Source organism: Pelomonas dachongensis (assembly GCF_043555865.1).
GTDB classification, from domain to species: Bacteria; Pseudomonadota; Gammaproteobacteria; order Burkholderiales; family Burkholderiaceae_C; genus Pelomonas; species Pelomonas dachongensis.
In genome coordinates this window covers 1-50,267 of record NZ_JBIGHY010000018.1, presented here as the reverse complement: position 1 = coordinate 50,267, position 50,267 = coordinate 1, and the positions used below count along the sequence as shown (strand labels likewise).

The following is a 50,267-nucleotide window of genomic DNA, read 5'->3' as shown; positions in this document are numbered from 1 at the left end:
ACGGCCTGGTGGAGCGCTTCAATGGCCGCATCAGCGAGGTCGTGCAGCAGACCCGATTCAATTCGGGCGCCGAGTTGGAAGCCACGCTCACGGCGTACTGCAAGACCTACAACCACCACATCCCGCAGCGCTCGCTCGACCACCGCTCACCCGTGCAAGCCCTTCAAGCTTGGCAGGTCGCCAAGCCCCATTTGTTCAAGCGCGCTGTATACAAACAGGCGGGTCTTGACAGTTAGGCTTGGCCCGCAATGCGCAGTTCTATGCGAGCCACAACGATCATCTTGGACGTCCCGAGGTGCTCACCGACGCTGGCGCTGGTGTGGTCTGGCGGGCAAAGAATGCTGCGTTTGATCGTGAGATTGCCTCTGACAGCATCGGGGGGCTGAATGTCGGTTTTCCGGGCCAATACTACGATGTGGAGAGCGGGCTTTGGTACAACTGGAATCGTTACTACGATGCGCAGATTGGGCGTTATGTCCAATCTGACCCCATCGGTCTGGCGGGAGGCATCAATACCTACGCATATGTGGGGGGGAATCCGATTAGCTTCGTCGATCCAAAGGGCTTGGATCGCTGGGCCGGTTCGACTGGCAGTCTTATCGTGGCATCAGGCGGGACGGTTACCCTTTACGGCAATGGCGGAACGTCGATCATCGGTTCGTATGGGTACACCTCCGGTGTCGGCGGCTCGACAGATCCAACTGCCAGAAATGTTGGGCCTATTCCATCCGGCGGATACACGCTCAATACCGCCGAGATTTCCGAGGGCGGTTGGGTGAGGAGTCTGCTTGGCGATTGGGGAACTTACCGTGCACCTCTCCACCCTGACGCAGCTACGAACACGTTTGGACGAGACGGATTTTTCCTTCACGGTGGCAGTAAACCTGGCTCAAAGGGATGTATTGACGTTGGCCAATCAGACGTCAATTTATTCCCTCAACTGAAGAGCATCGGAGGTGTAATTCCCGTGTTCGTTGGTCGGCCATGATTTCGCTGCTGGTTCGGCGTCCCGGTGCAGTGATCGCGGCTGGCTGCGCCGCACAACTGATCTTTGTTCTCGGCTGGATCATGCTCGGTAAGCAGAATGCGCCCCAGTGGGAAAAATGGAGCCTCGTTGGGTTCTTTCTTGCCGCGTCCTTTGCCGCGCTATTCAAGATCGCAGCCCAGGGGCTATGGCGAGATCTGCTGCTCTGCTGCGGGGGGCTTGCAGCCGGAAGCGTCGTGATCTACCAGGCTCTGGGCTTCACGCTGTTCCCCGGGCTAGTGAAAGACATTGGTCTCTTCACCTGGCAGCACCTGGGCAAAGCACTGTCCGTGCTCTTGGTCTCTTGCGTCGCATATCTGATGCTTGCGCTGGTCATACGTCTTGTGGTGCACCTCGGTCGTGAGCGTCCAGCCCGGTAGGTTGGGCTGAGCCAGCGAAGCCCAACGCCCTCGGCGTTCCTGGAGGCAGGCCTCAAGTTTTAAGTCCCGGCGAGCACTGCAAGAAATGACCACCATGCTCACCCACGGCATCCGCCTCGAAGTCGCCCAGGACGTGCTGGGCGCGCTGATCGCGCACTGGGCCGAAGCGGCGGCCCAGGCGCTGGACGCTGCCAACCCCGATCCCGCCCGCCTGGCTGAGATCGACGCCGAGCAGCGCAAATTGCGCACTCTCCGCCACGACCTCGACCCGCGCGATGCCGCGCAAATCGAGGCCGTGATCGCCGAGCAGCCGCCGCTGGCCCGGCGGCTTTATGCCCCCGCGTGAGCGCAACGGCTCGCGTCCACTGCCTGCGGCAAATTCCTTCGGTCGTCGATCACGGCCTGGCACGGCGGGAGAGCCCGCCACCCCTTGGAACCGGTCACACACCACGCAATTGTCGTTGCTGCCCTCAAAACCGCGCGGTGGCGCGGCTTTTAGGGCGTAAGCGCTCAATAAACCACGTCCATGCCTCGCCCGAGGCACTCGGGCAAGTGGGCGTCAGACGTTGCTGAGGTCGATGGACCAGGGCAGCAGCGCGGCGTAGTCGTCGACGGTCTGGGCGTTGGGCAGCGCAGCGAACAACGCTCGCAGGTAGCGGTAGCCATCGATGCCGTTGACCCGGCAGGTCTGCAGCAGCGAGTACAGGTTGGCGCTGGCGTTGGCGCCATGCACCGTGTCGGCGAACAGCCAGTTGCGGCGACCGACACAGAACGGCCGGATGGCGTTCTCCTGCACGTTGCTGTCGATGCTGTAGCGGCCGTCCTCGACGTAACGCTTGAGCTTGCTCCACTGCGAAGAGAGGTAGTGCAGTGCCTGCCCCAGCAGGCTCTTGGGCAGCACGCCGTGCAGGTGGGCCAGCAGCGGCGCCTCGATGTCGGCCAACACGGGGACGCTGTCCTGCTGGCGCCGACGCTTGAGCTCATCCGTGTCGACGCCGTCGCGCTTGGCCTGCGCCTCGACGTGGTACCACTGGCCGATGAGCGCGATGAAGCGCGCCGCGAGCTGGTTCGGCCCGCGCTGGTCCTTGGGCAAGCCCTGCAGCGCTTCGAAGAAGTACCTCCGGCAGTGCGTCCAGCAGGCCAAGTGCACGAGTTGGTGCGACTCAGCCACGGTGTCGTAGACCTCGTAGCCGTCGGTCATCAGCACGGCCCCGGGGCGGATGCCGGCATACAGCACCATCGCCGTCTTCGTCGAGCGGCTGGGCGAGTAAGCGAACAGCCGGATCGGTGGCCCCGTGCCCTCTCGGCCGCGGCCGTCGGTCATCTGCGCCCAGATGTAGCTCTTGGCCTGCGCCGTTCGCCCGGGCTCCTTGAGCACCTGCAGTTCGGTCTCGTCGCCGAACACCAGCGGTGCGTCCAGCAACAAGTCGCGTAGCAGGTTGATCACCGGCTGGACGGAGATTCCTGCGCGCACCATGCTGCTGGCCACGGTGTTGCGCGCGATGTCGGTGCCGCCGAAGCGCCCAAGCAGCACCGCTTGGCGGTACAGCGGCAGGCCGTCCAAGTACTTGGAGGTGGCGATCCAGGCCAAGGCGCTCTCGGTGAAGAGGCCTCTGGGGATGATCTGCGCAGGGCGCGGGGCCAGGCGCATGCCGCCGTCGCAGCAGGGGCAGGCGTACTTGACGCGCTCGTGCCGGATGACGCGCACCTGCTGCGGGATGATGTCCAGCTGCTCGCTGGACTCCACGCCGATCTCGCGAAGCTCCGCGCCGTCGTGCGGGCACACGCGCTGGTCTTCGGGCAGCTCATGGCGGATCACCTCGCGCGGCAGCGCCGGGTCCAGCGGCTTGCGACCACGCTTGACGCGCTTGTGGGCGGGCACGTCGATCTTGTCGTCGTCAAGCTCCTCAACCGCGGGCTCGGCCTGCGCGCCGAGAGTCTCGGCCTCGTTGAAGAACATGTCCTTCTTGACCTTCATCACCAGCGACCGCTGCACTCACAAAAGCGAACGGTCGGCGCTGCCCACATGGCCTGGCGTCGGGCGATGCTCCACAGGAAGGCGGCGCGGAGGACGAGGTCGGGTCGCAGGGCCGGTTGCGATACAAGATAGTGCCAATCGCACCGAACAGCCTCGGCGGCGCGCTCAGTCGCACCTCAGACTCCACTCGGGGGACCTGGCGAAAATTTCGCCCAGGCGGTCGGAAACAGTCGCGCTTCGCTGCTCCAAGTCGCAGGCAAGGCGGACGAGCATGCCCGCAAATGCGTCGGCGCTTGTGGCGGCGTCCAGCGTGTTGAGACCGACACCGCTCGGCGGCAGCAACGCGAGAACGGCTTCGGGCCTGAGGACGGCCGGAAGCAGAGCGAGCTCGGAGCGCAACTGGGCCAGCGTGCTTGCTAGCGAATATGGGTGAGTCTCGTCCAGCGCCAACAGTTTCCCAATCGCGAATGCGCCGTCGTGGCGTCGGATCTGTGCTGGGCACGATTGGCGGCTTTCAAACAGCGCAAGCAGCACGACGATGCCGGGGCCGCCGCCGGCCACCGTGCTGGGATCGGTGGGATCCAGTAGCGCACGCAACGTCAGCGCCTGGCAATTCAGGCGCTCGACAAGGCGCCCGCAGGTCGTCAAACGCCATCCGTCGTCGCGGTTCGCCGCTGCGGTCTGTGCGGCCAACACCAGTTCGAGCTTCGTGCCGAGTGTTTCGAGTGCCGCCAATGCGCCGGCAGGATCGGCGCCGTGCGGGACCTGCGCCGTCATGAAGTCCCGGTGCAGGCGGGTCAGCCATCGCCAATGGTCGTCGGCCAAGCATTGACGCAGATCGCCCCCCAATCCCTCAAGAGCGGTGAGTGTTTGCGCAAGGCCACCGCCTTGGGAATCGATCAGGCCAGCCAGCACCGCTTGCCCAGTCGGCTGCGCCTCGTCGCGCAACAGCCCGTGCGACAACGCGAGCAATGTCAAAGCGGAACCCAGTGGCCCGGCGCCCAAGCCGGTCAACGCGGCCTGGACCAGACGCAATTGTTGCTGGCAGCGTTCGGTGTAGCGGCCGAGCCAGAACAGCTTCTCGCCGGTGTCATGCGTCACCAGACATCGGCGCTGGTGTGCGCCCAAGGGCTGCGGTTTCACCGTGGTCGCAGGACGCGGCGATCCTGGCTCGCCGAGTACCCAGGTGTCCAGGCTGGAACCTCCCTCGTGCGAGGAGAAGGAGGCTCCTTCGCGCGTGGCGACGCGCGTCAGGCCGCCGGGCATCACCTGCCAAAGGCCGTTGTGGTCGACGCTCGCGTACACGCGCAAGACCGCCGGGCGCGTGACCAAACCGTCATCGCTGTAGACCGGTGCGCGCGAAAGGCGCGGTTGATCCTGCACTGTCCAGGCAGCGGGATCGGCACTGACGACCGCCTCGACCAAAGAAGGGTCTTGCAGAGTTGGCGGAGTGCGATGGCCAGAATCGAAGGTCGCTCGCAAGGCCTTGCCGCACAAGTTCCCACGAACTGCGGCCCACGACGAAGGCTGGCCGCACCACCAAGTGGACAGCGAGCGCATTAGCAATGGCTGGCCCAGCAGTCTCTCGGAGATCGGCGGCAGGAATGCCAGCAACGTGGGCGACTCGACGAAAGACGAGCCGAACGCATTTGCCATCACGAACGTGCCGGCGCGCGCCGCCGCCATCATGCCGGGCACACCCAGCACGGAATCGGCTCGAAGTTCGAGCGGATCGCAGAATGCATCGTCGAGCCGCCGCAGCACGCCATGTACCGGTTCAAGCCCTTCGACTGTCTGAAGGAACAGCTGGTTGCCGAGAATCGTGAGGTCGCGGCCATCGGTTAGCGTCAAGCCGAACTGGCTCGCGGTGTAGGCGTGCTCAAAATAGGCTTCGTTGGCCGGCCCCGGCGCCAGGAGCACCAGCCGCGGCGCGCCATGGCCGGCGCGATCGGCGAGCACCGTGGCGGCGTCCTGCAGTACCCTGACAACTGAGCGCAACGCGTCGGCCACAGGCCGTACTGCGAGCTCACGCAGGGCGTCGGGGAACTGGCTTGAGATCAGCGTTCGGTTGTGCAGAGCGTAGGCTAAGCCCGAGAACCTGTGGGTCGACTGCGCAAGCACGCTCCAAACGCCATCCGGTTCGCGCCCGAGGTCGAACGCAAGGACGTAGACGTGTCGTCCGCCGGCTGGCGGATGACCGATCAGGCTGCGCATCCAGCCAGGGTGGCGCGACAGGAACTGATCCGGCAACAGGCCTTCGGCCTGCAAACGCCGCGCGCCATAGCAATCGGCGAGCAGCGCCTCGATCAGCTCTGCCCGCTGCACCACACCGGCTTCAATCTGCGTCCACTCGGGGTAATCAATCAGCAGCGGCAGCAATTCAAGCGACCAGGGCCGCGCGTCTCTTCGATCCTTGCCGTACTGGTTGTATGTGATGCCATCGCATTGCAGCTGGTCAGCCAAGCGCACCTTGCGCTGCGCTAGCGCCGCCGCGCCGGCCGTACCGGCCGGGATGCCAGCACCTTCGAACTTGGCAGCGAAGCGCGCCCAAGTTGGGCGCAATGCGCAATCGGCGTGGCGCATCTCGTCCCATGCACCGTGCACAGGCGCTTGCGCGTTGACCAGCAAAGGCGATGCGCTTGAGGCCGGGCCTGCAAGCTCATTGGAGCGGTCTTGGCTCATGGGAGCGATCAATCAATCATGACAATTCTGAAACCCAGCTGACCGTGCCGTCGGCCCGGATTCTCACGCCGGCGTACATCGGGCCGGGCTCCGCAGACCTTCATGTCCGGATCGATAAATTTCTCCGACGGGTCGAAGACCGAATTGGTCCACTGCCACATGAAGCCGGACAGATCGAACAGACCGCCGGGTGTCGACCTCGCGACGTCGAGGGCGACGGGCGAGGCGGGAAAAGATGGAAGTCCCAAACGGCGGGAATCGATCGCACCGTCCGAAGGAGCACCATCGCCCCAAGGCCATGGCCGCCCTTCAATACCTCGGGCTGCCGCCTCCCACTCCACATCCGTCGGCAGCCTGACTGTCTTTCCTGTTTGCGCAGACAGCCAGCAGCAGTACGCCTGCGCCTCGTAAAAACTCACGCCTGTCACGGGATAGAGGCCGTTGGAATTTCCTGCGCTGCCCCACGAATCTGGGGAACTCAGTCTTCCCGCCTTGCTTCGACCGTCGTGCGAATTGGAGCGCCATTGCTCGCGCCAATACGTGACCGCCGCATCTCCTTGCCACCATGCAGGCGGTGAAGCGGGCGCAATGCCACCGGCTTCCAATCCGTAGCCACCCGACTCGACAAAGCAGGCGAACTCCGCGTTAGTGACGCTGGCGTATGCAATTCGAAAGCCGGCCTCGATGACCGTAGGTGTAGGGATTTGCCCGAGCGGATAGGTGCCCGGTTCGATCCACCCCCAGTACTGCGCCTTTGGAACGAGGAAGCGGCCGTGTTCTCCAGCGGCGTCCTGGTACCTGATGGAGTCGCCCAAGGTCCCGAGCGCCTCGGCCGCGCTGAAGCTGCCGGGATGCGGCGGCGACGCATGCTGCATCTTCTTGAAGAGCTGTCCTGCGACCACCGCCCGGTACGAGCGCGTGTCAACAAAATCGTCGAGGTGCTTTATGGTTCTGGCCGCCAATGCAAAGCTGTTCGCCTCGATCAAGGTAGCGATGACCTTCGCAGGGTCGGCGGACAACTGGGCGGCCATCTTGACGCATTCTTCCCACGGAGAAGCGGTACCACCGAGCAGGTCGACCGACGCGTTGAGCTCGGTCTTCAGCTTTTCGTCCGACGCGCCGTTGGCAAGCCAACGCGCCGCAAAGAACTCCTGTACGAGCTGATGGGTGAACTCGAACTCGTTCTGGCCAGGGGTGTCGGCCACGCGCCTGACGACGTTGAGCGCCTTGAGTGCTTCCCACCATAGTTCCGCCGCGAGCGGATGGCCGAGGGCGTTTTTCGCGTCGGTCGGGCTGAATCGACCACGGCTCCCGGAGTGGCGCAGGTGCACGCCATACGCAAGCCGGTCGATGCCATCGATGAGCCCGCAGTTCATCCGCATCGAGCGACCCAGGGCGATCTCCCCGAATGCCAGGCTTGCAACCAGATACCGATCGTCCTCAGTCAGCAATGTGTCCACAAATGCCCAATGAGGCGGAGGACGGCGCGAGATCTGGTCACGGATGCGGTCCCAGAGCATGGCCGCGATCAAGTCGGCGCGATTCCTCAACGTGGCGTGGCGAGCGATTTGCTCTTCCGCCTTTTCGCCGCTCGTGCGGCGGGTGTAAATCGTGCACTGGGTTCTCAGATTGAACGGGTTGCCGAACAATTCCTGGAGTTTCAGGTGCCGCAGTGACTCGTCGTTGCTGAGCGCGATCCAGAGTGGATGGTTCTTCGTCGAGAAATGTTGTTCTATGAACCGCTGGATTCTTTCCCGATCGAGGGAGTCGACCATGGCGTGGCGCGGAGCCCTGTGGTGCTGACTTGACGTGGTCGTGTAGTTCAGGGTTCGCACCGTGAACACCGGCGGCAATAGCCCCCGCTTCGGGACAGCATCCTCTGCGAACTCCATGAAGCGTGCGACGGCGCCATGTCGGGCCTCTGGGTTGTCCGCCGCGATTTCGTTCAATCCGTCGAACAGCAGGCGAAGGCGGTAGCTGGTCTGCAGTTCTGGCAACGATGGCTGTAAACCCCACTTGGAGGACCACTGCTGTGCCCATCGATGCTGCACCCAGTCCCAAGGATCCAGCCGGCTCTCGGCCGTGTACGCATTCAGCCCGAACAGCAGGCAGAGCTCGGGTTTGGCGGCCGCGCGCTCGCTCAGGCAGCGGTACTCGTGCGCGCGCAGCAGCGTTGACTTTCCGGAGCCGGGCTCTCCAAGCAGGATCCAGAAGGGGGCCGCCTTGTCCGAATCGAGCAGTGCAGACACGGAATCGAAGGTCGAAGCGCTTGGTCGCTGGTCGGTCGTCTGCTGCGGGGAGTCGTATGACACCGCTGGCATCAACCTGAGGGGGACGAAGTTCCAGAGGGTGCCACCCTCGAAATCCATTCGCCGCCACGCCAGGAACCTGCTGAGGCCGTCTTCTGCCTCGGGCGTAGATTCCGTGGCACGTCGATGCTTTTCAAGGAAGCCCTTGAATTCAGCCTCGCGCCTTTCGATCGGCTCGAACACCCCACCATTGAAGGAAGCGATGCCCAGCGTCTGCATCAAGCGTCCAAAGGTGCAGTCGGTGATCTTTCCGAACGTGTTGAATTTCAGGGGCGGGGTGGACCGGTCCTTCATGTAGTCGGTTATCGACCTGCGGTCCATGCCTAAACGTGAAGCGAGGGACGTTGGTTTCCATGCGGCACTCTTCTCGTTCCCCGATCCCGCGTCCATATAGCGCTGAAGAACTTCTCCCAGCGAAAGGCCAGGGTCGTCCAGCGCTTTCAAAAGCACTTGCCAGGAATCTGGAAGCTCTCTCACCTGGTTCACAGCGTCTCCACGTCCGGTTTTCGGCATCGAACTCCCCGGAAGTGTTCGGAAGACTTCCGCTCGCTTCCATCGCGTCCCCGCAAACAGTCCGTATCGCCGTCTTGGAACCGACGGCCGGCCTCCCGGACCCGCGGCGATTTTGCCGCAGGGCAGAACGGGAGGGCGAAGCTGAAGAGAGAGAGCGATATGGACCGCAAACCTGACCCCCTGGAAACCCGTAGCAAGCTGGCGGAGCGCTTCCCGCGCTGGACCCAGCCCTTCTGGACTTGGCTCACGGGCATCGCGATGCCGGACGCCAAGCCGCTGCACCGCTGGACCTTCGGCACACACCTCGGTGCGCTGCTGTTCGCGTGGCTCGCGACGCTTGCGCTCGGCACCTGGGCCGTTGCTGCCTTGCTGCGACTGGTCTTCGGCACCGCCTGAACGGCGGCCGAAGTGCCCTTGAGCACGGCCGCCGCCCACCCCGAGAACCCGGCTGACTCACCCCACTTCGACAGGAACTCCATCATGAATCTCACCGACTTTCTCTTCCCCGCCGCGGCGTTGCCGCTGGCGGCTCTCGGCGCCATGCACCTCAAGGTGAAGGGCTCAAGCGTGCTCGTGCACTTCGGCAGCCATCGCATGGGCTTCGAGAACCCGCGCGCCACCCGCATCGCGGCCGAGGTCGTGGGCGTGGCCACGCTGAACATCAGCGTCGAGGCCTACAGGGTCGACCACGAGGACCACCACGGCCTGGCCACCTTTGCACGTGCGGGCCGGGACCCGGACGCAACGCTGCTCGACGCGCTGGGCCTTGTGCCCGGCATGGACGAGCGCGCACTGTGGCGGCGTTTCACCTGGACCCTGGCTTCGCCGGTTTTCCATTGGCAACTCTCGAAGGCGCGCCTCGCGGGTGCATTCGTGCTCGGGCCGGCCTGGCGCATCGTGCTGGCCTGGAGCTTCTGGGGTGCGCTGGCCGCGGGCTTCGCGGCGGCTGGGCTGCTGTTGCCCTGGCTGTTGGGCTTTGTGATGCCGGTGCTGCTGTTCGGCAACATCGGCGCGATCCTGGAACTGGCCAGCGAGCACCGCTTCAACGTCGAGCCTGCGACAAAGGGCCGCGAGCGGCAGGCACTGCTAAGCCATGCGCGGCTTCTGGGCGCGCCGCCGCCTGTGGACTCGCCCATGCGGCAGCCGCACGCCTGGGCCCGTTGGGCTGCATCGATGGCGGGCGCGATGGCGGTGAGGGTCGGTGCCTGGCCGGGGGACCTCTCGCATCACGACGCGCACCACATCGGCGTGCGCCCGGCGCTCAAGCTCCATCGCTTCGGCTGGATGAACGCGGCCTACGAATTCTCGCCCTCGCTGCGGGACCCGGCCGCCGGCCGGCTGCGCCGCGTCGGCTCGCTGCGCGAGGCCATCGACGCGTGGTTCAAGGCGCTGGCGCGCGAGCGTGGCGCGCCCCCGACGGACTGAAGGGCCCTGGTTGCAGTCTTTGCGGTGCCGGGAGGCAACTCCCGGCACCGCCTTTGGCCACGAGCTCAGCCTATAAGGCCCCGCTGCTACATCGGCCCACCGGTCAGGAGTGTGTCGGTTTCGATGTCTGATGCCGGCTGCCCGAGAGTCGCCGCGGTGAGCTTCAATCTCCCCGCGCCCGCAGTTTTGCCAGCGGTTAGTGCTCAACCGGGTCCCGCCCGACGGCTCCAACCGCGCATGAAAACACTACCGGCAGCTCAAGGGTGGCGCAATCGAGATGGAGCATGTCTTCTTGGGGTCGATTGCGTGAGTTCGTGATCGCCAAAACCGGCCGTCCGACGCACGCTCATGTCGACCAGGCCCGCTGATTCCATGTGAGCGGCAGCTACAGCTCGTAGACCGGTCGGTGACAAATCAGGCCTGGTTCACGCCTTGATGACCGGAATGCGTCCGTCAACGTGAGCGTGAAGGACGCTAGCGACCGACCGAGAACGCTGCAGAGATGTCGCTCACGCGAGAACGCCACTGGCGCTCAGTGACAATGGATCGCGCGGTTGTCGTGATGAACTGGATGCCCGCGTCCACCGGACTAAGAAATTATCCGTAAATAGATAAGCTACGAATCGAACCGTATTGGACGCGGTGCTGGATCGAGATTTTGGCGAAACGTGTCGAGTCGTAGGTGATGACGGATGAGTTTTGGCAGCGTGTAGAGCCGCTGATTCCAGTGCGCTCGGCTGCGGACAAGATCTACCTGCGAAAGCCGGGTGCTGGTCGGCCGTCCAAGCCGGCTCGATTGGTGTTCGAGGCCATCGTCTACGTGCTGCGCACTGGCTGCCAATGGAAGGCGCTGCCCAAGGAGCGCTTCGGCAGTGCGAGTGCCGTCCACCTGAAGTTGAGTGGAGCAAAGCATCCTTGTAGATTTGGCGAGATCAAGGTGGCACGGCTAGCCGCTTACCACCAAGACGCCCACTGCATCAAGGACGTCTGCGGCTTGGACCATGCTTTGCCACGGACGGGAGCTGATCCTCCTGCCCGGTCCGGGGTCGTGCTGCGGGAGTCGGTGTGGCTTGCGCGGAGGCTTTGCCTCGCGGCTTCGGCGAATCGGGGCGACTGAGCTGCGGTACCAGAGCCGCAAGGCGGGCTGTGACTTCCTTGCGCAAGCGGGGTGGTGCATCCTTCAGCAGCTGCGGCCAGGCTTCCAGAGCCTGCGCTGCCGTGTCGAACACCATCTTGCGAACCTGGTTCACTTGAAGCAGACCCGAGTCCCGCGCCACTGCGACCGCGGCGTCTGGTGTCCATCGACGCAGCACCCCATCCATGGCCTTGTTCATGCTCAGCTGGTTCGGGTCCGCCTGGTTGAAGTAGCAGGACACGCAAACCAGGTCGTAGGCGGGCGCAAGCGCGGGATTGATGCCGTCGCGGTAGATCACTGCCCAGTTCTTGAGGTGGGCATCCGCACCGCCCATGAGCGCAAACGCCGTCCACCGGCGGAACACCTCCAGCACCTGGTGATAGCCCGAGGCCGGCGAACGCACCAGCATCCGGTTCAAGGCCACGATGCCAGAACCCAGGTTTCGGTACTTGTGGCCGGCATCCATGCCGAGGGCCTGTATCAGCTCCTCGAAGTGAATGCGCTGCACCCGTCCGTCGGCAAGCAGCTCACGGTCGAAGCGGGGCACGTGCAGGTAGTGGGTGAACTCGTGGGGGAGGTCGGCGTCGATGGCCAGCTCAGCGATGGGCCTGGCCGTCGCGCCGGCATGCTCCATGCCAACTGCCGCTGCGAGCCGGTAGCAGGCGGCCTCGTTGTGGACCATGTCCGGGTAGTCGGTGCTGGGCAGCTTCGCGATGATCTGGCCGGCGTCCGTGCCGCGGCGCACGACATAGCGGCGGCCGGTGTACACCATGCTGAACTTCGTCACATAGCCACCCAGCGACCAGCCATCGTCCAGCGGTGAAGCGACTGCGGAGGGCTCCAAGGGCTCCAGGCCCTTCGTAGCGTGCAGCTTTGTCACGTCGTGCGGAACGCTGTGGGCAGGAACCACCTCCACGCCGCCGATCAGATCGTGGCCGGCGGCCGCCAACAGTTCGAATTCGTCGGACACTGCAACGCCCCGGCGCTCGGCCAGGCGCTGGCGGTTGATGCCCTCAGGTAAAAGGTTCTGAAAGTAGCTTGGGAGCTTGCCGATGCGCACCAGCCGCTCATCGTTGATGGCTGTTAGGACCTGCCGCGTAGCCTCGTCAGATTCGAGCCGGTACACGGTCGAAAGAGTCGGCCGCTGAGGATCCTGCACGTACTCCTTGGCGAAGGACACGCGCAGGTTGTCTCCAACCTTGGAAAGCCAGCCGATCCGGCGCGACGCGCCGCCGCCGGGTACGTGCAGCAGCACCTCACCCATGACGATGGGGTCGTACCTCACTTGCCGAACTCCTTGCCCATGGCCACGTGGTCGGCATAGGCCTGTTGGGCCATGCCAAGCGGGGCGACTGTGCCGGCAGGCAGAGAGGCTACGCGCGCGCCGTTGTTGATGAAGGCGATCACTTCCGCCTTGTAGCCCTTGGGCACGGCTACGAGGGAATAGCCCAGCGCGTCCAGAATCAGATCGAGCGTCGACACGCGAGTGTTGCCGTTGCCCTCCAGGGCCTTGGCTATCGCCTGGCGGGATAGCCCGGTGCGATCCGCAACCTGCACTTGGCTCGCCGAGGCATGCCGAAAAACGGCGGCCAGTTGCTCACCGATGCCGTACTCGGATTGCAGCGGGGAACCGGCTTTGGATGCGACGTTCATGTTGCCACTCGTTAACTCGTAGGATGCTTATGTTATTGAAACAATACACACCCGCCCGCGAGCTGTTGTCATTCGAGAACATCAATAGGGCAAACGTTGTTAATAGATAACAGGATAAAGACATCCAGCCCCGTCCCAGGAAAGCGGTGATAGCTGACCTGCGCGTTGGGCAGGTAGGCCGTGGCGCCTTTGCGGTAGGCCGCGCTCATGTCCATGCAGGCGTGGGCGATCTCGGTGGGCTCGCCTCCGTGGTCGTGCCGGTCCTGGGCGAAGGCCTGGACTGTGAGGTGGTCGCGCCCCTCGGTGCAGAACAGCAGCCGCTTGGCGTCCAGGTCGCGCACCACGGTGACGTAGTCTTGACCGCGCCGCAGACTCGTCTCGTCAATGCCGACGATGCGCACCTGGCTCATGTCCTGCTTCTTGCGGGCCTGACTCCCGTAGTGCTCGATGCGCCGCCACAGCTAAAACTCCGTTTCTCGGGGACAAGGTCAGCCGCGGGAAAACCCTACTGATCTTTTCGCTGGCTGAATCGTCATAAGAAGAGAGGGACGGAGCACATGGGGTGGTGGCGGCCACTCCGCGGCGAGCCGGTCCATCTGCGCGCAGGTCACATGGCCCTTCTGACTGCGCCGCTTCAGCGACCGCCGCCACAGGTCCAGGACATGGTGCCGGTACGCCCCAAGAGCAGGGGCGTTGGTCGGCACCGCGTGGTACGCGAAGTAGCCGGCAACCACTGACCGCAGCCATCGACCTTGGTCGGCTAGGCTGTCGTGGCGTCGTCGCCGCATCTCGTTCTTGATCTCCCCCAGGGCCGCACGCATGCGGTGGTATCGCGTGTGGCGCCGAAGCAGGAATGCTCCGCGCCGCAAGCGGCCACAAATGAAGTGAATCCCACGAAGTTGAACGTCTGCGGCTTGCCCTACCCGTTGCGCTCCCGCCGCTCGATCACGCAGCGACTGAATCCAGCAGTGCCAGCCGAGCTGGTGGACTGACATGGGGGAACCGCAGTTCCGGCGTTGCATTTTCGTTCATGTGAATTCAAAATATCTAGATTCATTCTCGTGACCAGCGCCATGCCCGCCGTTCAAAGCTCCCCTTCTTCCAAGGATCTTGGCACCGTCGAGGCGGCCCGTTCCATCCTGCGTGCCTTCTTCAACATCGCGAAGGCGTGGGGCTTGTCGCCAAGCGAGCAAGAGGTGCTGTTGGGTGTGAGCCAGCCCACCTGCTACCGCTGGCGCAACGGCCAGATTGCATCGTCGCTGTCTGGCGACACGCTTGAGCGGCTGGGGTACCTCATGAACATCTACGCCGCGTTGCAGATCCTGTTGCCGGTTCAAGAGCGGGCCGACACCTGGCTGCGGGTGCCCAACAAGGCACCGCTGTTCGCAGGCGAGCCTGCTTTGAAGCGAATGCTCGGTGGCCAGGTGGGCGATCTGAAGGTGGTCGCTGACTATCTCGATGCAGCGCGCGGCGGCGAGTTCGCATGACCGGGCTGACGGCCATAGCCCCGCAGTGGAATCCGACCTATCGCCTGGTGCCCAGCAGGTTTCCTCCGATCTCGCTCTTCGAGGCGGTCGCCTCACCCGAGGATTTCGACGCAATCTTCGCGGTCCAGGCCCTGGTGAACCCGCGCGTCCGCCAGCAGGTCGGGCAGATCGACCTGGTGCCGAAGGCTGATCGGGTGTTCGGCGCGGGCAGCTCGCCCATCATGGCGGCTTTCTGCCACCTGAACCCGGAAGGATCTCGATTCGCCGACGGCACCTGGGGCGTCTACTACGGCGCACAGTCTCTTGAGACTGCGGTCGCCGAAGTGAGCTACCACCGCGCCAAGTTCCTGGCCGCGACTGACCAACTGCCAATCGACGTAGACCTGCGCTGCTATGTCGCCACGGTCCAGACCCCGCTGGTGGACGTTCGAAGCGTCACGGACGTCCACGAGCCGGACAGCTACGCAGCCTCGCGCGAGTTGGCGAAGGAGCAGCGCACGGCTGGGGCGGCCGGCTTGCTTTACAACTCGGTGCGCGATCCCGGACGCGAGTGCGTCGCGGTCTTTCGACCGAACGCCATCAAGGTGCCGGTGACGCAGGGACCCCATGTGACGTTGTCGTGGGACGGCCAACGCATCCGGGGTTGGTACCGCAAGTCCGATGCGCACGATCTCTGAAACCTTTGCGTGAACGGCGAGCACTGACAAGGGACCGCCGCATGGCTTCCAAGATCGTTGCCGTCACACCTCGACATTGTCAGGCGCGCGCCATGGTGCTGGACCAATCTTGACTGAGCCGGTTCCGGCGGTCGGATCTTTCCGACCTGATCTATTCGATGACGAACCCGCGCAACCGCGAGAGCGCAGACGCGATCAGCGATCGCCTGCTGCGTGACGCGGCCGCCAGGGGCACCATAGCCCGCGAAGGACATCAGCACTGGGTGAGGGTGAAAGTGAGGGTGAGGGTGAGTGCGAGCCGACAGCTGATTGATGGCTCTACAACTGCAGATCTGGCCCAAGCACAGGCGTTGACGCTGTCCACGAAATGCCCTTCCACGTGGCTACCCGTCGACCTGGAGACGGGCGAGGCGTACCGCGGCATTGCCGATGGATGGAAGCGCGCCACCCCACGGGATCGCGCCGGCCTTCGTGCCGTAGTTGATCGCTGGTAGCCCCCCTGCACGCTATCGCAGCTCTGCGGCTCGCCGGTATTGCGGAGCCGCGCCAGACGGGGCACGCGCCGGGCGGTGGGCAGTTGGAAGTGGGCGGCTGATGGACCAGTTGGTAGGCGTGGGACACCTCAATCTGTCTCCTGAAGCCGTGACCTCCCCTCTGTAGGCCTGCACCCTTGGCTTGACGGCTGTACGACCACACCACCTACGCGCATCGACGTCAGCCAAGTGATGGCGCTGTACGCCGACCACGGCACGCACGAGCAGTTCCACGCGGGGTTCAAGACCGACCGGGACCTCACGAGGCTGCCCTCGGGGGAGGTTCGACACGCACGCGCTGGTGTGCCGTCTTGCGGCGCTGGCGATGAACATCCTGCGGCTGATGGGCCAGCGCGGCCTGCTCGGGCCGGATGCGCCGGTGCGCCACTCAGCCAAGCGCCGACGCATCAAGACGGTGATGCAGGAGTTGATCTACCGCGCGGGCCGTTTGATCGAGCATGCCCAGCAGTTGGCGTTCGGGCTCTGGGGCAACGACCGGGCGGCGGTGGTGTTCCTGCGGCTGCACGCGAAGTTCGCCGCAACGGCGTAGCCGCGTCAGGAAGCCGCGACGGCCCAGCTTCAGGCGTGCAGCGCCGCCAAGGTGCGTCCAAGCGGGCCAGCGCGGGCGCAGCATGCGCGGATCGCGGGCGTCACCGCCGAACTCGCAAGCAGACGTCGCGCAGCGGCAATGCAACAGCCGGCTTGTGTCGCCCAAGCATGCCAAAGACCATCGATTCGCTGCCCGCATTCATGCCATTGGCATCCAATGCCGACCACAGGCAGTCGACGTCACGGATCCAGGTGAAAGCCAAGGCACGTCAAAGCGCCACGCTGCCACTGGACGACGTCGGGCACCGGCATCATTTGCCCTCTGAGGCCGAAGCGTTCGCCATGAGATCAACAGCTTCGCGCACGATCCTGTCCGCCGGTATCGCGAGGATGGCGCGGTCCGCGAGCCGACTTCGTAGAGACTTCATCTGCTCGCTCAGTGTTGCCCTCGCTCGCCCGAAGTAGCTTGCCGCGTAAGACGCTGGGCAGAGCCCCATCTGGACTGCAAGGCTCGCGACCAACGCCCTGGCCTTCGCAGCCAGCAAGCCGCGTTGGGGAGCGAGCGGCGGAGCAGGCAGCCGCAGGCGCGTTGCCACCCAGAGCTCCAGAAGCTGCAGGCCACCGTCGATGCTCTTGCCAGCGCTCGCCGCGACCAGCGTCGCTGCCGGACCGCTGACATGCCTTGCCACGGAGCCGGCGGGTCCCACAGCTCCTCTTGCTGACACCAGTCCTTTGCTCAGTTCCCACTGCAGCACCTCGAGGTCAGACGGCCGGGCGGTCAAAGCTTGACGAAGTCTGACGCGCCCCAGCGGCAAAGTGCCCCCAAGATGCTCAAGCAGTGCCGTTACGTGCAACTCCTCCCCCAAGCTCATTCCGAGGATCGACCTCAATGCAGCGTGCTTGAAGTTCGACGGGGTGGCGCTGACTCCCGCGGCAACCGGCCGCCAGGCCAGCATTCGAACCTCTTCGCGCAGCGCCTCGCTGCCACCGATGCAATGCGCGTGGTACCGGTCCCTGAACACTGCTCCGTGCGCGCCGTCCGCCTGCCGAACGCGCTTGGCGATCACGTTTGACAAGCCATTGCCGAGCGACGCAGCCGAGTCGCCTTTCGGAAGCAGTGACAGCAGGTGGATCTCCCTGGACAGGATGAGGTAGTACAGAAGTTCACGACCCGGCGCGTCATGAGCGCCAAGCAGACGCTTCCGAATCTGGCGGGCGAGCAACGCGTTGGCGATGAGGTCGCGGCCGACCACCACCTGCCAGTAGATGTGCCAGACCTTCGGTGCCTCGTCTTCAGAGATGGAGCGATCCATACCTCTAAGACGAATGGCCCGACGAAATTTCCCCCCCTACTTTCAACGAGTCCAGGTCCGTTCGGCTTCCGAAGCACTAACTACCACTCCGAACGCATACGTCCGCGTTGCCCCCTTCAGCGCACAGCGGCGAACCCGCCGCAGCGCCAGACCTGAGGCCGGTTGTTCGCCGCCGCGCCCGACCGAACTAGAAATCGATCTTCGGCAGAACGCTTTGATCGCGTGCCTGCGCTCTCTATCTTTGAGCCGCCAAAGGTGAACACCGATGGCATCTGTGTCCTCAACTCAACTCAAGGAGATCGTCATGAACGACGAAGTGCAACTGGAAGTGGTCGACCTGGGCGACGCGAAGGAAGAAACGAAGGGCGTCGACAAGGCCCAGTATCTCGAGCCGAACGAGATCCTGCCGTTCCGGGAAACGCCCTGAGCCAGCCTGGCGCGCGGCCCTGAGCCGCGCGCCAGCGCCGGGGCGGTGCAGAGACCCACAAGACTGCACCGCCCCTTCAACACACCAGATCGTTGCAGGTGAGCCCCATGAACAACGACCTTCCGCGCGAGATCGCGGAGCTTGGAGACGCCAAACTGCTCATCCCCGAGGACGTGCGAGGCCCGCTGGTTGAGTCAAGCGAGGTCATGCTCCTGCGTCGGCCCTGACCGCCCGCGGCGCAAGAGGACATCGACGTGCCGCTGAACGCCGTCCAGCCCCCAAGGTTCAGGCTCGCAGACCACGTGCGCGCATGTCGGGTCGACGAGCAGGTGATCCTGCTGGACCTGCGGCGCAACACGTACCAGAGCGTGGGCGGCGCAAGGCCGGCCTTCATGTCTGACGTCATCATCGACTGGCCTGGCGGCGAAGTTCAGCCTCCCCAGCAGGCATCGCCCGAGCACACCGCCTCGGTGGACACCCTGGTCTCGATGCTGAGCAGGAACGCCATGCTGTGCACCGCGGATGGTGTGCCGCCGCCCCGGCCGCAACTCAGCGAACCGCTTGAAAGCTGGCGCCCCAGCGATAACGCAATCCTGCCGAGCGCCACCTGGCGAGACGCGTTGCGCCTCGGCTGGTCGGGCGCAACAACGGCGTACTGGCTCCGGCGGCACTCCCTGGCAGAGATCGCCGGCAACGTCGTGCAACTGCGCGGCCGCGCCCCGGGCACCGACATGCCGAACGCCGACGCGCTGGATCACGAGGTGTCGGCGTACATGCGTGCGCGGCCCTTCGTTTTGACGGCACGCGACCAGTGCCTACACGACTCGTTGACCCTGATCCGATTTCTCGCCATGCGGTCTTTGTTCCCGCGCTGGGTCATCGGCGTGCGGACACGGCCCTTTGCCGCGCACTCTTGGGTGCAGAGCGGCGACATGGTGTTGAACGACCTGCACGAAAACGTCCGAGCCTTCCACCCCATCCTGGTCGTCTGAGCAGGACCTGGTCATGTTTCGCTACGTCGCCTTCAGCTGGAACCTGACCAGCCAGAAACAGTCAGAGGCCGCATGGCACCTCGAACAGATGATCGGCGCCGACCCCCGCTGGAAGATCGCATTCAAGCGATCCAACCTGCACGTCTACGTGACGGGCAGTGTGCATGGGGTCAACGACGTCTACTTGCTGCCGCATGACCAGGGCGTCATCCTTGGCCACCTGTTCCGGCGCCATGGTGAGCTGCTCCAGGAACCGGCTGAGCTCGAGCTCACAACGCTCGAAGCCCAACGCATCGTGCACTCGGACGGACAGTCCCTCGTCGATGACTTCTGGGGGCGCTACGTCGCTTTTCTTCCATCCTGGACCGGCGAGCCCCGCGTGCTCTGCGACCCCACAGGCACCCTGCCCTGCTTTCGCATCGAGGCGCGGGGGCTGAGCATCGTGTTCTCGGCGCTGGAGGACGTGCTCTCGCTGCTGGACATGCCGCTCCCGCCGGTTGATTGGGATGCCGTCACGGCTTACCTCCTGCTTGGTCGCCTCGGCGGCCGCGGGACTGCCGTGGAAGGCATCTCCCATCAGCTGGGCGGCGAGCTCGTCTCGATGCTGCCGGCCAGCGGCAAGCCGCTGCCACTGTGGGAGGCGGTCAACGTCGCGCGTCGCGCTGGCATGGCCGATCCAGCGGACGCCGAGCGAGCGCTTCGTGAGGCGACAGCGCGTTGCGTGCAGAGCTGGGCGGCTTGCTACCCGTCCATTCTCCTGCGCCTGTCGGGCGGTCTGGACTCCTCAATTCTGCTGGGGAATTTGTGCCCGGCTGCCGCGCCAGAGCGCATCACCTGCCTGAACTACCACTCACCGGGCTCCGACAGCGACGAACGCGCCTACGCCCGACTGGCCGCGCAGCGCGCCGGCGCTGCCCTCGTTGAGCGTCCGCTTGACGAAGACTTCTCGCTGGCTGACTTGCTGCACGCCGTTCGCACGCCCTGCCCTGCTCACTACATCGGCGGCATGGGATCACGAAACACAGATGTCGAGGTGGCAGTGGCCCATGGCGCAAGTGCCATCTTCACCGGCGCCGCCGGTGACCTGATCTTCTACGAGTTCCATCACACATGGCCGGCGGCGGACTACCTGAAGACGCGGGGCTGGGGCCGTGGCTTCTTCCAGGCGGCGCTCGACTCGGCCCACCTGGGCCGCGTGTCGCTCTGGGCATCCGTGCGTCAGGCCATCAGGGACCGCTCGTATCGCTGGCAACCGGGAGAAGGCGCCGGAAACTTCCTGACGCTGATGACTGCGCAGGCCAAGGAGCAGGGTGCCCAGATGGCACACCGATTCGTGCATCCCAGCCTGCTCGATGCCGCCGACCTGCCCATCGGCAAGTTTCATCAGGTGAGCGCGCTGATCAATTCGCTCGACTATCACAACCCCTACCGGCACCGGGCATCACCAGAGACCGTCCATCCCCTGGCGTCCCAGCCTTTGCTGGAGGTGAGCCTGGGGACGCCAACCTATGTGCTGACCCAGGGCGGCCGAGGCCGGGCGCTTGCGCGCCGGGCCTTCGCAGACGTCCTTGCGCCGGCCATCGCGACTCGGCGCTCAAAAGGCGGCATGGAGGCCTATGCCGTGGCGGCGCTTCAGCGCAACCTGGCCTTCGCACGCGAGCTGCTGTTGGACGGTCAGCTGGTCCAGCGTGGAATCCTGGATCGCGAGCGCGTGTCGGCGGCGCTGTGCGATCGACCTTCCGCCAATGCCTGCGTCGCAGAAGTCCATACGTGCATCGCCACCGAGCTCTGGGTGCGGCGCATGACGGCCTGCTGACCACAGCGCAGGCATCGCCCGCCAACATGCAGCGTCCTGCCACGCTTCGGTCTGCGCTGCGGCTCATCAGCTCGCAGGTCGACCGCGCGCTCCTCCTGAACCTGGGCATCACGCTGCTCCTGGTGGGCTTCTCGGGCGCGCTGGCCGCGGCATCACCCCTCGCGCTGAAGCACCTGATCGACGCCGCGGCGGCCACGGCGCCCACCGAGATCGTCGACAACGCTGAAGGAGTCCTGCGTGAAGGCGCCATGTACCTGCTGGTCCTGTTCGGAGGTCGCCTGGCCGTCGACGTTCGGCCTCTGGTTGCCGGGAAGATCGAGCAGCACGTGGCGGCGGCGCTGAGGCAGCGCTTCCTCGAGCATCTGCTGCGGCTGCCGACGGCCTACCTGGTCCACCGCCGCAGTGGCGAGGTCCAGCACAGCGTCGATCTGGCAACCGCCGGCAGCCAGTTGATCATCTCCCACGTCGCGAACAGCCTCACGCCCGTCCTCGTCGAACTCGCCGGCATGGCAGTGATCCTGGCTAGTCTTGAGCAACCCGCGCTTGTCATCGGCTTCGGCGTGATCGCAGCCATGTACCTGATCGTGTTCTCACTGAGCGCACGCTGGCACAGCAAGCATGCGCGCGAGGTGTCGGAGGCCAGCCTGGACGTGCACGCGCAGCTCGGCGAGGCCATTGGCAACGTCGAGACGCTTCGGTGCTTCTCTGCAGGTCCCCAGGCCGAGCAGGCGCTCAAGGACGCATCCATGCGTCTGACGTTCCGATGGTTCAGGTTCCATCGACTCGCCGGCGGCACGGCGATCGCGGCCACGCTGATCTTCGCCCTGGCGATGGCGGGATGCCTTTTCGTCACCACGCAAGCCGTAGCGACAGGAACCATGACCGTCGGTGGGTTTGTGCTGGCCAACGTCTACCTGCTGCAGATGATCCGCCCGCTTGAAGTCCTCGGCTGCGCCAGCAGGGACTTGTCACGGGCGCTCGGCTTCATGCGGCCGCTGCTCGACATGCTGGCCGAGCCGCCCGAGGCGGCAACGGACCGGGAGTTGGCAGCACCATCCCCAACCTGGGCAGCGGCGCCGTCGATCCGGCTCGAGAACGTCCACTTCAGCTACGTCGCCGCCCAGCCCGTGCTGCAAGGCCTCGACGTCGAGTTTGCCGCCGGCCGCACCACCGCCATCGTCAGCCGCAGTGGCGCCGGCAAGTCCTCGCTGATCCGGCTGATCGAACGCCTGTATGCGCCCCAAGGAGGGAGGATCCTGCTGGACGGCCATCCGATCGATGCGATACCTGCGGCAGACCTGCGAGCCCACATTGGGCTGGTGGCGCAGGAGTGCGCGTTGCTGCACACGACAGCGGCCCGCAACATCGCGCTCGGTCTGCCTGGGGCCACGCGAGAAGATGTTGAGGAAGCCGCCCGTCGCGCTGAGCTCCACGGTGTGATCACGGCGCTGCCATCGGGATACGACACCGTCCTGGGTGAACGGGGTCAGACGCTTTCTGGCGGCGAACGCCAACGCCTGGCCATAGCCCGCGCCGTGATACGACGCCCCATGATCTACCTGCTGGATGAGCCGACCTCAATGCTGGACAGTGCAACGGAGGCTGCCGTCATGCGGACATTGCGGCAGGTGACGTCCGGGTGCACGACGATCCTTGTTGCCCACCGCCTCACGACGGTGATGCATGCGGATGAGATCGTCGTACTGGACGGGGGCCGGCTACGGGAGCGCGGGCGGCATGACGACCTCGTCGGCAAGGGCGGCCTGTATGCCCAGCTGTGGCATCAACAGACCGCCTGTGCAGACGACTAGCCCCGACTGCGTTCGCGCTCACATCGCGGCAACTTGTCGTTGGCCGCCTTCATCTTCTCCATCTGCCGCCACGCGTCGTACTGCGCCTTCAGCGAAGCGGCGGTCTCGCCCGCCAGGAACGGCTCGGTGCGAGTCTCGCCCTTGAGCCAGAACCGGTACCAGTCCACATTGCCCTGCAATGAGACCATGCGTTCGCTGGGCGTGGACAACGAATGCGCGCCACCGGGGATCAGCACCATCTCAACCGGCTTGTACTGGCGCCTGAGCAACGCGTGGATGTCGTAGTTGCTGTAGATCGGCACACCATACGACTCGATCCGCAGGGCCGTGTTCACGCAGTCGGTGTTCAGCGCTGGATCGTTGCGCAACCAGTTTGCGCGCCCCGGGCCAAACGGCAGGCCTTCGTTGATGCTGTCGAACCACGCCCAGGCGGAGTCCGCGAATCCATAGGTCATCGTGAAGAAGAACTGCGTGTTGGCGTCACCGTCTGCCAGCGTGGCCGCACGGATAGGCAGATCGGAGAACGTCACCAGGTTGAGCACACGCTCGCCCGTCGTGCTCCAGCCAATGATCCCGACGCGAGCAGGATCGACACGCCCCTCCTTGACCAAGGCGTCGACAGCGCCACGCACGCCTTCATTGAACAGCTGCAGCAGCGTCTGGTCATGCGTGATGCTGGCGTCCGGGGAGCTCTTCCCCATGGCCAGCACGAGGAACCCCTCCCGCAAGAACGCCCGGCCGGCGAAGGCACTGGTACCGTTGCGCGATGCGGCATTCGGCCCATGCAGGTAGAAGTTGTCGGGCGAGTAGGCATACGTCTCGATGATCAGCGGCAGTGGCTTCGACGGGCTGGCACCCTCGCCGCCCATCAAGCCCCCCCGCCATGCGCGCCCTTTGGCGTCGCGCCAGGTGTAGGTCTTCATCACGCCCCACGTCGCCGCATCGAACTGCGGGTTCAGCGTGGTCAGGCGAACGGTCCGGCCCGCGGGTCCCTGCGCGACCACATCGGGCGGCTCGTTGAGGCTCTCGCGGACACGCAAGGTCCATGCTGACGATGGCGCTTCGACATCCTGCGCCGCGACCTCCCGCCATCCGGCCCCGTCACGCCGGAACTCCCGATGCCGATCCCCATCAATCACCGCAAAGCCATCGCGGCCCGGCAGCAGCCGATCCAGCCTGCTGGCCAGTTGCGCGATGATCACCCAGCGCCCGGTGTCCGGCCAGTACTCGATGATGTGGGACGCCGTCGATGTGTTGCCGCCCGGAACCAGAGGTAGATGGGTGCCGGCCAGCACGACCGACGTGCCATCCCCCTGCCAGACGTGGTCGGGCCGTTCCTGGAAACCGGCCGTCCGCGAATCGTCCGGAGCATCCACGACGGTCTGCTCCAGGCCATCATCCAACCGCCAGACCGTCTTGCGCCGGGCGGACTGCACCCTGGTGCCGGAGTAGTAGCGCAGTGGATCGCCGCGTACCGCAGGCCCGAACTTCGTGACGATCTCCTCGACCATGGGGTACTGCCGGCTCCAGTCGAGAGTTCGCTGCGGCTCGTAGCGCGGCAAGAGGGCCCAGTGGCCATCGGGCGAGATGCTCACCTGCGGAGGTGCCATGTTCTCCATGAGAAAAGGCTCGCCCAACGCGCGGGGCTGCAGCGTCCCCGCGTCGGCGATGTAGAAGCCGTATTTGCGGATCTGCCCTTGCAGGCGGTTCTGGCCGAACTTGGCGCTCCACACTGACTGACCCGCCATCACGAAGCTGCGCGCGCCGGCCTTCAGCGGCGGGTTGGGGACCTGCGCCGCGTACAACACACGCCTCAGATCGGCCGACGCCGCGAACGACACGATGGGTGTCGTCGCGTGCGTGAGCTGGCGAAGGTCTCGAGTCCCGACGTCGAAACGGTAGACCTGTTCCTGGCCGTCTTTCAGGCGTCCCGTGAACAACAGCGTCTTGTCGTCCCACCAGCGAACGCGACTGATGGCTGGGTCGCCGTAGTTGAAGTCCTGGTCGGACTCGAACGCGAACACCAACTCGGGGGCCGGCGGCTTCCCTGACGCCAACTCGTCAGGCGAGATGTGCAGCAGGCGGATCTCGTACCTGTTGCGGTCGCTGGCGACGCTGGCCTTGCGGGTCACGATGAAGGCGCGGGTGCCGTCCGGGGAGATCTGCTGGCGCAGCGACTCCGAGTTGTTGTTGCGAGGTTGGACGAACGCCGTGAACTCCACGACCTCCCGAACCGTCGGCCCATCGGCCGCTTGCACGCACGCTGCGGGGAGCAGGGCGAGGAGGCCCGCAAGCAGCGGGGCGAGAAGACGAAACTGCATAGGAACTTTCGGGCAAGGCGCTGCCCACCCACCGACTGGCGGCAGGGCAGAACGTGGGGGGATTGGCCGGCAAGCCGCCGGCCGAGGAGCCGGGCGGCTACCAGTCCAGAGAGAGTCGGGCCGCGGCGTAGCGGCCGCGCCAGTCACCCTGGGTGACGTCGAAGTTCGGCGAGCCGGGCACGAACTGCGGTTCGCGGGCCGTGGCGTTGGCGACGCTCAGCGAAAACGTCGCGACCTTGAAGCCCGGAAGGACGTTCGGCAGCAGCTTCTTCAGGTTCAAACTCCCGGCGAGGTCGTGCTGCCAGAAGTCGCCGAGTCGCCTCGTGCTGGTGCCGGCGTCCAGGTAGCTGCCGAGGTAGCGGCTCGTCAGCCCCAAGCTCCAGGCGCCTTCGTCGACACCCAGCGACAGCCGCCCCTTCCACTGCGGCGCCCAGTAATCGGTGAAGCGACGCCCGAGGCGATCCACTTCCGGGGCACCTGCCGTCACCACGACGCGGTACTTGTTGACGCGGGTGGCCCCGGCGCCGGCCGTCACGCGCCCGAGCGCGGATTTCCAGACGTAGGCGAAGTCGGCGTCGGTCCCGGCCGTGTCGACACGGCCGATGTTCACTTCGGTGTTCTTGACGCTGAGCACCGGGCCGGGCTGCCCATTCACGGAAGGCCCGCGGGTGACCAGGTACGGAAAGAGGCTCTCGTAATTGAGCGCTGCCTGGGAAGTCAGCACGGTGATCATGCCGTGGATGCGCAGCTGCCAGTAGGTGGCGCTGAACCGGGTACCCAGCCCACCTTCCGGCTCCCAGACTGCGCCGATGTTGCGGGACTGGCCGCGCTCGGGTCGCAGTTCCGTGTTCGTCGTGCGCACCACGGTGCCAGAAGTGATCGGCTCGTTGTTGCGCGCCGGGTCCGTCAGGCGGGAGGTCACGGCAGATCTGGTGACATCCACGACATGGGTCTGCAAGAGGGTCGGCGGCTTGAACGAACCGGCTGCCGAGCCGCGGATCAGCAGGCCGCGAGATGGGCGGACTTCGATGCCCCCCTGGAAGGTGCTGGCCGCGCCGAAGTCGCTGTACCGATCGCGGCGCCCAGCCAGCGTGACGGCGGCCATGTCCCAACTGTTGCGTCCACCGTCGCCGCCACGCAGCAGCGGCACACGGGCTTCGCCATAGACCGCAGAGCTGGTCCGGGTTCCGTGGGCCTCGGACGACTGGACCGGAATGGACATGTCGTACCAGTCGCGAACCGCCTCCGCGCCAACAATCGCGTCCACCGACCCGGCCCACAACTGGCCCACGCTGCCACGAACAATGCCGCTGACCTGGTCCTTGCGGCCACGATCACGACGGACCGTATCGGACCAGATGCCGTGAAGCACATCGTCATTGGCGGCACGTCCCGCCGTGAACAGGTTGATGCCTGAGGCGGGGTTGGTCGACGCCAGCGCGGCATCCAGCGCGGTTGCGTTGCGGTTGTCCATCTTGCTGCGCGCGCTGCCATGGTCCCGGCTGGTGGAGACCGTCATCTCGGCCTCCCAGTCGCCGGCCAGTTCGCCTTTCACGCCCACCAGGGCGCGCGTGAATCGACTCTGGCGTGCATAGCCCTGTGTGCCGTTCTCTGCGCCCAGGACCGCAGTCACCCGCACGTCCGCGCCGAAAGGGTTGAAAGGATTCGCGGCAGGCACCAGCACGTTCGTCAGCGGCAAGCCATTCCCGGGAGCGCGCATGCGGTCCTCTGTGAGCATCAGCTCGCCAAAAGCCGACCAGGTGCCAGCCAGCCGGTGCTCGACCTGCGAGTGCAGCGCGTACGTCTGGACGCCGTGGACGAGCGCGACCCCGCCGCCCGTCGCGTAGAGATTGCAGAGGTTCTCCGTGCCCGCAGTCGCCTGGAAGTCCGAGATGCGCAGCGGCTGCCCTGCCGCGACGGCCGGAATACCCGCCACGCTCGCGGTCAGCCCGGGCAGGTTCGATCCGTTGGTGCTGCGCACCGAGCCAGGCGCGCAGTAGTTCAGCCGCTCGTCGCCGCCGCCAAACCGTCGGTAGTCGGCATCCTTGAAGAAGGCGCGGTCCAGCATGGTCAGTGGCGAGGTCCGGCTGTACGAGCCCATCACGAGGTAGCTGCCGTCCGCGAAGCGACCGCCCGTTGCCAGGGAGACGCTGCCGTCTTCGAAGCCCTTGCCGGCGCCCAGGCGCAACGTGAGCGACTGCCCGTCCAAGGCCTTCTTCAGAATCACGTTGACGACGCCTGCCAGGGCGTCCCCGCCGTACACGGCGGAGGACCCCGACGGCAAGACTTCGATCCTCTCGATGGCGGCCATCGGGATGAGGTTGAGGTTGAAGACGGCGCCCGTCGAAGATCCCACGGCCTGGACCTTGCGCCCGTTGACCAGCACGAGTGTGGAGCCCAGCGGCAGGCCGCGCAGCTGCACCGTGCCTTGCCCGAACGTGCGACTGACGGCCCCCTCCCCGGCCGTTGCCGAGACTTCTGTGAGGCTGGCCAGGAAGCGCTGCAGGTTGGGCTGGCCGCTCTTCTCGATGTCCCTGGCCGTGTACACGTTGACGGGTGCTGGGCCTTCCGCATCGACACGCCGCAGCCGCGATCCAGTGACCTCGACCCGCGTGATCGTCTCAATGCGGCCATCGCCACCGATCGCAGCGTCGGCGGTCGCGATGGCCACATCGTCATCCGCGGAAGTCTGCACTGTCTCGGGTGGGAAAACCGCATTCGTACGGAAGGACGCTGGCGTGCTGCCCGCCGCTGCGGCAGGCACCGCCGCTGGGGAGGTGGCAGGTCGCACCACCACAGCGCCGTCGGGCGCGCGTTGCGACTCCAGACCTGACCCTTGAATGGCGGCGGCGATGGCCTCGGCGCCCGACAGGTGCCCGGACACGGCCCTCGCTGTTCGCCCCGCGATCACGCGAGCGTCCACGATGACGGACACACCCGTCACGCGAGAGATCGCGCGCAGTGCATCGCCCATGTCCTGCGACGGCTGCTCAATCTGGTAGCGCGCGGCAAGCGTGAGGTCCGCGGCATCGACTCCACTGCATCCCATCAGCAGTGAGATCGCGATCGGGAGGGGAAGCCAGCACGCGTGTCGGCGGTCTCTGGCATTCGGCTTTGTGAGCATCTCGTACCCTTTTCCTGTTGTCGTCGGAGTGACAACATAAAGACGGGTTTGTCGAGAGCGATATCGCCCCGTGGTTGCCCTATCGGATTTTCTGCAGTTCGATCCGTCCGTCGACTTCTCTGACATTCAGGCCGTACAACATTGCGACAGCATTGGCAAAAGCGGCGCTGTCGCCCGTGCGGTAGACCCCGCTGATGAGGTAGTGCGCTTCTTGCACCTCGCTGGACATCGCGATTCTTGTTCGGCTGTAGCGATTGATCTCGGCGATCGCATCGGAGAGCGGCGTGGCGTCGAATGACGCCTCATGCCGTTGCCACGCAAGAGCACGGTCGATGTTCGGGCGATCCATCTTGGCTTCGACCGCCGGGGATGCGGGAGCCTCGCGCTGGACAGTCAGGCGATCGCCTGGCTTGAGCGCCACGGCCCGTTGAACGCGCAAGTTGCCGTCCCCCCCGCTCGCCGGCCGCACGTTCACCAGGCCCTCCAGCAAGGTCACCATCAGGGCATCGTCTAGCTGAGGGCCATCGGAGTACCGGACTGAAAACACGGTGCCAACGGCCACGACCTCGCTGCCGGCAATGCGAACCACGAAAGGCCGCGACGCATCCTTTGCCACTTCGAACAGCGCTTCGCCCGCACTGACTTCGACGATTCTTTGCTGAGGACTGAAGTCAACGCGCGCCTGGCTTGCCGTGTTGAGCAGCATCCGCGTGCCATCAGCCAACATGACCGAACGCTGCTCGCCGACCGGTGTGACATAGAGATTTCGATCGTGCCACTGCTGGACCCCCACGACGCCGGCCGTCACGAGCACGCCCAGCGACGCCGCGCCAGCCCATCGCCACGCCGCGCTGTGCGCGCGCTTGACGTTGCGCTCCTCACGCTCTGAGGCTTGCGCGAACGCGCGCGCCGCCTCGGTGCCGGGGATGGCCTGCCAGATGTCGGTCATCTGCTCAAAGGCCTCGCGGTGTGCCGGCGACGCCCGCTGCCAGGCATGGAAGTCATCTTCCATGTCCTGGCTACGTTCCGGAGAGTGAAGACTCGCGATCCACGCGGCAGCTTCAGCGGCGATCTCGGGCGTCACCGTGACGCCCCCATGTGAGCCCCGCGGCTCGTCAGCACCTGGTGCCGAACCGCTCATGGGTACCAGCCCCGCATCCACGAATAGACCTTGAACATGGCCGTCGATACCTGGTGGTGCACGGTGCTCGCGTTCACACCATGCTTGCGTCCGATCTGCTCGAACGTCAGCCCATGCACGTGGTACTCCAGCACCATCTGCCGCGTCCGGTCGTCGAGGCGTCCGAGACACACATCCATCCGCTTGATGCACTCCCGCCCCAACACGCCCGCCTCGGGGCTGGGTCGGGGGTCAACAATGTCCACGTCCTCGGGCTGCACCTCGTCGCCACGGGTTGCCTTGGACCGGTGCGCATCGATGGACAAGTTGTACGCCGTTCTCATGAACAGGGCCTTGGGGCTGGTGACGCGATTCCTTTTACCAAACTCCCGCAAGCGGAGGTAGGCCTCCTGCATGAAGTCGTCCGCGTCCTGGGCCGAACGCCCTTGCCTCATCAGCATGGCCTTCGTTTCGGAGAACAGCTTGCGCCAATCCATGTCCATGTCAATACCCCTAGACCAACGCAGGTGCGCCTGCGGCGCCACCTGACACCGGCGCAATGCGGCCGGACTTCGATACCTGTGCCAAGCGAGCCAGCTCCTGCACCTCGGCTTGTTGCATATGCCGAAGATCAGCGCGCACCAGCCAGTCGACAACGAAGTCGAACGCCTGGGCTGCATCTTCGAATGGGCCATGGTGAAGGACCGCCTTCCTCAAACGCTCCTGCATCCCGATGGCAGTTCGGTCGACCGAACGAACCAAGTGTCGATACGGTTCGGGTAGCGAAAGGAGTGCGTGGAATCCTGATACAGCCTCGCCCCACTGCTCCAGCATCCCCGGGTACTTTTGGCGCAAATCTTCACTTGAAAAACGCAGCATCGCGACGGTGGCACGCCCGTCCGGCAAATCACCGGCCATGGCGCGCAGGTGCATGACGATGGCCGGCCGATGAAAGGGCCTCACCCGATCCAGAAGAGCTGCCAGCGGCTGCTCGATGGAGGGATACATCGCCGCCATCTTGAAGGTGGCCAGAAACTCAGCCTCGGCGCCGTCCAGCGGGCCAACTCCGCACCGGACGAATTCCACGCCGCGGTTATGGAGGTCGCCGAACACTTCGGCCATCGTTGCTGGACTCTCCGGCAAAACCCACGCACCCAATATCTCGGACTCGCCTTTGACGAGACAACCGAACGCCCAGCAAATTGTTCGGTTACTGGTCGACCCATCAGCAAGCGCCGGGACAGCAAGGGTGCTGAAAACAACGGCTGCATATCGTCGACACAGCGCGCGGGTCAGCCATCTTTCGCGCGGCTTTATGGGGCCATGAATCTTCATTGCCTTCTCCTGGAATCGAGTTAAGGCCGGTTGCTCGCTACAACCACCCAGCCAAATTCAACTTTATTAGTTGCATCAAGTTCTTCCAAGCTGAATTTGCGTTCTTTTGATGTGTACAGGCTTTTTGATCCACCACACACGATTTCTGGTTGCCTTGACTGGAGATGTGCAGTGCAGTCGGAAGAAGAGATCAATAAGAAGCTGGGTAGGTCGATAGCGAGAAAGCGAAAGGCAGTCGGGTACACGCAGGACGACGTTTCTCTGCACCTCGACATAGGCAGGGAAGCCTATTCGCGCATAGAGCGCGGGATCACTGGCGCGAGCGTTGCGAAGCTGTATGCCTTGGCCGAGCTGTTCGGCTGCGAAGTCGAAGCGTTCTTCACGGAAGCCAACCGCAGTCCTTCACAACAGGTCGAGGCTGTTGAGCGCCAGCTGTCCAAGCTCTCAAGCTCCGAGCAGAAGCTCCTCGTCCGCATAGTCGAAGCGTTGGCTCCCGTGCTGAAGAAGATTTCGTAGCGAGGCGAGCGAAGAATGGGACCACGTGCCTCTGGACGCGCTCTTCCCCTGAGCCTCTACCGTGGAGCGCGTGCACGCGCCATTCGAGCCCAACATCGTCTAGGCCCACGACTTCGTCTTTGACACCACTGCCAACCGGCCAGCAACTCAAATGCCTGACCGTCATCGACCAGTCCGCCGAATCAGAGAAGTTGGAAGCGTTGCCGCCGAGGGCCCAAGCATCCGATCTCGACACTTCAGTGGACTAATGGCGCCAAGTAGACCGCGTCCCGAGGAGTAGGCAGCGGCCGGGCCGGGCGGTCGCTGAACCAGCGCGATTGTGATTTCCGATCTGTTCGCACCGAGTCGACCGGCGCGCACAGGCTATGGAATCGGCAAACCGCGCCGTGCACGCATGAAGCGGAAACAATTCGTAAAAGGCACGGAACGCTAACTTGCCCATCGGTGCACAGGACGTTTGAGCCAGAGAAATTTTGGAAGCAACCGACCTATCGAAAACCCTATCTCCCATGGAGCAACGCCGGAACGCAACGCCGGTCGTTCGGCTTTCGCCCCCGACTGGGACACCGCAGGACGATGTGGCCTTTCAGGGGAAGCTTGTCTGATGCGATCGGTGGCAGGAACAGCGGTCTAGACATCAGGCCACGAACAGTCTGCAATGCGTTCGGGGCGCAATAGGCGTCGCTGCAAAACGGCCAACAGAGCGGACTGCAGCCGGACGCTGCCATTGGGAGACCAGGGATGGAACCAGTCGACACCGATGATGATGCCACCCAGCAAGCGTGGCGAACCGAGACCTTCCAATCTGCACGCAGAAAGCTTGACCCGATCGACGGGCCTCGCGCTCTTGGAGCAAAGCGCTCGGCGCTCCAGGCGCAGAGACGCCGCCATGACGTGACCAACCAACACGTTGGGCTGCTCAGAACGAGGGACGACGAGCGCGCATGTGTCCTGATCTCTTCAAGCGGTCTGGTGGCCTTCGCCATCCGACGAACCGGCTCCGGCCTGTTCGTCGAGAAGCGGTACTGCCCGCCCACGGGCGTACGCACTTCGATCGCGATGATCTTCGAGAGCCAGTCGGCATTCGAGCGTTGGTGCCACCTGGAGCCCACGCGCTTCCACGATCCGATACTTTGCGATGAACTGAGCTGCCGCGGCCGTGAACTCTTCGCCTCGCACAGCTGACTTGTTCGGGCTGGCGACGCTACCGGACGCACCGGCCAACGCGCTGCGCCTGCTGGAGCTGTTGCCCCGCATAGGCGCCGCCGACTGCCAGGAATCCGTCATCGATCTGTTCTGGCAGGTTCTGCGCATGATCGGCGCTGGCTCCGGCGTGTTTGTCAGCGCCATCAGGGACCACGCGACGCGAACCTCCGTTCGCTCGCTTACGGCCTGCGACCTGAACTGGACAGTCGAGTATTCGCGGCTCGACTGGCCGGAGCACGACCCATGGCTGCGCTATGCGATGGACAGCCAGAGCCCGGTCCTCGGCGATGAGCTGAAGTTGCGTCCAGACGAGCAGGAGTTCATCCGTCGCGCCGCAGCAGTCGGCTTCTCTTCTTCAGTTGTGGTGCCCGCGCCCAGTTGCTTCGGCGCCTCGCGTGTCGGGGTGCTGATCCTGGGATCGCCCAACCCTGGGTTCTTTGCTGGCGACGCGTTCCCCATGATCAAGCTCGTAGCGAGGGAACTCGCGATGGAGCTCCACGAATGGCTGTTGAAGGCCATCCGCGATGACCTGCTGGAACGATCTCAGATCAAGCCCGAAGAAGTCGAACTGCTTCGATATGAGGCAGCCGGTCACACCAGCAAGATGATCGCCGCAGCGCTGAACACGAAACCGAGAACTGTGGACTGCTGGTTCCAACGTGTGACCACCAAGCTGAACGCACCGGATCGAAGAACGGCGATGCGAATAGCGCGCCTGTATGGACTCATCTGAGCCTGCAATGTAATTCGAGGCCAAATGCAGAGACGAATTCCGGCCAGGCGTGGCCTATCTTGATCTCATGGCTCTGGACGAGCCGCCGCAAGCGCCAAGTACGGCGCACGTCAGGAGATCAAGCTCATGTGCTCTCAACTCCTTCAACGATACACACCACCTAGATTGAAGGTTAGTTCCAGGAGAACCCGCCGTTTCGACACGCTGCTGTGCCGGCTTGGTGGGCTCATCATCTGCCTGACAGTGGCCGGCACTCGCCCTGCACACGCAGCCGACGGTTGTACCGTCCTCCTGTGCCTCGCGGCCCCAAGTTGGCGTGCCATCCCGCAGTGCGTTCCGCCAGTCCAGCAGTTGTTCAGGGATCTCGCCAGGGGAAAGTCGTTTCCCAACTGCGCCATGTCCGGCAGCTCAAACACTGCGCGCCACGACTGGTCTCACGCACCCCACTACTGCCCGCCGCAGTACACGCGCAGTCATGACGGGCCGAACGGCCTGACCTACACGTGCGACTACGACGGTGCCATCTCCGTGACCGTCAATGGCTTGCCGTTTGCACGGACCTGGTGGTCCATCGGCGGCGATGCCGTCACCGACTTCAGCCCTGCTGCCAAAGCCCAACTCGGTAGCTGGGATGGCCAATTCGACACCGATCTCGCTGCCTGGCTGACGACCCGGTCCACCACACCCGTTGACCTCACACGCTGAGGAGCCCATGGACTCGACCGTTTTCATCTCGCTCGTCCACACCTGTGCACCCCAGGTGCACGCAACGACCGCACGGGCACTCGTCGCCATCGAAAGCTCGTTCAACCCATGGGCCATCGGCGTCGTCGGCGGCCGCCTGGAGCGGCAGCCCCGCAGTCGGCAAGAAGCAGTCGCCACCGCAAGGGCCCTGCAGGCCAACGGCTGGAACTTCAGCGCAGGCCTGGGACAGATCAACGTCCGCAACTTTGCCTGGCTCGGCCTGAGCCTCGACGCAGCGTTCGACCCATGCTCAAACCTGACTGCGATGCAGGCGGTGCTGGGCGCCTGTTTCGACCGCGCCAGCGCTGGTCAGCGGGGGCCGCCTCAGGCGGCGCTGCAACGTGCCCTGTCTTGCTACTACAGCGGCAACTTCACCACCGGGTTCCAGCACGGGTACGTGCAGAAGGTCGTTTCCGCAGCATCGCCTGCGCGTCCTTCTGCGCACCCATCAACCGCATCCAAGGAATAGACATGATTCGCATCGAACAACCCTTGAGCCGCATTGCTGCACTCTCGACGGCCATGATCCTCACAGTTCATCAATCCGTCGAAGCCCAGGGCTTCGACAAGATCAACGACACGGTTGTCAACGTCAACACCATCCTGGTGACGATATCGATCGCGGTGGTCACCATCGCCATCATCTGGGCGGGCTTCAAGATGATCTTCCAGGGTGCCCGACTGGCCGACGTCGCCAACGTGTTGATCGGCGCCACCTTGATCGGCGGCGCCAGCGCCATGGCCACCTACCTCGTGGCCTGACGCAGCGAGACCGCCATGCAAGCCGATGCCATCTACAAAGGTGCCACGCGTCCGGCCATGAAGCTGGGGATCCCGCTCGTGCCGCTGGTGGTGCTTTTCGGCGTCGGGATGCTGCTCGTCATGTGGGGCGGCGTCCTGTTGAGCTGGTGGGTCTCACTCGGCGTGCTGCTGGCCATCGCACCGGCGCTGGCCTGGATGCGGTTCGTCACCGCACAGGACGATCAGCGCTTTTGGCAGATGTTCCTGGCCCTGAAGCTGCGCCTGCATGACCGCAACCACCGGCTCTGGCAGGCCCGCAGCTACACCCCCACCCTGTACCGAGGAGCAAGTGATGCCTGGCACGTCTGATCGCGACGGGATCGCCTGTCAGCTCCGCCGCGACATCGTTCGGCCTCGCCACTGGACGCAGGCGCAGGCGGAGAACCCGATCGCCCGCTTCGTCCCGTTCTCCTCGCTGGTCAGCGAGCACGACGTCATCACCCGGGGCGGTGACTACTTCCGCGTCTGGCGGCTGAACGGCATCGCCTTCGAGTGCGCCGACGAGAGCCAGATCACTGATCGGCACGAAGCCCTGTGCAGCCTGCTGCGCAACCTGGCCGGCGGCCACTGGGCCGTCTGGACCCATCGCCTGCACCGCGTCGTCCGGGACACCTTGCAGCACCCGCAGGTGGCCGGCTTCGCGCAAGAACTGTCGCGGGCCTACCAGGCCAGGCTCGGGCAACACCGCCTGATGAGCAACGAGCTTTACCTGACGTTGGTGTATCGCCCGACGAATTCCCGCTTGGGGCGAGCGCTGCAGTCGACCCGCAAGACCCGCGAATCCATAGAGCAGGCCCAGGCTGAAGCCCTCAGGGCCATGGAGGAGCGCTCCGCCCTGGTCGGCCGCGTGCTGCGCCGCTTCGGCCCGGAGCTGCTGGGCGCCCGCGAGCAAGAAGGCCGCTGCTACTCCGAGGTCGCCGAGTTCCTGGGCTACCTGGTCAACGGCCAATGGCGAACCATTCCTTTCACCAGCGGACCGCTCTACCGGACGCTACCGTCTTCGCGCTTGTCCTTCGGCGGCGACAAGCTGGAGATCCGCCATGGGGAGCACCGGCAGTACGCCGCGCTCGTCGACATCAAGGAGTACGCCGACGAGGTGCAGCCTGGCGTCCTCGACGCGCTGCTGTACGAGGCCAGCGAGTTCATCGAGACCCAGAGCTTCTCCCCCCTGCCCCGCCGGGAGGCCATGCGTGCGTTGGAACTGCAGCGCGACCAGCTGCTTGCCAGCGACGACGTCGTCGCCAGCCAGATCGCCGACATGGACCTCGCACTCAACGAGCTGGGCGATGGACAGTTCTGCATGGGCGAGTACCACTACTCACTGGTCGTTTTCGGCGACAGCGTCTCTGACGCGGGACGGCGGGCGGCCCAAGCCATCGGCGCCGTGGGCGAGTCCAGCAGCCTGCAGATGTCGCCGGTCGACCTGGTGGCTGACGCCGCATGGTTCGCGCAGTGGCCCGGCAACTGGCAGTGGCGGCCCAGAGACGCCAAGCTGTCATCACGCGCATTCGCCGCGCTGGCCAGCGCCCACAACTTCCCGCAGGGCAAGCGCAACGGCAACCCGTGGGGCGAGGCCTTGACCTTGCTGAGGACGCCGGCAGGTCAGCCGTTCTATCTGAACCTGCACAGCAGCCCGATCGACGAAGACTCGGAGGACAAGAAGCTGCCCGGCAACACGCTCATCATCGGCTCCACCGGCGTCGGCAAGACCACGCTGGAGATGTTCTTGCTCACGCTGACCCGCAAGTGGCAGCCGGCGCCGCGGCTGGTGCTGTTCGACCTGGACCGCGGCTGCGAGATCGCCATCCGCGCACTGGGTGGCCGCTACCTGACGCTCGAAGCAGGACGCCCCACCGGCTGCAACCCGCTGCAGCGCGATCCAACGCCCAGCCGCATCCAGTTCTGGGAGCAACTGATCAAGGTCTGCATCTCCTCCAATGCCCTGCCCCTGATGCCCGCGGACGAGAGGGCCATCGCGGACGCGATCAAAGCGGTCGCCATGATGCCGGCGGCACTGCGCCGCTTCTCGACGGTGCGCCAGAACCTGCCCAAGGCCGGTGAGAACAGCCTCCACGAGCGCCTTGGCCGCTGGTGCGAGGGCGGTGCGCTGGGCTGGGTGTTCGACGAGGAAGACGACCGACTGCTCGACCTCAGAGCCGCGCCCGTGATCGGGTTCGACACCACCGAATTCCTCGACCTGCCCGAGGTCCGCACGCCGGTCATGATGTACCTGCTCCAGGTCATGGACGAACTCGTCAACGGCGAGCGGCTGATCTACGTGATTTCCGAGTTCTGGAAGGCGCTGGACCACGAGATCTTCAGCGACTTCGCCAAGAAGAAGCAGAAGACCATCCGCAAGCAGAACGGCCTGGGCATCTTCGACACGCAGAGCCCGTCAGACATCCTTCGCCATCCGATCGGTCGCACGATGGTCGAGCAGAGCGTGACGAAGATCTTTCTCGCCAACCCCGAGGCGATTCGCAACGAGTACGTGGAAGGCTTCGGCCTCAGCGAGGCCGAGTACGAGATCGTCAGGTCGCTGGGCTCCCACGGGGGACGCCGCTTCCTCGTCAAGCAGCCAAGCGGCAGCGCGATCTGCGAACTCGACCTGGCCGGCCTAGATGATTTCATCACCGTGCTGTCCGCCACCACCGACAACGTGGCGCTGCTGGACGCCATCAGGGCGCGGCACGGAAACGATCCATCCCAGTGGCTCCCCGTGCTGCTGCGAGAGGTTCAAGATCGCACAACCCTAACCCTTCGGAGAGTTGCATGAAGCCCATCGCACTTCTGATCAATGCAGTGATGCTTTCCCTCGCCGCTGGCTCGGCCAGTGCGCAGTTCGTGAAGGGCAACGAGGCTGTATCCGTGATGCCCGACGGAACGAAGAAGGTCGAGACGCCACCGCTGCCCACAGCCTCGCTTGGCACCCCGTGCCCAGCCGAAAGGCCTTCGTGCACGCCGAGTGGATGGCTAATGGTCGAGACAACGGAAGGCCTCCGCGAGTGCACGGAGTACTACGCGCGCCCAGGCACTTGCCGTGCATCGACGTTCGGAACGGAGAAGCGGCCGCGCCTGTGGATCGTGAAGCTCAAGGGCGTCTGGATGCAGTGCCAGCACCCCGACATCACGAGCAAGTGCGTCAGCACGAAGGCGCTACCCCACGCAGTTATGCAATAGATCGGAGCAAGCCATGTTCACCTGGATCGGATCCCAGTTCGACAGCGTTCTCGACACGTACGTCGTGGGCGTCGTCACATCGCTGATGGCTGGCATCACGCCAATCGCGCTGTCCGCGATGACGCTCTGGGTGGGACTCTACGGCTGGGCGGTTCTTCGCAACGAGGTCTCCGATACGGTGCCCAACTTCGTCTGGAAGATCTTCAAGATCGGCCTCGTCCTCGCGATCGCACTTCAATCCGGCTTCTACATTTCCTCCATTGCCGGTACGGCCAACGCGCTGGCCACGGGCGTCGCCACAGCATTCCTCCCACCCACGGCCAGTTCAACTACGCTCACTTCGCCATACGCGGTGCTCGACGACTTCAACGACAACGCGAGCAAGTTGGTTGTCGACCTCATGAAGGAGGCGGGGATCACCAGGCTCGACCTGCTGCTCGCCGCCGTTGTGACCGCGTTCGGAAACGTGTTCTTCTTGTGTGTCGCGCTATTCATCGTGACCCTATCGAAGGTCCTCCTGACCTTCGTAATCGCGGTGGGTCCTTTGTTTGTGCTGTCCCTCGCCTGGAAGCCGACAGCCAGGTTCTTCGACAGTTGGCTCTCGATGCTCCTGAACGCAGTTGTTCTGACCTGGTTCGCATTCTTCGCACTTGGTCTCAGTGCATCGATAGGCGGAGCCCTTGTAAGAGTCATTCAAGATCAAGGCGGTCTCGCAGGTCCCACCTTTAACGCAGTCACCGAGTCGTTGAAGTACTGCGTCGTCATGATCCTCATGGCCATCATCTGCTTCCAGGCCCCGAGCCTGGCTTCGGCCCTCACCGGCGGGGCCGCGATGCAGCAAGGCATCCAGATGGTTCAGAACGCCATGATGGTCGCCGGCCTGCGGTCTTCGAATCGGTCGGGGAGTGGTGCACGGGGTGCAACCGGCGGCGGCACCGCCTATACCGGTGCTGGACTCCCCTACCTCTCCGGGCACGCAACTGGCGCGGCTGCAGCCGCGGCTGGCCGCATCGCCCGCCGTGGCGCTGGCGCCGTCCGCACCGCCGCCTACAAGCTCGCCGCCATGCGCGGCAGGTCCTGAAGCACTCTGAAGGAGCTGGTCATGCACTCACGACTGAAGATCGCCGCAGCAGCACTCGTCTTCGGAGCCACAGGTGCGACGCGCGCCAGCGGCATTCCGGTCGTCGATGTGGCCAACCTGGTCCAGACGGTGCAGCAGGTGATGAACGACATCACCGAGATCACCAACCAGGTCCAGCAGATCAGACAGTTGACTGCTCAGCTGGACAGCATCAACGGGGTGCGCAACCTGGGCAAGGTGTTTCACAACCCGGCGCTAACCAACTATGTGCCAGCCGAGGTCTACACCTACTTCAACGACGTGAACTCGACGGGCTACACCGGCCTGAACCCGACCGCGAGGGCGCTGCGGGACGCCAGCATGGTCTACAACTGCGTCGACCGCGCCGGCTCCGCCCGCATCGCGTGCCAAGCCGCCCTCTCCCAGCCTTACCAGCACAAGGGGCTGCTGCAGGACGCCATGAAGGCGGCCTCAGGCCGGCTCTCACAGATCCAGGCGTTGATGGGCCAGATCAACGCGACCACCGACCAGAAGTCCGTGCAGGAGATCCAGGCACGTATCGGCGCAGAGAACGCACTGCTGGCCCACGAGACGTCCCAGATCCAGATGCTGCAAGGCCTGGCCGATAGCGAAGAGCGCATCGCAAGGGCTCGTGACCGAGAGCGGCAGTACCAGATGCTGACCCGCAGCGGCAAGGTCTCGGACTACCTGCACTGACGCGCAAGCGCCCTCCCCACCAGCAACCCGAGGTACCCCATGAGCGCAGTCCTGACACCAGGCGAGGCCGCCGCATTGCCTGAACGAACTTCCGAGGTCACGCCGGCCATCAGCGTCGAAGAGGTGATCGAGTCGAACCAGTCCTGGGAACTCGACCGGTCCTTGCTCATGGAGCGATCGGAACGCCGGGCCTGGCGCGTGGCCGTTGGCGGCGCCGCTCTGGGCCTGATCGGCATGGTCGCCGTCCTCGTGCAGGGGCCACTTCGCAGCGTCGTCGAAATCCCCATCGTCGTGGACCGGGTGACGGGTGAGACGACCGTCCAGCAGCGGTTGGCGGTCGAGACCATTCCCCCGCTGGAAGCGCTGGACAAGCACAACGCCGCAGCCTTCGTTCGGGCTCGGGAAGGCTACAACTGGATGTTCCTGCAGCGCGACTTCGACCAGGTTGCGCGCATGGCGGTCCCTGCCGTCTTCGCTGAGTACAACCGCCAGTTCGAGGGCGAGATGGCTCTGCAGAAGAAGCTGGCTGCGACGCAGGACTGGCGCATCAACGTGGTCGGGGTGCGGCTCGCAGCCACAGGCCGCAGCGGCAACCAGGGCGAGGCCACTGTCACCTACGACAAGGTCGTTCACCTCGCGGACCGCAACCTGCCCGACGTCACCACACGGCACGTGGCGAGCATCGTCTTCAAGTACCAGCCGAAGGTGCTGGCGAAGGAGCGCGACCGCCTGGAGAACCCGTTCGGTTTCGTCGTGACCGCCTACCGCTCCGACCCGGAGATCAGCGCGGCCGCACCTGGAGCCAAGCCATGAACGCTGCTTCTCTGCTGCTCCTCATCGCCCTGCCCGCAGCGGCCGCCAGTCGTGATGCGCCGGAAACCCGGCTTCGCGAAGTGATCTACGACGCGAAGACTGTGGTCACCATCCCCGTCAAGCGCGGTGTCGTTGCGCTGATCTCTCTGGATGCTGACGAGGCCATCACAGAGGTCGCCGCGGGTCTCGGCGGCGACTGCGCCAAGCCCGACGCACCCTGGTGCGTCATGGCCCAGCCCGGCGGCCGCCATCTGTTCGTCAAGGCCAAGAGCACCGCCAGCGCGGCCAACAATCTGGCGGTCGTGACCGACCGCCGCACCCACGCCTTCAGGCTCGTAGTGCTTGCCGACGACGACCCCAAGCCCCCGGTTTACCGCCTCGAAGTGAAGGCACCGGTTCGGCCAGCGCTGCGGGCTCAGGCCACGACGCCATCCGCTCTTGCGCAGCTGCCACCGCTGCCCATATTGCCACTCGTTCCACCGCAAGAGCTGGTGGCGCAACGCCTGCAGGCCAAGCCGCAGGTGGTCAACACGCTGTACTCGATGGCTGAGGGCCGCGACTCAGAGGAAATTGTTCCGACCCTGGTGTTCGACGACGGGCGGTTCACCTACCTGCGATTCCCGGGCAATCGAGAAGTGCCCGCCGTCTTCCACGTGCGCAGCGACGGCAGCGAAACGCTGGTGAATGCGCGCATGGAAGATGACCTGCTCGTCGTGGACCGCGTCAGCCGCAGGCTCATGCTGCGCGCCGGGACCTCGGTGGTCGGGCTCTGGAACGAAGCGTTCGAAATGGAAGGCGTGCCTCCTGGCGACGGAACGACGGTGCCGGGTGTTGAGCGCGTCGTCAAAGCCCTGCCCGCCAACGGCAGCACACAACGAGGAGCGACGCCATGACGGTTCCTGCCCAGCCCTCGCAAAGGCCCGACACCGGTGCGGCGCTCGACGGCAACACGCTGTCGCCATTGCCCGGCGAGCCGGGCATTCCCCACATCGCCGCCGCTCAGGGAACTGCGGTTTCCAGGAAGGGCCTCGTCGCCCTGGTCTTGCTGCTGGGCGCGCTGGTGGGTCTCAGCGCGTTCGGCATCCAGCGGTTCGCAGCCACCAGCAAAAAGGCTGAACCAGAGGTGACGCGCGCAGGTGACAAGCCCAGCGCGGCCACCGTAGAGCCTCGGCGGCTGGAAGCCGTACAGCAGGCGCCAGCGATGGCGGCAAGCGCCGCCCCGCGAATTCCAGCGCTGCAGTCGGAGGAGGATGAAGTCGCACGAGCGATCGGCGTTCGCCCGACGGGCACCGGCGCACCCGCCAACGCGGGCAGAAGACCGATGGCACCGGAGGATGCGCCGATCCTTCTGGTCTCGTCTCGGCCGACAAGCCAGCAGCATTCAAGGCAGCAGGGCCACCAGGCCGGCCATGGCGGCGTTGCAGGGGTCGAGCCTGTGGGAGATGCCGAGCCTGCCGACGCCCTGGCAGCGACGTCGCGCAATCTCCAAACCTACCAACGGCAGCTGCAGGGCCTGCTCAACGACCTGACCAAGACAGCAGACCTTGCGGAGGGGCCAAGCGATACCCGGCACCCGAGCGGTCCGCTGCTGGGCATCCCGCCCGCTGCCGGCCCCGCAGGGCAAATCAGCCAGCCGCAGACGAACGGCTTGTTCGGTGGCCAGCTCCAGGGTTCGGCGACACCCACCGCAGCGGCCAGGTCCCTGGGCCATCGCAGCCTGACGCTTCCCAAAGGGACGGCGTTCACCTGTGCGCTCAAGACGAAGCTGATCAGCGGCGCATCCGGACTGGTTGGCTGCCAGGTCCAGCGCCATGTCTACAGCGACGACGGGCGCGTCCTGCTCATCGAGCGCGGCTCACACCTGGACGGCGAGTACCGCGCCGCGTCCGTGCGGCCTGGGACGGTCCGCATCCCCGTGCTGTGGACCCGCATCCGAACGCCACTCGGCGTGACCGTGGACATCGACTCACCCGCCACCGGGCCGCTGGGCGAGTCCGGCGTCGGTGGCCATGTCGACAACCGCTGGCCCGAGCGTATCGGCGCGGCAATGCTGCTCTCGCTGATCGACGACTCGGTCAAGCTGATCGTCCAGAACCAGGCCAATGACAGTCAGGGCGACACCATCGTCATGCCTTCGACAACGGCCAACACCAGCAAGCTGGCCGAGAAGGTGCTGGACAGCACGATCAACATCCCGCCGCTGCTCTACCAGAACCAGGGTGGCATCGTCGGCATCTACGTCGCGCGCGACGTGGACTTCTCGCACGTGTACGAGCTTCGGCCCACCGTGCGGTGAATGTCATGAACACGTGCAACGCCGATCATGACTCGCTGGCCGAGGGCTGGTGCGGCGACGCCACGTCGGTCGTTGAGTTCCTGCGGCCGCTGCGTATGCAGCTGGACGCACCCGACGTGCTCGAGGTCTGCGTCAACCGACCCGGCGAGCTGATGGTGGAGGACGCCTGGGGATGGCGCAGGGTGGCGTCTCCCGACATGGGAATCGAGCGCTGCCTGTCCCTGGCCACGGCCGTCGCCACGTACAGCGACCAGCAGATCAACCAGGAACGCCCCCTGCTGTCCGCGACGCTGCCCACCGGCGAGCGCGTCCAGTTCATCATCCCCCCGGCAGTGCCTCGCGGCACCGTGTCGATCACGGTTCGCAAGCCTTCCAGCGTCGTCAGGGGTCTGGCCGACTTTGAGCGCGAGGGTCTGTTCGAGCGCACGGTGCCGCCATCCGCCAACGGGATCCAGCCGCACGAGGCCCAATTGGTCGAGCTCAAGGATGCCGCTCGGTACGCGGACTTCCTGCGTCTGGCCGTCTGCAGCTGCCAGACCATCGTCGTCAGCGGAAAGACCGGCTCCGGCAAGACGACCTTCATGAAAGGCTTGATCGAAGAGGTGCCGCGTCATGAGCGCCTGGTCACGATTCAGGACGCGGCCGAGCTGACCCTGCCCAACCATCCCAACGCGGTCCACCTGTTCTACAGCAAGGACGCGCAAGGCGCGGCTCGGATCACGGCGAAATCGCTGCTCGAGGCATGCCTTCGCATGCGGCCAGACCGCATCTTCCTCGCCGAGGTTCGCGGCGATGAGTGCTTCCATTTCGTCCGGCTGGCCGCATCCGGGCATCCCGGCAGCATCACCAGCGTGCACGCCGGCAGTTGCGCCCTCGCCTTCGAGCAGATGGCGTTGATGATCCGGGAGACCGGCGCGGGTAGCGGCCTGCGCATGGATGAGATACGCCGGCTGCTCAACATCGTTGTCGACGTGGTGGTGCAGTTCGACCGGGACGAGCGCGGACGCTTCATCTCGGAGATCCAGTATGAGCCGCGTGGACAGCGTCTGCGTTTGGACGCCGCCTCGAGGGTATCCACATGAGCCAGCGCGGCGTCCTACCGCAGCCGGCCTGGTCCACAGGTCGCAAGGTCGCTGCAGCTGTCTTCGGCTTGGCCGCGTACACGGCCCTGACCATGGCCGCGATGTACATCGCCGGCGTGCTGTTCCTGGTGATGATCAAGGTCAACCCGGCACAGGCCCGGGTCCTCAGCGTCGTGCAGTACTGGCAGCTTTGCTGGAATCATCCCAAGTTGCGCAAGCCGCTGGCGCTAGCGACCGGCACGTCAGGCGTTGGCCTGCTGATCCTGCTGCCGGCCGCCCTCGTCGCGGCCGCCAGGCCGCGTCGCTTCCTCCATGGCGACGCGCGCTTCGCCACCCCGGCCGAGGTTGAAGCCGCCGGCCTGACGCGCCGCGACGGCGGTCCGGCCATCCTGGTCGGACGCCACCGTGGTCAGTACCTTTCACTGCCAGGCCAGCTTTCCGTGATGCTGGCGGCGCCCACGCGAAGCGGCAAGGGCGTGGGGGTCGTCATCCCGAACCTGCTCAACTGGCCCGACTCGGTGGTCGTGCTGGACATCAAGGGCGAGAACTACGACATCACCGCCGGCTACCGCAGCGAGCGCGGGCAGTTGGTCTACGCCTTCTCCCCCTTTGACCGTCAACGCCAAAGCCACCGCTGGAACCCGCTGACCGCGGTTCGAGACGGCTCGCAGCGCGTGACCGACCTGCTTCACATCAGCCAGTCGTTCTTCCCCGACGCTCGTGGATCCCCGTCCGACATCTTTTTCAATGCGCAGGCCCGCAGCATGTTCCTCGGGCTGGGTCTGCTGGTGCTGGAGTCGCACGACCTGCCCCACACCGTGGGCGAGATGCTCCGACAGTCGTCGGGCAACGGCCGCCCGATTCGAGACCACATCAAGCAGCTGATCACGGCACGTCACCGGCAGGGTCGCCCCTTCAGCCGCGCCTGCCAGGACGCGCTGAATCGACTGCTGGCCAACGGCGATGGCACCCTGTCCAGCATCGTCGCTACGTTCTGCGCGCCACTGACCATCTTCGCGGACGACATGGTGGACGCGGCGACCAGCGGCGACGACTTTCATCTGGAAGACGTGCGCCGCCAGCGCATGTCCATCTACGTACGCATACCGCCCAACCGCCTGGAGGAAGCCCGGCCACTGCTGAATCTCTTCTTCTCCCAGCTCGTCAGCATGAACACTGAGGTGCTGCCCAGAGACGATCCGTCGCTGCGGTTCCAGTGCCTGCTCGTCAATGACGAGTTCACCGCCATGGGCCATGTGGGCGTGATCACCCACGCCGCGGCTTTCCTCGGTGGCTACAACCTGAGGCTGCTGACGATCGTCCAGGCGATGTCACAGCTCGATGCGGTCTACGGCGACAAGGAAGCCCGCACCTTCACGACGAACCACGCGCTGCAGATCCTGTACGCGCCCCGGGAGCAGCGTGACGCGCAGGAGTACAGCGCCATGCTCGGCCAGTTCACGGAGCGCGCGACCTCACGCGGGCGCAGCCGCACGGTTGGCGCGCGAGGCTCCAGCAGCATCAGCACCAGCGACAGCGACCAGCCTCGCGCCGTCCTGCTGCCGCAGGAGATCAAGGAACTGGGCCAAGAGCGGCTCGTGATCATCCTGGAGAACTGCAAGCCCATTCTGGCCGACAAGATCCGCTACCACCGCGATGAGGCGCTCCTGTCTCGCCTGCGCCTCGCACCCGCCGTGCCGGTCATCGAGCTCAAGGGCCTGCAACAGCTGCCGCCGAACCAAGAGGACGCCGCAGAGGACCTGTCGGACATGCCGAGTCCATCAGTCGACGAGCGACCGGATCACCGCGACGCGCGCACGACATCCCTGGAGGGAGCGTTGGATGCAAGAAAGGCCGAGCTGGGTGCAGTGATGTCCGACATGTTCCCTGAGCTTGCTGCCCCGGCGCCGGCACCGTCGCAGCGCAGCGGCCGCACCACGAAAGGCCGGCCCATGAACGTGCAGCCCCTCCAAGAGCCCAAGCCTGCTCGCTAGCGATTCATCCGTCCGTCCTTCTAGGAGCGCCCCATGCAGCCGTCTCGACCTCTGCTCTGCCTTCTGACCTCCCTGACGCTCATCGCTTCATGCGCGGCGCCGCCACGCCCACCCAGCGTTGACCCCTCGTCCAGGAGGCCGGCAAACACGGCGCTGGGCATCGAAATGCAAAAGTGCAGCAGCGCCTTGAAGAACGCGCAGCTGTTGATCTCCGAGAACGAACGGCTGGCTCAGCGAACGACAGCTGTGTTGGCCAGCGTGACCGCGCAACGGCAGTGGCTCGCCACGAGGACGGCGGCTGAGCCCCAGCCGGCGGGCAACAGCGTGTACATCGTGAGCTTCGACTTCGCCAGCACCACGTTCTGGCTGCCAACATCGGAGGCACAGCGGCTGGTCAACGAGGCCAGATCCGCGCCGTTCGTGGCTGTGCGAGGCCGAACGGACGGCACGGTCGACACCGCGGCGGAGCGTCGGATCGCGAGCCAGCGCGCCAGTGCGGTGCGGGAATTCCTCGTGGCCGCGGGCATCGATCCTGCGCGGATTCGCACCTCCTACCAGCCGACCGGAGACCACCTTGCCGACAACAGCGATGCGGTGGGGCGAGCGCTCAACCGCCGCGTTGAGATCGAGATCTATCGGACTGCGCCCGTCACCACGGCCCTGCCGCGACCGGGCAGGTGAACACGCCGCCACATTCAGCCGTATCTCGGAGGTCCCATGCCCCATGCAACGAAGCTGAGTCCCACGCTGGACACACTTGCGGCATCTCGCTTGAAGAGAACGCAGAAGCAGAACACGTTCTGCTTGGGCGAACTCGAAGGCCGCCTGCGGGCACTGGCTGCCGCGAGAGGCACCAGCATGTCGCACATCGTCAGGTCAGCGTTGATGTCGCATCTGCGTGACTTACCGATCGAAGCAGAGGAACCTCCGATGCCTGATGCGGGCCCGCAGAGCGCTGCTCGAAAGACGATGAAAGTGAGCCTCACTCCGGCCCAAGCATTGACACTGACGGCTCGCGCGCGGGCAGCCGTACTGGCCAAAGGCCAATACCTGGCGTCCTTGATGGATGGTGTCCCGCCGCCCGCCGATTCGGCGGGCCTGATCCGCGCCCTCATGTCGGTGGCGGACCGGTTGGCAGCGTTCTCGGTTGATCTCAACCGCTTCGCGCGACATCTGGAGGTCGCTGGCTCAACTGAGCTGCAGGGCCTCCCACTGGCTTTGGACGCCATGCGCCAGGAGACCAGGGGCCACATGGTCCTGGTCTCCGAGACATTGCAGCAACTCACCCACACGAGGACCAAGCGATGATCTCGTACGCGGACGTAAATGCAGCCCTGGTCCAGTGGGGCGATCGACTCTTCTATCCGGGCAATCGGAGGGTCAGGACGGACAGAACGCCTCGGCTTGACGGCAGCCTGGGCCGCCAGGCTCAGGCAATCCGCAGTCGTATTGAGGCCACCGTCGTCCGTCGCGCGCCGCAGGCCTTCTTCAAGATCACCGGTGGCGGCAAAGGCATGGCAGCCATCGCCAAGCACTTCGCCTATATCAGCAGGGGCGGCCAACTCGCCCTTGAAGACGATCGGGGTCTGACTCACTCCTCCAAGGAGGAGATCCGTGAGCTGCTGCAACAGTGGCGCTACGGCGGGGCATTCATACCCGACGTTTCGGCTCGACGAGAGGCGATGAACTTTGTCTTGGCCACAGCACCAGGTTCGGATCCACACCCGCTCAGACTGGCTGTTCGCGACTTTGCCCGAGCCACGCTGAGTGAACACCGCTACGTGATGGTGCTTCATGAGGACAGAGCACACCCCCACGTCCACCTGACTGTTCGAGCGCACTCGATGTCAGGCCGCCGTTTGCAAACCTGGTCTCCGCAGGAGAGATGGCGGTCAGAGTTCGCCGAGCGGCTGCGAGCGCTGGGCGTGGACGTCGAAGCGACTGGGCAGTCCACGAGGGGCGAGAGCCGCATGTCGATACCCATCTGGCAGGTCAAGGCCGAGCAGCGGGGGACCCTGCGGAACAAGGGCAGCAAGACAAAGTCAGGCGAGGCCTACCTCCGAAATTGCGCAGAGGCAATGACTTGCTGGTCCGGCCTGATGACGGCACTCCAGCAATCGCCGAGCCCCGAGGATCGCAAGCTCGCCGAGGGCATTCACCGGTTTGTCCGTGAGACGCCGTTCTTCCAGGAAGTCGTGGCGCACCGTGAACGGCAGGTGGCGCAGGCTTTCAGGGAGCAAGCATCGCGACAGACTGGCACGATGGTCGTTCGCGACGGCCAAGAGTGGACGCGATGAGGGCAGCACGAAGCCTGAAGTCCGCATGCCAGCGACGAGGAGCAAGAGGCAGCAACTCAACGACGCCAAGGGCAGCACCACCGAAGGCAGCGCTGAGCAAGATGCCCGGGCAAGGACAAGCAACGCCAGCCCAAGCGCAAGCCGCTGCCGCTGCCGCTGCCGCTTGACTGCGTCACCCGATGCCCTCGCTCCGTGATCTGATTGACCGCCTCGATCTTGAATTCTTCTGGGTAGGGTTGCTTGCTTTGCATGGCACCTCCGATTGGGCCTCAGTTTGAGGCTAGAAGGTGTCTACTGATCCCGGAGCGATTCAGACCAAAGGCCGCCAGGGTGCTTTTGCTGGAGCTCTGTACCTGCCTCTGTTGAGATCAGGGCCCCTGGGCGCGCAGATAGGTGTTGGGTCCCATGTGATCATGTTCCCGTTCGCAGCAGCGCTTTGTTCAAAGCCAGTGACGTGCTGCGAGAGTTGATCCGAACCCTCAAGGCCGAGCAGGCGGTCGGCAAAGTCGCATGAGCCGAGTCCACGCCCGAGCCCGCACCACCCCTCTGACCCGCACAGAGATTCGAGAGTCCGAATCCAGCCTGGCAGACCTGGCCGAGCGCTACAACATCAGCCGCCAAACGGCCAGGAAGTGGAGGAACCGGGAGGACGTGCAGGACCGCTCGCACCGCCCGCACAAGCTCAGCACCACGCTGACTGAGGGGCAAGAAGCCATCGTGGCCGAGGTGCGCCGCCTGACGCTGATTCCGCTGGACGACCTCTTGGTGGTAGTGCGTGAGTTCATCAACCCGGCCGTCTCTCGCTCGGGGCTGGATCGGTGCCTGCGACGCCACGGGGTGGGCAGCCTGCGCGAGCTGCAAGCCGCAGCCCGTGAGGCCGCTGGCGAGGCGGCGCCGCCCACCAAGACCTTCAAGGACTACGAGCCGGGCTTCGTTCACATCGACATCAAGTACCTGCCGCAGATGCCTGACGAGGTGGCCCGGCGCTACCTGTTCGTGGCCATCGACCGGGCCACGCGCTGGGTGTTCCTGCGCGTCTATGCCGACCAGAGCGCGGCCAGCAGCGTGGACTGACCTTGTCCCCGAGAAACGTAGTTCTTTGCTGATGGTGAAATCACAGCAAGGAACGAGAGATGACGAAGCAGGTTCGAGGCAAGTACACCCAGGAATTCAAGCTCGAGGCCGTGAGGCTGGTCAAGGGCGGACAGTCGGTGGCGGTGACGGCGAAGGTTCTGGGCATGCCCAAGGCGAGTCTGAGCAATTGGGTGCGTTTGAGCGAGGCCGGAACGCTCACCGGGGCTGGCGACAAGCCAGTGACGCCCGACCAGATGGAGTTGGCCCGGCTGCGTGCCGAGCTCGCCCGCATGACGATGGAGCGTGACATCGCAAAAAAAGCGGCGGCGTACTTTGCGCAGGACATTCTGCAAAGTACGCCTGGATTCAAGAAGTGAGTTCGCACTGGCCGGTCAGCGTGAGCTGCGAAGTGCTAGACGTGAGTGTGAGCGGATATTTTGAGCACCGACGCCGCAAGGCGGCTGCGCTTCCCAGCAAGGCAAGTACCGGTCGCCGGCTGAGTGATGAAGCTGTGCTGACCCACATTCGGGCAGTGCATGCTGAGTCGGCCAGGAATACGGCTGGCCGCGCATGGCCAAGGAGCTGGTCGCTCGTGGTCACCGGGTCGGCAAGGAGCGTGTGCGTCAGCTGATGCAGCGTCACGGCATCCGTGCCAGAGGCAAACGCAGGTTTGTTGTGACCACAGACAGCGAGCACAGCCTGCCGCTGGCGCCGAATCTGCTGCAGCGGGACTTCTCCGCCGAGGCACCGAATCTGAAGTGGACCAGCGACATAACGTACATCGAGACGGCAGAAGGATGGCTGTACCTGGCAGCGATCCTCGATCTACATAGCCGCCAGGTGGTGGGCTGGAGCATGCAGCCGCACATGCAGACCAGCCTGATCACAGACGCGCTGTGCATGGCCTGGTTCAGGCGGCAACCGGCGCCGGACTGATCCTTCACAGCGACCGTGGCAGCCAATATTGCAGTCGAGAATTTCGTGCTCAGCTGAGTGACTACGTGTCAAGACCCGCCTGTTTGTATACAGCGCGCTTGAACAAATGGGGCTTGGCGACCTGCCAAGCTTGAAGGGCTTGCACGGGTGAGCGGTGGTCGAGCGAGCGTTGCGGGATGTGGTGGTTGTAGGT

Annotated in this window: 42 protein-coding genes and 5 pseudogenes; 35 read left to right on the top strand and 12 right to left on the bottom strand. The window is 64.8% G+C overall.

The window, feature by feature from the left end; all coding sequences use genetic code 11:
- The 4 genes from ACG02S_RS25335 to ACG02S_RS25320 all read left to right on the top strand — a co-directional run.
- Window positions 1–236, top strand: a 236-nt coding sequence (locus ACG02S_RS25335; RefSeq protein WP_394473284.1) for an integrase core domain-containing protein, incomplete at its 5' end; no start/stop codon positions are given.
- 2 nt (window positions 237–238) lie between these two features.
- Complete coding sequence (locus tag ACG02S_RS25330) at window positions 239–988, top strand: RHS repeat-associated core domain-containing protein (protein WP_394473283.1); 750 nt, start codon at window positions 239–241, stop codon at window positions 986–988.
- On the top strand, window positions 985–1,404 hold the full coding sequence (locus ACG02S_RS25325) for a hypothetical protein (protein ID WP_394473282.1): 420 nt from the start codon (window positions 985–987) through the stop codon (window positions 1,402–1,404). The genes ACG02S_RS25330 and ACG02S_RS25325 overlap by 4 nt, the downstream gene beginning before the upstream one ends.
- A gap of 85 nt (window positions 1,405–1,489) precedes the next feature.
- A complete protein-coding gene (locus tag ACG02S_RS25320) occupies window positions 1,490–1,750 on the top strand; it encodes a hypothetical protein (protein WP_394473281.1) in 261 nt (86 codons plus the stop codon).
- Window positions 1,751–1,963: 213 nt separating this feature from the next.
- Here ACG02S_RS25320 and tnpC read toward each other — a convergent pair.
- The 3 genes and pseudogenes from tnpC to ACG02S_RS25305 form a co-directional block, all read right to left on the bottom strand.
- A pseudogene (gene tnpC / locus ACG02S_RS25315) lies at window positions 1,964–3,373 on the bottom strand (IS66 family transposase); the annotation flags it as partial.
- 174 nt (window positions 3,374–3,547) lie between these two features.
- Window positions 3,548–6,064 carry a circularly permuted type 2 ATP-grasp protein gene (locus ACG02S_RS25310; protein ID WP_394473279.1) on the bottom strand — a complete coding sequence of 839 codons (2,517 nt, stop codon included), beginning with the start codon at window positions 6,062–6,064 and terminating at the stop codon, window positions 3,548–3,550.
- Window positions 6,065–6,072: 8 nt separating this feature from the next.
- Entirely contained in the window at window positions 6,073–8,823 is a 2,751-nt protein-coding gene (locus ACG02S_RS25305) for an SUMF1/EgtB/PvdO family nonheme iron enzyme (RefSeq protein ID WP_394473278.1), read from the bottom strand.
- A 222-nt stretch (window positions 8,824–9,045) separates the two neighbouring features.
- Between ACG02S_RS25305 and ACG02S_RS25300 the strand changes: the two genes are divergently transcribed.
- From ACG02S_RS25300 to ACG02S_RS25290, 3 genes and pseudogenes are all read left to right on the top strand, one after another.
- A complete protein-coding gene (locus ACG02S_RS25300) occupies window positions 9,046–9,282 on the top strand; it encodes a hypothetical protein (RefSeq protein WP_394473277.1) in 237 nt (78 codons plus the stop codon).
- 84 nt (window positions 9,283–9,366) lie between these two features.
- Entirely contained in the window at window positions 9,367–10,311 is a 945-nt protein-coding gene (locus ACG02S_RS25295) for a fatty acid desaturase (protein WP_394473276.1), read from the top strand.
- A 685-nt stretch (window positions 10,312–10,996) separates the two neighbouring features.
- Window positions 10,997–11,269 (top strand): annotated as a pseudogene (locus ACG02S_RS25290) (transposase); the annotation flags it as partial.
- Between the two features lie 19 nt (window positions 11,270–11,288).
- Here the strand turns inward: ACG02S_RS25290 and ACG02S_RS25285 are convergent.
- The 3 genes from ACG02S_RS25285 to ACG02S_RS25275 form a co-directional block, all read right to left on the bottom strand.
- On the bottom strand, window positions 11,289–12,710 hold the full coding sequence (locus tag ACG02S_RS25285; RefSeq protein WP_394473275.1) for a type II toxin-antitoxin system HipA family toxin: 1,422 nt from the start codon (window positions 12,708–12,710) through the stop codon (window positions 11,289–11,291).
- Window positions 12,711–12,727: 17 nt separating this feature from the next.
- Window positions 12,728–13,099, bottom strand: coding sequence for a helix-turn-helix domain-containing protein (locus tag ACG02S_RS25280; protein WP_394473274.1), 372 nt, complete (start codon window positions 13,097–13,099; stop codon window positions 12,728–12,730).
- Between the two features lie 68 nt (window positions 13,100–13,167).
- Window positions 13,168–13,509 (bottom strand): transposase, encoded by a 342-nt coding sequence (locus ACG02S_RS25275; protein WP_394473273.1) that lies wholly within the window; start codon window positions 13,507–13,509, stop codon window positions 13,168–13,170.
- Between the two features lie 663 nt (window positions 13,510–14,172).
- Between ACG02S_RS25275 and ACG02S_RS25270 the strand changes: the two genes are divergently transcribed.
- The 3 genes and pseudogenes from ACG02S_RS25270 to ACG02S_RS25260 all read left to right on the top strand — a co-directional run.
- Complete coding sequence (locus ACG02S_RS25270; RefSeq protein WP_394473272.1) at window positions 14,173–14,586, top strand: MbcA/ParS/Xre antitoxin family protein; 414 nt, start codon at window positions 14,173–14,175, stop codon at window positions 14,584–14,586.
- A complete protein-coding gene (locus ACG02S_RS25265; protein ID WP_394473271.1) occupies window positions 14,583–15,263 on the top strand; it encodes an RES family NAD+ phosphorylase in 681 nt (226 codons plus the stop codon). Before ACG02S_RS25270 ends, ACG02S_RS25265 begins: the two co-directional genes overlap by 4 nt.
- A 650-nt stretch (window positions 15,264–15,913) precedes the next feature.
- A pseudogene (locus tag ACG02S_RS25260) lies at window positions 15,914–16,346 on the top strand (IS1380-like element ISCARN34 family transposase); the annotation flags it as partial.
- A gap of 310 nt (window positions 16,347–16,656) precedes the next feature.
- Here ACG02S_RS25260 and ACG02S_RS25255 read toward each other — a convergent pair.
- Entirely contained in the window at window positions 16,657–17,658 is a 1,002-nt protein-coding gene (locus ACG02S_RS25255; protein WP_394473270.1) for a hypothetical protein, read from the bottom strand.
- A gap of 304 nt (window positions 17,659–17,962) precedes the next feature.
- On the opposite strand from ACG02S_RS25255, the gene ACG02S_RS25250 reads away from it, so the two are divergent.
- The 4 genes from ACG02S_RS25250 (at window position 17,963) to ACG02S_RS25235 (ending at window position 22,704) form a co-directional block, all read left to right on the top strand.
- Window positions 17,963–18,085 (top strand): rubrivinodin family lasso peptide, encoded by a 123-nt coding sequence (locus ACG02S_RS25250; protein ID WP_394473269.1) that lies wholly within the window; start codon window positions 17,963–17,965, stop codon window positions 18,083–18,085.
- Window positions 18,086–18,339: 254 nt separating this feature from the next.
- Window positions 18,340–19,077, top strand: a complete 738-nt coding sequence (locus tag ACG02S_RS25245) for a lasso peptide biosynthesis B2 protein (RefSeq protein WP_394473268.1) — start codon at window positions 18,340–18,342, stop codon at window positions 19,075–19,077.
- Window positions 19,078–19,090: 13 nt separating this feature from the next.
- Window positions 19,091–20,893, top strand: coding sequence for an asparagine synthase-related protein (locus ACG02S_RS25240; protein WP_394473267.1), 1,803 nt, complete (start codon window positions 19,091–19,093; stop codon window positions 20,891–20,893).
- Complete coding sequence (locus ACG02S_RS25235; RefSeq protein ID WP_394473266.1) at window positions 20,848–22,704, top strand: ABC transporter ATP-binding protein; 1,857 nt, start codon at window positions 20,848–20,850, stop codon at window positions 22,702–22,704. Before ACG02S_RS25240 ends, ACG02S_RS25235 begins: the two co-directional genes overlap by 46 nt.
- On the opposite strand, the gene ACG02S_RS25230 is transcribed toward ACG02S_RS25235, so the two are convergent.
- The 5 genes from ACG02S_RS25230 to ACG02S_RS25210 form a co-directional block, all read right to left on the bottom strand.
- The gene (locus ACG02S_RS25230) at window positions 22,701–25,025 is read right to left on the bottom strand and encodes an alpha/beta hydrolase family protein (protein WP_394473265.1); all 2,325 of its coding nucleotides are present in this window, start codon (window positions 25,023–25,025) and stop codon (window positions 22,701–22,703) included. The genes ACG02S_RS25235 and ACG02S_RS25230 overlap by 4 nt on opposite strands.
- 97 nt (window positions 25,026–25,122) lie before the next feature.
- Window positions 25,123–28,149 (bottom strand): TonB-dependent receptor plug domain-containing protein, encoded by a 3,027-nt coding sequence (locus tag ACG02S_RS25225; protein WP_394473264.1) that lies wholly within the window; start codon window positions 28,147–28,149, stop codon window positions 25,123–25,125.
- Between the two features lie 79 nt (window positions 28,150–28,228).
- Window positions 28,229–29,233, bottom strand: coding sequence for a FecR family protein (locus ACG02S_RS25220; RefSeq protein ID WP_394473263.1), 1,005 nt, complete (start codon window positions 29,231–29,233; stop codon window positions 28,229–28,231).
- Between the two features lie 53 nt (window positions 29,234–29,286).
- Entirely contained in the window at window positions 29,287–29,772 is a 486-nt protein-coding gene (locus ACG02S_RS25215) for an RNA polymerase sigma factor (RefSeq protein WP_394473262.1), read from the bottom strand.
- 10 nt (window positions 29,773–29,782) lie between these two features.
- A complete protein-coding gene (locus ACG02S_RS25210) occupies window positions 29,783–30,604 on the bottom strand; it encodes a transposase (RefSeq protein WP_394473261.1) in 822 nt (273 codons plus the stop codon).
- Between the two features lie 171 nt (window positions 30,605–30,775).
- Here ACG02S_RS25210 and ACG02S_RS25205 point away from each other — a divergent pair, with 171 nt between their 5' ends.
- The 21 genes and pseudogenes from ACG02S_RS25205 to ACG02S_RS25105 all read left to right on the top strand — a co-directional run.
- Entirely contained in the window at window positions 30,776–31,120 is a 345-nt protein-coding gene (locus ACG02S_RS25205) for a helix-turn-helix domain-containing protein (protein ID WP_394473260.1), read from the top strand.
- A 741-nt stretch (window positions 31,121–31,861) separates the two neighbouring features.
- Entirely contained in the window at window positions 31,862–32,305 is a 444-nt protein-coding gene (locus tag ACG02S_RS25200) for a hypothetical protein (protein WP_394473259.1), read from the top strand.
- Window position 32,306: 1 nt separating this feature from the next.
- Entirely contained in the window at window positions 32,307–33,059 is a 753-nt protein-coding gene (locus ACG02S_RS25195) for a helix-turn-helix transcriptional regulator (protein WP_394473258.1), read from the top strand.
- 396 nt (window positions 33,060–33,455) lie between these two features.
- Complete coding sequence (locus tag ACG02S_RS25190; protein WP_394473257.1) at window positions 33,456–33,764, top strand: hypothetical protein; 309 nt, start codon at window positions 33,456–33,458, stop codon at window positions 33,762–33,764.
- Window positions 33,765–33,771: 7 nt separating this feature from the next.
- Complete coding sequence (locus tag ACG02S_RS25185; protein WP_394473256.1) at window positions 33,772–34,272, top strand: lytic transglycosylase domain-containing protein; 501 nt, start codon at window positions 33,772–33,774, stop codon at window positions 34,270–34,272.
- Window positions 34,273–34,274: 2 nt separating this feature from the next.
- Window positions 34,275–34,565, top strand: coding sequence for a TrbC/VirB2 family protein (locus ACG02S_RS25180; RefSeq protein ID WP_394473255.1), 291 nt, complete (start codon window positions 34,275–34,277; stop codon window positions 34,563–34,565).
- A gap of 15 nt (window positions 34,566–34,580) precedes the next feature.
- Window positions 34,581–34,913, top strand: a complete 333-nt coding sequence (locus ACG02S_RS25175; protein ID WP_394473254.1) for a VirB3 family type IV secretion system protein — start codon at window positions 34,581–34,583, stop codon at window positions 34,911–34,913.
- On the top strand, window positions 34,897–37,380 hold the full coding sequence (locus tag ACG02S_RS25170; RefSeq protein ID WP_394473253.1) for a VirB4 family type IV secretion/conjugal transfer ATPase: 2,484 nt from the start codon (window positions 34,897–34,899) through the stop codon (window positions 37,378–37,380). The genes ACG02S_RS25175 and ACG02S_RS25170 overlap by 17 nt, the downstream gene beginning before the upstream one ends.
- Window positions 37,377–37,784 (top strand): hypothetical protein, encoded by a 408-nt coding sequence (locus ACG02S_RS25165; protein ID WP_394473252.1) that lies wholly within the window; start codon window positions 37,377–37,379, stop codon window positions 37,782–37,784. The genes ACG02S_RS25170 and ACG02S_RS25165 overlap by 4 nt, the downstream gene beginning before the upstream one ends.
- Window positions 37,785–37,797: 13 nt before the next feature.
- Complete coding sequence (locus ACG02S_RS25160; RefSeq protein ID WP_394473251.1) at window positions 37,798–38,865, top strand: TrbL/VirB6 family protein; 1,068 nt, start codon at window positions 37,798–37,800, stop codon at window positions 38,863–38,865.
- 21 nt (window positions 38,866–38,886) lie between these two features.
- The gene (locus ACG02S_RS25155) at window positions 38,887–39,582 is read left to right on the top strand and encodes a TrbJ/VirB5 family protein (protein WP_394473250.1); all 696 of its coding nucleotides are present in this window, start codon (window positions 38,887–38,889) and stop codon (window positions 39,580–39,582) included.
- Window positions 39,583–39,621: 39 nt separating this feature from the next.
- On the top strand, window positions 39,622–40,395 hold the full coding sequence (locus ACG02S_RS25150; RefSeq protein WP_394473249.1) for a VirB8 family type IV secretion system protein: 774 nt from the start codon (window positions 39,622–39,624) through the stop codon (window positions 40,393–40,395).
- A complete protein-coding gene (locus tag ACG02S_RS25145) occupies window positions 40,392–41,288 on the top strand; it encodes a TrbG/VirB9 family P-type conjugative transfer protein (RefSeq protein ID WP_394473248.1) in 897 nt (298 codons plus the stop codon). Before ACG02S_RS25150 ends, ACG02S_RS25145 begins: the two co-directional genes overlap by 4 nt.
- Complete coding sequence (virB10, locus tag ACG02S_RS25140; RefSeq protein WP_394473247.1) at window positions 41,285–42,691, top strand: type IV secretion system protein VirB10; 1,407 nt, start codon at window positions 41,285–41,287, stop codon at window positions 42,689–42,691. Before ACG02S_RS25145 ends, virB10 begins: the two co-directional genes overlap by 4 nt.
- A gap of 5 nt (window positions 42,692–42,696) precedes the next feature.
- Window positions 42,697–43,773 carry a P-type DNA transfer ATPase VirB11 gene (gene virB11 / locus ACG02S_RS25135; RefSeq protein WP_394473246.1) on the top strand — a complete coding sequence of 359 codons (1,077 nt, stop codon included), beginning with the start codon at window positions 42,697–42,699 and terminating at the stop codon, window positions 43,771–43,773.
- Entirely contained in the window at window positions 43,770–45,767 is a 1,998-nt protein-coding gene (locus ACG02S_RS25130) for a type IV secretory system conjugative DNA transfer family protein (protein WP_394473245.1), read from the top strand. The genes virB11 and ACG02S_RS25130 overlap by 4 nt, the downstream gene beginning before the upstream one ends.
- Window positions 45,768–45,953: 186 nt before the next feature.
- A complete protein-coding gene (locus tag ACG02S_RS25125; protein WP_394473244.1) occupies window positions 45,954–46,448 on the top strand; it encodes an OmpA family protein in 495 nt (164 codons plus the stop codon).
- 177 nt (window positions 46,449–46,625) lie between these two features.
- Window positions 46,626–47,075 carry a hypothetical protein gene (locus tag ACG02S_RS25120; RefSeq protein ID WP_394473243.1) on the top strand — a complete coding sequence of 150 codons (450 nt, stop codon included), beginning with the start codon at window positions 46,626–46,628 and terminating at the stop codon, window positions 47,073–47,075.
- Window positions 47,072–48,064: a relaxase/mobilization nuclease domain-containing protein gene (locus ACG02S_RS25115; RefSeq protein ID WP_394473242.1), complete on the top strand. Its 993-nt coding sequence runs from the start codon at window positions 47,072–47,074 to the stop codon at window positions 48,062–48,064. Before ACG02S_RS25120 ends, ACG02S_RS25115 begins: the two co-directional genes overlap by 4 nt.
- Window positions 48,065–48,574: 510 nt before the next feature.
- A pseudogene (locus tag ACG02S_RS25110) lies at window positions 48,575–49,135 on the top strand (transposase family protein); the annotation flags it as partial.
- A 62-nt stretch (window positions 49,136–49,197) separates the two neighbouring features.
- Window positions 49,198–50,148, top strand: a pseudogene (locus ACG02S_RS25105) (IS3 family transposase); the annotation flags it as partial.
- Window positions 50,149–50,267: the final 119 nt, after the last annotated feature.

Coding starts and splice junctions, on each gene's coding strand:
- ACG02S_RS25280 (WP_394473274.1), bottom strand. CDS start 13,099: ATGAACGTCGCATCCAAAGCCGGTTCCCCGCTGCAATCCGAGTACGGC.
- ACG02S_RS25250 (WP_394473269.1), top strand. CDS start 17,963: ATGAACGACGAAGTGCAACTGGAAGTGGTCGACCTGGGCGACGCGAAG.
- ACG02S_RS25160 (WP_394473251.1), top strand. CDS start 37,798: ATGTTCACCTGGATCGGATCCCAGTTCGACAGCGTTCTCGACACGTAC.
- ACG02S_RS25145 (WP_394473248.1), top strand. CDS start 40,392: ATGAACGCTGCTTCTCTGCTGCTCCTCATCGCCCTGCCCGCAGCGGCC.
- ACG02S_RS25265 (WP_394473271.1), top strand. CDS start 14,583: ATGACCGGGCTGACGGCCATAGCCCCGCAGTGGAATCCGACCTATCGC.
- ACG02S_RS25310 (WP_394473279.1), bottom strand. CDS start 6,064: ATGAGCCAAGACCGCTCCAATGAGCTTGCAGGCCCGGCCTCAAGCGCA.
- ACG02S_RS25285 (WP_394473275.1), bottom strand. CDS start 12,710: ATGGGTGAGGTGCTGCTGCACGTACCCGGCGGCGGCGCGTCGCGCCGG.
- ACG02S_RS25180 (WP_394473255.1), top strand. CDS start 34,275: ATGATTCGCATCGAACAACCCTTGAGCCGCATTGCTGCACTCTCGACG.
- ACG02S_RS25300 (WP_394473277.1), top strand. CDS start 9,046: ATGGACCGCAAACCTGACCCCCTGGAAACCCGTAGCAAGCTGGCGGAG.
- ACG02S_RS25215 (WP_394473262.1), bottom strand. CDS start 29,772: ATGGACATGGATTGGCGCAAGCTGTTCTCCGAAACGAAGGCCATGCTG.
- ACG02S_RS25275 (WP_394473273.1), bottom strand. CDS start 13,509: ATGAGCCAGGTGCGCATCGTCGGCATTGACGAGACGAGTCTGCGGCGC.
- ACG02S_RS25295 (WP_394473276.1), top strand. CDS start 9,367: ATGAATCTCACCGACTTTCTCTTCCCCGCCGCGGCGTTGCCGCTGGCG.
- ACG02S_RS25320 (WP_394473281.1), top strand. CDS start 1,490: ATGACCACCATGCTCACCCACGGCATCCGCCTCGAAGTCGCCCAGGAC.
- virB10 (WP_394473247.1), top strand. CDS start 41,285: ATGACGGTTCCTGCCCAGCCCTCGCAAAGGCCCGACACCGGTGCGGCG.
- ACG02S_RS25240 (WP_394473267.1), top strand. CDS start 19,091: ATGTTTCGCTACGTCGCCTTCAGCTGGAACCTGACCAGCCAGAAACAG.
- ACG02S_RS25210 (WP_394473261.1), bottom strand. CDS start 30,604: ATGAAGATTCATGGCCCCATAAAGCCGCGCGAAAGATGGCTGACCCGC.
- ACG02S_RS25165 (WP_394473252.1), top strand. CDS start 37,377: ATGAAGCCCATCGCACTTCTGATCAATGCAGTGATGCTTTCCCTCGCC.
- ACG02S_RS25120 (WP_394473243.1), top strand. CDS start 46,626: ATGTCGCACATCGTCAGGTCAGCGTTGATGTCGCATCTGCGTGACTTA.
- ACG02S_RS25200 (WP_394473259.1), top strand. CDS start 31,862: ATGGAACCAGTCGACACCGATGATGATGCCACCCAGCAAGCGTGGCGA.
- ACG02S_RS25190 (WP_394473257.1), top strand. CDS start 33,456: ATGTCCGGCAGCTCAAACACTGCGCGCCACGACTGGTCTCACGCACCC.
- ACG02S_RS25130 (WP_394473245.1), top strand. CDS start 43,770: ATGAGCCAGCGCGGCGTCCTACCGCAGCCGGCCTGGTCCACAGGTCGC.
- ACG02S_RS25185 (WP_394473256.1), top strand. CDS start 33,772: ATGGACTCGACCGTTTTCATCTCGCTCGTCCACACCTGTGCACCCCAG.
- virB11 (WP_394473246.1), top strand. CDS start 42,697: ATGAACACGTGCAACGCCGATCATGACTCGCTGGCCGAGGGCTGGTGC.
- ACG02S_RS25270 (WP_394473272.1), top strand. CDS start 14,173: ATGCCCGCCGTTCAAAGCTCCCCTTCTTCCAAGGATCTTGGCACCGTC.
- ACG02S_RS25175 (WP_394473254.1), top strand. CDS start 34,581: ATGCAAGCCGATGCCATCTACAAAGGTGCCACGCGTCCGGCCATGAAG.
- ACG02S_RS25230 (WP_394473265.1), bottom strand. CDS start 25,025: ATGCAGTTTCGTCTTCTCGCCCCGCTGCTTGCGGGCCTCCTCGCCCTG.
- ACG02S_RS25225 (WP_394473264.1), bottom strand. CDS start 28,149: ATGCTCACAAAGCCGAATGCCAGAGACCGCCGACACGCGTGCTGGCTT.
- ACG02S_RS25155 (WP_394473250.1), top strand. CDS start 38,887: ATGCACTCACGACTGAAGATCGCCGCAGCAGCACTCGTCTTCGGAGCC.
- ACG02S_RS25115 (WP_394473242.1), top strand. CDS start 47,072: ATGATCTCGTACGCGGACGTAAATGCAGCCCTGGTCCAGTGGGGCGAT.
- ACG02S_RS25170 (WP_394473253.1), top strand. CDS start 34,897: ATGCCTGGCACGTCTGATCGCGACGGGATCGCCTGTCAGCTCCGCCGC.
- ACG02S_RS25150 (WP_394473249.1), top strand. CDS start 39,622: ATGAGCGCAGTCCTGACACCAGGCGAGGCCGCCGCATTGCCTGAACGA.
- ACG02S_RS25255 (WP_394473270.1), bottom strand. CDS start 17,658: ATGGATCGCTCCATCTCTGAAGACGAGGCACCGAAGGTCTGGCACATC.
- ACG02S_RS25325 (WP_394473282.1), top strand. CDS start 985: ATGATTTCGCTGCTGGTTCGGCGTCCCGGTGCAGTGATCGCGGCTGGC.